We start from the raw sequence: 57,671 nt of genomic DNA, 5'->3' as shown, positions 1-57,671 counted from the left end.
CTCCTGGCCAATATTTACCTGCTATTTCTTGCCAAACTTTATACTCGTTTTCATTACCTTTAACATACAGCCACAAATCTTCAGCATTAGCAGCCATCAAAATCAAAGGTTTGTCTTGACTGCGTTGCTTCGCCAGAAAAATTAATCCTGCTTCTTCTGGTATCGCTGCAAGTGCAGGAACGGTATCCGTAGGAAAGCTCACCAAAAGACCAGCGCGTGCGCCAGCTATTAAAGTTGTTAGAGAAACTTGTGTCATGTTCACAAAGTTAGGAGTTAGAAGTTAAGAGTGAGGAATTTCATAACTCATAACTCATCATTCATCACTCATCACTCCTAACTTTTATAAGCAAGGGCAAAGCGTTCAATTCCAGCTAAATCAGCGTGAATTTGAATTTTACAATAGCTACCTTGATTTTGCAAAAGTTCTCGGACTGCATCCGCCTGCCCTGCCATCATTTCAATTAACCACACGCCACCAGGTTGCAAATAGCTGGGAGAAATTTCTATCAAATGGCGAATGCAATCTAAGCCATCAGTGCCACCATCCAAAGCTAGATGTGGTTCATGGTTAACTACTTCTGGTTGCAAAGTCGGTAAGGTACTGGTGGGTATGTAAGGGGGATTAGATACCATACCACTGAACTGACCTTTGAGAAATGCCAGTGGCTCCCACCAGGAACCTTGATAAAATTTAATCTGGTCAGCAAAACCCAAATTATAGGCGTTGGCTTGAGCGATCGCCAGAGCTTCTAAACTGTAATCAACTGCATGAATTGTTGCTTTTGGCAAGACATCTGCTAATCCTATGGCGATCACTCCACTCCCACTCCCCAAATCCGCCCAATGTCCTGACACACCGCTAGCAGCTGCTAGAGCTAAATCAATTAAGCCCTCTGTTTCTGGTCTGGGAATTAATACCGCACTCGACACCGCGATTTGAAAGTGACGCCAAGGTGTAACTCCAGCAATATACTGCACTGGCAAGCGGTCATTTAATCGCCTCTGCCATAACTGGTCTAACTCTTCTAAAGGCAACTGCATCTGAATTTGCGGCCAGTTTTTAAAAGACTCCAAACGCAGTGCCAAGCGGTCTAACCCAGCTACCTCTTGGAGCAGCCAATCTACCTCCATTGGTGGCACATCAGTGGCGATCGCTGCTTGGTGAGCAGTATTGCGCCACTGCCAAAGTTGTAAACCAGAAACTATCAGATGTTTCTCCCCCATGCCTCAACCTTGGAGTGCATATCCGTTATTTTTTCGGAGCGGGCGCAGCAGCAGGCCTGGCAGCTGGTGATTGATTCGAGGAAAGCGATCGAATAAAATTGATCGACTCTCTTGATGGATACAGAAGAATTTTATTTATACCAGGATCGTTGCTGCTATTGAGAGCCTCCATAACACCGTACAAATCCACTACCTGAATCTCAGTGTTGTTTGCTTCCTTTGGCACGGCTTTTTTGAATTGGTCTAACAGAGCTACTGCTTGCTCTTTCTCAAAAAAGAATGGGATTAATCGCTCGTTGCCTTTGGGGACGGGAATGGTCAAATAGCTATTATCTTTCTTAAATTTGGGTACAAATAAGGGAATACCATTGAATTGCTGCCCTTTTTTACCATTTTGATTCAGCATACTAGTTGCTGATGCTATTTGTTCTTGCGTCGGTACTAAAGTATAAATTGTAGAGTCTGATTTCTTTTTGCTTTCTTGGAGTATTTTATAGTAGTCTGCCAAGGACAAAGGTCTCACCTGTAGCGTACTTGCCAACTGGGGGTTTTCTTTTTTGAGCCGATTGTCAAGGAATTTTTGAGCATCTAGCTTGCTAATAAAAAATCCCACTTGAGAGACAGGCTTCGATGCGTTGTTTCTCGAAATAACTACGAATTCGCCTTTAGGATTAGTGAGCGTGAATATTGGTACTTCTTGGAGCGTTTTCACTACCTGATCTTGTGGCAACGCCATCGCCTCTAGATTGTCTATTCCTGGTAGATTGACTATTCCTGAAAGTCCCGCTAAAAACACACTGCCAGCTATACCCAATGTTGCGCCCAAGCGAATAAATGATTTCATGACTACTCCTCGCATCAATAATCCAATTAAATGAAACAAATGGTTGGATTTGCATAGCACCAACTAGCTTTAGTTATATAGCAATCTATTTCAGTTGTGAAAAATTCGTTGTGCGCCTTGAGGTTAAATGTTAACCGTCAACGGTCTAAATCCAATATTCCGCAACTATTTAGGGTTGCTATAGTATAGTATTGTTTTCCCAAATTGACTCTGCTAAAGTTGTGTTTTTCTCGATTTCGCTTTGCTATTCATCACGAAATGCTGTAGATGCATATTATATGTATGTCTTTTCAAATAGTGAAAAGTCTCTCTGTCTCTCGACCTTGGAGATGATAAATGCCACTTTATCGGCTTTTTCTAATATCGGGTGACGCTATTAGTTAATCAATCGTTCCATCTACGCTTGCTTTAATATTTTCTCAAATCTATACAAAGCTCAGTGTCTGGAACATTTTACTGCTTAAAGAGGAAATTTGCCTGTTAGGCTTTTATAGCCAACCCAACATCATAACAGCCTGATTGATATTCTTCCTAAAAAGGACAATTTAATTGCACATCTTAGCAAGAAAACTCTAGTTAATCCACCCTAACTGTTAACTATATTAATTAAATCGGGATGACAGGATTTGAACCTGCGGCATCCTGCTCCCAAAGCAGGCGCGCTACCAAGCTGCGCTACATCCCGGTTAGACTTATCTACTTTTTGGGTTGGGGTTTAGTTTTAATTTCCCACCAAAGCGATTGCGCTTTACCAAAAGTATTAAGTTAATTATATCAGATAACACGCCTCACGCCTAATATCTTTTATTTTATGTAAACACGATCAAGATTACATCCTTACACTGATAAAGGTTTTTTGCCGACTTAGTTTTACAAGATATATACTTGCGCCTTCGTCGGCTGAAAAAAGCAAAACCACATCAAAATAATAGAGTTTCACTATTATACCTGATTTTCTTGGGCAAATCTGGTTTTATTTTGATTGAGCGCTAGTGAGGATACCAGAACATGCCTTTAATACCTTCCGGATCAGCCATAAACCCCATAGTTCGGTAGAAATCTACAACATGGGGGTCGGCGAAGAGAGTGACATTACTAATTTCTTCACTCCTAAGTTTTTTGAGAACGTATTTCATCAATGCCTTGCCCAGTCCTTGACTTTGAAAGTCTGGGTGAACCACTACATCCCAAATAGTGGCATTAAACGCGTGATCTGAGGTAGCGCGGGCAAAACCAATGAGCCGCTTTTGGTTTCCTCTCACCTGCCACATTGAGGCGACAAGAAAACTATGCTCAATAGCTTTTTTCACTTTTCTTAGAGGACGACGCGACCAACCAACTGCATCACAGAGTTCTTCTAGCTCATACAGGTCAATATCTCGCTCCGTGCTGAAGACGATGCGAGCCTCCTTTAAAGAAGCTTCGCTAATGCTGCTGGGGTTGGAGTTGCCCGCAGCATTCACTGTATGTTCTTCAAAGGGGTTTGTCCTACTTGTCGCTACAGATTCAGGAGTACTAAACCAAGTTTTCCAAAAACCCATGCCAACGTGGTTCGGGTAGTATAACTGAATTGGTTTCCACTCTCAGGAGTGTTGATTCACATTTAACATGGCTACCCCCATTTACTACCCCTTACACTCAAAGTTTTTCGGTTGTTTTCGGGATTTGCAATGGTAACAGCCAGTTAGAGCGTGTTTCACACCAATCATTTTCAACTTTAGCATTTTGTTGTAGAGGCTAGGAGAAATTCACCAAAAGGTAAGGATATAACCAATTAAAAATTCACTCATTCAAAATTCACAAAAACTAAAAACCTAATCATGGCAATTGCTCGTATAGAGCTTAAATGCACGTTAGCTTAGGAGTGAATTGTATACAAGATGATTGAGTATTTAGGAAAATTCTTCCTTAATCCCCAGTCCCCAGCCCCCAACATCCAGCCCCTAGTCCCCAGGTGATGAAAGCAAGCGAGTCTTACCCTTAACAATGGCTTCTGGTTTAAAATCTTCGACACTGGAACTCCTAAAGCGCTTTAACCGAGCGTTTCCCCAGTTTTATGAGCAATTCGTCAGCAGTGAGATTCAACTGCAAAATTTGCGCCTAGCCTACCGTCTCTATAAAACTAGACGCGCTGTTATTGAGCTGAAACCGGAAGGTAGCAAAAGTGCCCTGCATTTCGCTTACCGCAACCAGTCTTTTCTCCTCAGCGATATTTTTGGTGTGCTAGCAGCTTATGGGTTAACTATCCACGGTCTGAGTCTATACGGTCAGATCCGTCCGCCGATGTTAGTTTTTATCAAACTGTTGGTGTCTCGTGGTAGTAAAGCCTTGACCGAGAAAACCGCAGAAAATGTCTGTCGCGCCATTCGTGAGGCTTTAGGAGGTCGGTTTGAGGTAGAAGAAATGCTGGCAGTGGAATTCAATCTTGACACTGGCTTAGAGCAGGTACAAACTGAGTTTTATGTCGATCCGGTCTTTCATCTCCCTGCCTTAGTGATTGAAGCCGATAATCAACCAGGATTATTCTACAAAGTGATGTACGCCATCTGGCAGGAAGACCTGCTGGTAGTCAATGCCAATTTACTGGTTTGGCGTGGACGTACACGCCTAATTCTTTACTTGTTGGGGCCGAATGAAAGCCTCATTCCTGAATATCTCGGTCACAAAATTGCTGAAGGGGTGCGACAGAGGTTGCTGGGTAAATGAAAAAAGTTATGAATTATGAGTTATGAGTTAAAAATTAACAACTCCTCACTCCTAACTCTTAACTCCTAACTCTTTGCATTCCGTATTTAGTCGCACCCGCCCTTAGGGGTACGATATAAGTATGGCAACTATCGAAATCTTGGGCGTTCCACACGCATACGAGCTAACGGCTCCCACTTCCTGCCCCCATGCTTTAGTATTTATCCACGGTTGGCTCAATAGCCGTGGGTATTGGCAACCTGTGATTTCCCGCCTATCAGATGATTTGCAGTGCCTGTCCTATGATTTGCGGGGTTTCGGTGAATCCCAGTCCCAGGTAAAAACCGATTTTAGTCGGGCACAAACGTCTCTGAGCCTGATGCCCATCTCCAGTAGTGCGGTTGGCTCACCAATCGATTCTCTTTACACTCCTGTTGCCTATGCTCAGGATTTAGCAGTTCTCTTGAAACAGCTGAATATTACCAGTGCTTGGCTAATTGGTCACTCCTTGGGAGGCACGATCGCTCTCTGGGGAGCAGATCAAATACCTGAATGTGTTAAGGGAGTCATCTGTATCAACGCTGGTGGTGGTATTTACCTCAAAGAAGCCTTTGAGCAGTTTCGCTCGGCGGGTCAGAAATTTTTGCAAGTCCGCCCGCGCTGGTTGTCCCAAGTGCCTTTGATTGATTTGCTCTTTACCAGAGCCACTGTGGCTCGTCCTTTGGAGCGCTATTGGGCACGTCAGCGGCTGATTGATTTCGTCGTGGCTGACCCAGAAGCATCTCTGGGAAGTCTGTTAGACTCCACAACTGAGGAAGAAATCAATCGTTTACCTGAGCTAGTATCCCAATTGAAGCAGCCAGTTTATTTTTTGGCTGGTGCCGAAGACAAGGTTATGGAACCCAAGTATGTGCGCCATTTAGCTAGCTTTCACAGACTGTTCCAATATTGTGGTGACAATGTTTTGGAAATTCCTGATTGCGGACACCTGGCTATGTTGGAACAGCCGGATGCAGTAGCTGATCACATCCGGTCGATTGTCAATAGTCAATAGGTATTGGGCATTGGGCAATTCAATTTTGGATAATGGAATTGACGATAGCGCAGCGTAAAGCCTTCTCTTCTCTTTCAGAGACGCGAACGCGAACGAGAGGCTTGTCTGCGACACGCTTTGCGTAGCTTGCTTCCCCGTAGGGGTACGCCAACGGCATGGCAACTCTTAGAGACGCTCTTGCGTTCGCTTAGAGCGAGTCCGCGAGCGTCTTTTGGATTAAATTTCAATTCTTTAATCCAAAATCTAAAATTCTTGCTCCCCTGCCCTTGTGCCCCTTACGACTTCGTCGGATGATACAACTTCATCACTTGGGTAAGCGCTAACCTAGACTCAACGCCTAGTGTGAAGGGAGATGTATGACCACAGGATAGATGGTCAGCGGCGGCACAGCCGATCATGGCGGCGTTATCGGTACAAAATTTCAAAGGTGGGAATAGGACGCGTAGGTTATGTTCAACGGCGGCGGCTTGGAGATTTTTTCTCAACCCGCTATTAGCTGCTACACCGCCACCAACAGCAATTGTGTTTAGACCATAGTCCAGGGCACAGGCGATCGCTCTTTTAGTTAGCGATCGCGCTACGGTTTCCTGAAAACTAGCCGCTACATCTGCCACTGGTACTTGTCCACCATCTTTCTCTAACTGCTGCACTAAACGCAATACAGCCGTTTTTAACCCACTAAAACTCGTATCGTAACGATGAAATCCCCCACCAGGTAAAGAAACTTTTCCTTGTGGTAGGCTAAAGCCTTGGGAATTTCCTTGTTGTGCCAACTTGTCAATCACTGGGCCACCCGGATAACCCAGCTTTAACAATCGTGCCACCTTATCAAAGGCTTCACCTGCAGCATCATCACGGGTTTGTCCCAGTGTTTCGTACACACCACAACCTTTGACATAAATCAAGCTTGTATGTCCGCCAGAAACTAATAAACTCAAGAAAGGGGGATTTAAAGTTGATTCGCTCAAATAAGTTGCGTAAATGTGACCTTCGAGGTGATGAACTCCCAAAAATGGTTTGTTGTGTACCATCGCCAGGGTTTTGGCAGCAGTTAACCCCACCAACAGCGCTCCTACGAGTCCAGGGGCACAAGTGGCGGCAATTGCGTCAATTTTCTCCCAGTCTAGTTGGGCTTGCTCTAGGGCTTGTGCGATCGCTTCATTAATTGTTTCCAAGTGCTGGCGAGATGCTACTTCCGGTACTACCCCGCCATACTGCTGATGGACTAGAATTTGCGAGGCTACAATACTACTGCAAACTTTACGATTGTTAACAATTGCGACGGCAGTTTCATCACAGCTGGTTTCTATTGCTAAAACGGTTGCCATTGAGAGTGCTGAGTCTTAAGTGCTAGGTGCTGAATCTTGAGTAGTAGAGACAAAATCTTGCTTCTTTACTACCCTACAACAACAATTCTTATCCTCGGCACTCGTGACTCAGCACTCAGTACTCCATTTTGGTTGAGAAGCTTTAACTTTTATTTACTTAAACTTTACTCGGTTACCACCCAAGAGTATGATGACTTCCTAGTTATGCAAATAAACAACTGTACAAGCCGCTTCGTTTTGTACAAAAAACTTTTTGTTTTGTAGTAAAAGGAAACAACTCCATGCGACGATTGTTTGCTTTGATTTTAGCGATTTGTCTTTGGTTCAATTTTGCCTCCCCAGCAAAAGCTTTAGGGGCTAATTTGACACCGTGCAGGGACAATCCCGCTTTTCAACAGCTAGCAGCAAATGCCCGTAATACCACCGCTGACCCCGAATCCGGGATAAAGCGATTTGAGCGTTATTCTCAAGAGCTGTGTGGTCCTGAGGGTTACCCCCACTTGATTGTTGATGGTAGTCTAAATCATGCTGGTGACTTCCTGATCCCCAGCATTCTGTTCCTCTATATTGCTGGTTGGATTGGTTGGGTAGGTCGTGCCTACCTACAAGCAATCAAGAAAGAAGGCAACAACGTGGAATTGAAAGAAGTAATCATTGAAGTACCTTTGGCATTGCCAATTATGCTCTCAGGCTTTACTTGGCCCGTAGCAGCCATAAAAGAATTTCTGTCTGGCGAATTAATAGCTAAAGATACAGAAATTCCCATTTCGCCACGCTAACCCTTGCTGCAACTTTTGATTTATTTAGGAGAATGATTCATGCAACAGAATTATTTCGTGAAATATCTATCCTTGGGACCAGTTTTACTTTTTGTAAATTTGGTTTTTACAGCCGTTTTGTTGATTTTATTCAATTACTGGTTTCCTGACCTACTTTTCCACCCATTACCATAAGTTGAAGACAGGATTCAAAAATTTTGTTAGCTGTTAGTTGACAATTAACTAATAACTAGTAACTACTAACTACTAACAAAATAGTTTTATGAAACTCGTAAGCTAATTACAGCATCACGAGTTTCATACTTTTGAAAGCAGCTAAATTAATTTTTCTAAACTTCCCAATTAAAAAGCATCTTTAGCCTCAATTATTATTAATATAAAAATGCCACCATTTTAATTTAGAGGCGAACAGAAAAATATGGCACAAGCAGTAGATGCATCAAAGAATCTTCCCAGCGATCCCAGAAATCGGGAAGTTGTTTTTCCGGCATTGGGCGATCCACAGCTAGGCAACCTAGAAACCCCGGTTAATGCTTCTCCCTTGAGCAAGTGGTTCATTAATAACTTACCTGCCTATCGTCAAGGTATTAGCCCTGGTAGACGTGCGGTAGAAATTGGCATGGCTCATGGGTACTGGATATTTGGCCCGTTTGCCAAATTGGGGCCACTGCGAGACACAGCTGATGCTAACTTAGCTGGATTATTAGCAGCTATAGGTTTGGTTGTTGTCCTTACCGGCGCTCTATCCCTATATGCGAATAGCAATCCGCCCAAAGCACTTCCTAGCGTTACCGTACCTAGACCTCCGGCAGATGCTTTTAACTCTAAAGAAAGCTGGAACGACTTCGCCTTTTCTTTCTTGATTGGTGGTATTGGTGGTGCAGTAGTTGCTTACTTTTTGACTAGCAATCTAGCATCAATTCAAGGTTTGTTTGGTTAATTTAGAAATCAGAAGTTAGGAGTTAGGAGTTGAAATTCCTAACTTTTAACTCCTAACTTATTTAAACAAAACCGCTTCAATATCATTTAAAGCAGTTTCAAAATCGTCATTAACGATTTGAATATCAAATTCATCTGCGGCTTGAATTTCTACTTTTGCACGGAGTAGACGACGGGCGATCGCTTCTTCAGAATCTTGGGCGCGATCGCGTATTCGTTTCTCCAATTCATCAAAGGAAGGCGGTAAAATAAAAATGCTGAAGGCACTGGGGAAGGAAGCACGAATTTGTCTTGCCCCTTCTAACTCAATTTCCAGCACCACCAACTTGCCGGAATGAATTTGGTTAAGCACAGCTTCACGCAAAGTACCGTAATAGTTACCAGCAAATTCTGCCCATTCCAAAAATTCTCCTTCAGCCACTAATTGTTCAAACTGACTACGGCTGATAAAGTAATAATTTTTGCCATCGATTTCCCCTGGACGGGGAGAACGAGTCGTCACTGATACAGAAAAATACAGTTCTGGATGACGTTGTAGGAGCGATCGCATTAAAGTACCTTTGCCGACCCCACTGGGGCCAGTTAAAACAATCAACCTGCCTAAATGTAAACATTCTTCGGTAGTAGCATTACTCTGGATGGGTAAAACTGGCATCATCCCTTCAACCTGTGAATCAATCAATAGATATTATTCATTAGTCTTGTGTTCTTGGCCAAGTCCACTATTGACTAAAGAATTTCTAGCATGAGTGAGAGAAAACTTATATAATTCACATGGTACTGCTGATATGGTGCAAAGAAGAGTCAGAATAACCCACTGCTAATCAATTATCTACAGTCTGATGATCGCGGGAAATCACAAAGCGATTCGCTACCGTTTCCGGCTGAATCGCTGACAAAATTATATGGCTGGAATCGGTGATAATTACAGCTCTAGTCCGACGCCCGTAAGTTGCATCAATCAGTTGACCTCTGTCCCGTGCATCGGTAATAATCCGCTTAATTGGAGCAGACTCTGGACTGACAATGGCAACTACTCGGTTGGCAGACACGATGTTACCAAAGCCGATGTTGATTAACTGAATCTCCATAAAAAAACTGACGCCAAACGTGGTGTGAGAAGCATGAAATAAACTTATTCCCATGTTATCGCCAAAAAACGGGAGTCACAACGCTTAAATTCAAGCCAGCCTTCGTTTTTAAATAATGTCTGCTTTTTTTCGCTGTTTCTCAGCTATATTTCCTGAAAATATACCTAAAGATATAGGCGTAATTTCACTGATATAAGCTAGTTAGGTGATGTAAATTTATTTTGTTTTAAATAAGTATCTGACTCAGAAATTGATCTACGGTAAAATCGATTGGAATCGCCTCGCTCTAACTGCGCTGGCTCAGTACAATGTCGGTACAGATGAATTGGTATTCTTGGGTCATAGCGAAAATGTGACGTTTCGCGTTGACACTAGGGATGGTGAAAATTCTGCTACTTTTAAAGTACTCCGTATTCATTATCCGCTGGCTCAGTTTTGCGATCGGATCTGGCAACAACACGCCATCATTGAGTCGGAACTCATGTGGCTGATTGCTTTGCATCAAGATACTGATTTGGTCGTCCCATACCCCTTGCAGAACCTCAGTGGCACTTTCATTACCTCTGTAGCAATTGATGATAGCAGCGCAACACTCAACTGTACGCTACTAAACTGGGTCAATGGTTCACCCCTTGACAGCGAACCTACACCGACGCAGGCTAGGCAAGTCGGGGAACTTATGGCTCAGTTGCACCAGCACGCCAGCCTTTGGGAATTGCCTTCAGGCTTCACGCGACCAAAATACGACTGGGAGCAACTACACGCCTCACTCATGGAGCTGCGAGCGCTAGTAGATACTGGTACGATATCTGTTACTGATTTCGCTGTGCTTGAGAATGTGGTTCAGCAAATTAGTAATGTGATGACAGCACTAGAAAAAACACCCACCAATTGGGGTTTGATTCACGCAGACCTGAATGAAAATAATTACATCTTTTATGCAGGTGAGGCGCGGCCCATCGACTTTTCCTGTTGTGGCTTTGGCTACTACCTTTGTGACATTGCCCATACCCTGTTGCATCTGTTTCCCGAAAACCGTAAATCGTTCCTTAGTGGTTATCAAAGCGTGCGTCAACTGCCTAATAAGTATCAGAGGAGCTTGGAGGCGTTCTTTCTCGGAGCAACGCTAAACAATTTTGCTTTTTTGGCGTCGCAGCCAAATGAACACGATTACTTGTTAGAAACTGTACCCTACGTTACTGAGAGGTTATGTAGCAAATATCTTCAGAGCGAAGCATTTTTGTTCGAGTCATAGCTGTTTTGGTTTGATATTAACGTGAGTTCGAGGAAGTTCAATTTTATCTCCCATATTCACAGTATGCATCCGTCGTACACTTCCAGCTTCACAATCGCGTAACCAAGTATTAACCGCTTGGGCAACAGTGCCGTTACTACTATCGCGTGGCGGAGATAGTGGCTGCTGTGCTGAATGGGAACCAATTTGAGAAAACATCATCACTAAACGCCAACCAGTTTTAGTTTTAGTCAACAACAGCCAGTGGAATTCCTGCAATTCTACCGCTTTCTTTCCTATGTACTGCCGCTCCAAGGTAGTAAAGAAAACTTGCTCAACTCCTGATGCAGAGCTTTTAGGCGCGTCTGTACTATATTCTTCAAGGTTAAGGGGCAGAGGAGTAAACTCAGGTCTTCCAGCCACTAACATATAACTGTAAACATCACTGCTTCTACTGAGGCGGCGGGCACGTTGACTAACGCGATTGGTATAACTAGGTAAATCTTCCAGTAGCTGTATAGTAAATGTTTCTAAATTTTGCTCAGAACACAAAGACCTTGCCCCACTGTTGACATTTTCCCTTTGTGCTAGCACAGAGGGTTTAGGGGTGAGGTTTATCGATAACGCTGGGTAAGCAAGGCTATTTGATCCTAAAACCCAGAAGCCACAAGCTAAAAGCCAATTATAATTTTTCTTCGTGAGCGAAGAGGTAAGATTGTTCTCCCCTACACCCTGCACTCTATCCCCCGGTTTCTCACTGACTTTTAGCTTCATGCCACCGTGGTTAACTCCTCAGAAATCCTCTTCCAGGCTAACTCCGGCTCAGTAGCAGTAGTAATGGGACGCCCAATCACTAGATAATCTGCACCAGCAATGATTGCTTGTGCTGGGGTGAGCGATCGCTTTTGATCACCTTTATCTGCCCACGTTGGTCTAACCCCCGGACAAACTAACAAAAAGTCATCTCCACAAGCTTGCCGTAGTTGTGCCACTTCTTGAGGCGAACAAACTGCCCCATCGAATCCTGCCTCTTGAGCCAGCAATGCCATTTCTAGGGCGTATTCTGGTAATTCTAAAGGAATCTTTAAATCAAACGCCAGCTGTCTTGCAGAAATGCTCGTTAACAAAGTAATAGCGATTAATTTAGGCGGTTTTACCCCTGCTTGGGCTGCCCCTTCTTCTGCCGCTTCTCTTGCAGCTTTGAGAGCATTCATACCACATGTAGCATGAATTGTCAACAAATCCACGCCATAACTAGCTGCACTACGACTTGCACCAGCGACTGTGTTAGGGATATCGTGAAACTTTAAATCCAGGAAGATGCGTTTTTGCCGAGACTTTAGCACTTTTAGAATTTTCGGGCCAGTACTGGTAAACAACTCTAAGCCTACCTTCCACCAAACCACTTGCGGGAGTTGATTTACAAGAGCGATCGCACTTTCCTCATTTGGCACATCTAAAGGCACAATAATTTTTCGTTCTGCGTTCATCTCTGGTTTACCATTCCCCATTTAAGGCACTAAGCGCACAAACTTATTTTTCCCAACTTGTAAAACCTTACCTTGTAACTCAGCCGGATCAGCAAAAGTAGTATCAACATCAGTCATGCGATCGCCATCTAGGCGCACGCCACCTTCTTGAATTTTCCGCTTTCCTTCACCAGTACTTTTGCATAAGCCAGTGACATTGAGAATATACGCTAACTTAGTAGGAAACTGCTGCACGTCAGCTAGAGAAAATTCTGGAACTACACCTTCCTTTCCGCCGCTTTGGGCTGCTTCTTTTGCCTCTTGGGCTGCTGTTTCGCCGTGGTACTGTTTGACAACTTCCCATGCTAAAAGTGTTTGGCGATCGCGGGGATTTTCTGGCAAATTATCCAAAGTTAAATCCGTCAACAGTTCAAAATACTGCTCCAGCAGATGATCGGGAACTCCTTGTAACTTTTGATACTTTTGTGCTGGATGTTCCGACAACCCGATATAATTACCTAAAGACTTGGACATTTTTTGCACCCCATCCGTGCCAATCAAAATTGGCAGCAGCATCCCAAACTGGGGCTTTTGACCAAAATGGCGCTGCAAATCTCTGCCCACAGCAATGTTAAATTTCTGATCAGTCCCTCCCAATTCCACATCTGCTTCAACGGCAACGGAATCAAAACCTTGCATTAACGGGTATAGGAACTCATGGATAAAAATCGGATTCTCTTTTTTATAGCGATCGGCAAATCCTTCCTTAGCCAACATCTGCCCCACCGTCATCGTGGAGAGTAACTCCAAAATTTTCTCTAAGTTTAGCCCAGAGAGCCATTCGGAGTTATAACGCACCTCTAACCTTCCTGGTGTGTCAAAATCCAAGATAGGACGTACTTGGTCAAGATAAGTCTGAGCATTGTGCGCTACATCTGCTTCTGTAAGCTGACGGCGGACTTCAGATTTCCCAGTCGGATCACCAATGCGTGCTGTAAAATCGCCAATAATCAGAACTGCTATATGGCCTGCATCTTGAAACGCTCGCAGTTTCCGTACTGGTATGCTATGACCGAGATGAATATCAGTACCCGTAGGGTCAATCCCCAACTTGATCCTCAAAGGTTGGTTTGTAGTTACCAAGCGCTTTTCTAGACTTTCACTGTTAACATCAACTGGTTGTGGGAAAACTTCTACTACACCACGACGCAGCCAAGCCAAATCTTGCGTCATACTAGAAAATTCATTATTAGCTATGTTTTGCACATTAGAAGTTAAGTTGGTTATAAACACTTGCAATTTATCCGCTTTCTCATCTGCCAAACTACTATAATTGCAAAAAATTAACCGCCTTGCTTCGTCCAATCAATTACAGTTAACTTTACAAATGAGGAAGTGAAATCGCCGTGTCGTCTTCTAGGACTTTTGAAGATAAACAGCCACAACGTCGGGCTTCATCAGGTTTTGAGTTTTTGAAAGGAGTCGGTCAGGTAACTGGCGGTACTCTCCTCTCAATCACCATGCTGGCAAGTTCCATTGTAGCCGGAGGACTGGTTGGTTTAGCCATTAGTTTCCGTAATTTGCCAGATGTGAGACAGCTACGTAACTTCTTTCCCTCAGAAACAACTTACATCTATGACGTTAAGGGTAAACTTTTAACGAGTATCCACGGGGAAGCCAACCGGGAAGTCGTACCCCTGGATAGAATTTCCCCGAATTTAAAACGGGCGGTATTAGCAAGTGAAGATAGCCACTTCTACGATCACCACGGTATTAACCCCACTGGTGTTGGCCGGGCTGTAGTAGTTAACGCTGTAGCGGGTGGAGTCCGAGAAGGTGGCTCTACTGTTACTATGCAATTGGTAAAAAACCTGTTTTTATCTCACAAGCGTGCCTTTACCCGGAAGTTAGCGGAGGGGGTGCTGGCAATCCGGTTAGAGCAAATTCTCACCAAAGACCAAATTTTAGAAATGTACCTCAATCAAGTTTATTGGGGTCATAACAATTATGGTGTACAAACGGCAGCCCGCAGTTACTTTAATAAGTCAGCAGAATATTTAACCTTGGGTGAGTCAGCAATGATGGCGGGTTTGATCCAAGCACCAGAAGAATTCAGCCCGTTTGTGAGCATGAAGCTGGCAAAACAGAAACAAAAAGAAGTGCTAGGACGGATGCTGGAATTAAACTGGATCAACCAGTCAGAGTACGACAATGCGCTCAAGCAAGAAATCAAACTTGGTAAAATCAAATCCTTTCAAGGTAGTGCCCTACCTTATGTAACCAATACCGTAGCGCAGGAATTGGCTAAAAAGTTTGGGCGTGAGACACTACTCAAAGGCGGGATGCGGGTGCAAACTACGGTTGACGCCAACTTCCAAGTGATGGCAGAGGAAACCGTCACCAAGTGGCATAAAACACTTTTAGAGCAAGGATTATCTAAGAATCAAATGGCTCTGGTGGCAATTGATCCGCGCACACATTTTATCAAAGCCCTGGTGGGCGGTATAGATCCTAAGACCAGTGAATTCAATCGTGCAACTCAAGCTCAACGCCAGCCCGGATCATCTTTTAAACCGTTTGTATATTATACTGCTTTCGCTACTGGTAAGTATGGGCCAGACTCAACGGTGGTAGATGCTCCAGTCAGCTATCGAGATGGTAACGGTTGGTACTTTCCTAGAAATTATGATGGCACTTTTAGAGGAGCGATGCCAATCCGCACAGCTATAGCTCAGTCACGCAACATTCCTGTAATCAAGGTTGGTAAGGCTGTAGGGATGAATAGAGTGATCGAAACTTGTCGTACCTTGGGCATTATGAGTCCGATGGAACCTGTTAGCTCCCTGCCTCTTGGTGCAATTGGTGTCACACCTTTGGAAATGGCTAGTGCCTATGCTACCTTTGCTAATTATGGCTGGCAGTCACCACCAACTGTAATTGCCCGTGTCACTGATAGTAGTGGTAACGTCTTGCTAGACAATACTCCCAAGCCTCAGCTAGTTCTCGATCCTTGGGCATCAGCAGCAATTCTCGATGTGATGCGATCGGTAATTACTGAAGGTACTGGTAAAGGTGCTGCTATAGGTCGCCCAGCCGCAGGCAAGACGGGAACAACATCATCAGAAAAAGATATTTGGTTTGTTGGTACTGTGCCACAGTTAACAACTGCTGTCTGGGTAGGGAGAGACGACAACAAACAATTAGCTGACCATGCAACAGGTGGTGTTATGGTCGCTCCAATCTGGAAAGATTTTATGCAGAAGGCACTAAAGAATGTACCAGTAGAAAACTTTAAGTCAACTTCCCAGTTTTCTCGCCCCAAGTCACAATAATTTTAGATTTTAGGTCGCGCCTTTGGTGCGCTGACAGCGCAACTTAGATTTTGGATTGGCAATTAATCCAAAATCTAAAATCTAAAATTGACTAGACCTGTTTTTCTAGCTCGGCTTTCATCCGTTCTAAAGTGAGGTGCATTTGGTCAAACATTTGTTGCGGAGTGACACCAAACTGACCTAATTGGGTTTTCAGCTGCTCTACTGTCATTTGTGCCATAAAATCTTCTGATAGCTCGAAGCGCTTCATAAAGATGCGATACCGATCCATCATGGCTTCCATTTGCTCAATAAACACCTTTTTGCCCTCGCGGTCAAATTTGCCGTAGCCGTTACCAAGCTTGATCAGCGCTTGATAATTGTCAAACAGCTGTTTTGCTTCTTGCTGAACTATCTCGGAATCGAAGAATCCCATATTGCTTATATTAAACTGAGCGCCCAGACCCAGTAGCTTAATAGTTTTACTTCTATTTATTATTTTAGTCTAGAGGAGTAATTTAATAACAAAGCTTCGGTTGTAGCACGGTTTTTTACCGAAATTTCAACACTTGACTTGAGAAGCTTTCCCCTGTGTAAATCGACTTAATAAAGCTGCAATACTCATAGCTTTAGCTATTGATTTAGGATTGGTGTTTTCACGCGGTTGAATTTTCAGTTTGGGAGCGTATTTCAAAGCTAGTGAATTTTGCGGGTTCAGTTTTAATGCTTGACGGATGTAAACCCTAGCCATCCCTAGAAATTTCTGTTGGATATGTACCAAACCTAATAAGGCATAAAAGTCGCTGTTATTTGGCTCTAACTTGATGGCATCACGCAGTTCTTGTACAGCTAACGTCCAGTTAGCTAATCTGACGTACTCAATAGCTCGCTGGTAATGACGTTGAGCGTAGTCTGTCAAAAATGGTTTTACATTAGTTTTTTCATCTAATGTCAATTGAACTGGCTTGACTTCTACCTCAGGGATGATGGGAACAGCTTTTTGCGGTAGTGATAGGTCTGGTTTATGCAACCGTAAGTAAACTAAATTCAGTATACTAATCTGTTGCGTCACCTGATAAAACTCATGTAGTGATTTGTATTGAGCTTCTGCATAGCAGGCGATCGCTTCTTCGTAAAACAATTCTGCTTGGGGTGGAGACATTTCCATAATTTCCTCAGCGATGGCACTTTGAGAAGACAAAGCTTGCTGCTGTAAGGCTCTTGCGTCTGATCGCAGCATGGCTATGGCAATCAAGCGCTTGTGCCGATGTTTCAGGTGTTCATAAGCTGGATTGATTAAACGGCTAAATATTGCCGTTGCTAATTCTTGGTCGGGATTACTGCTTTTGGTATAGCGATCAGGATGGAGAAACTTCGCTAAAGTGTGATAGCGTTTGCAAACCTGACGATCATCAGCACTCACAGAAATTCCTAGCACAGCGTAAGGATCACAAAGCTGTTCAAGCCATTTTGGCGGTAGAAAGGTCTGTGACATCGTAGTAATCTTGATCCGTTAAAAACTTAAAATTAGCATCAAAGCTGAATGCATAGTCATGTGAAACTTACTCAAATTTATTCAAAGACTAAATTGTGCGTGGGACTGAAGGGCAAGGCACGGTAGTTGACTAAAATGAATTTATATGATCACTGGTAAGTAAAAATTTGGCAATATAGCCAGGATGATTATTACCAGAGTTGTATTTCTTCTCTTCTCTACAAAAAACTGCGCCCTAAGCGTAGCTATGCCGCAGGCTTTACGAAACGCTACGCAAACATTTTGAATTTTGAATGGCTTATGGCTATCTTGTTGTAGAAACTGTGGTAATGGTAGATTTATTATAAATATGTTGACTAAGCGCAAAAGCCGAAGCGTTGCCGCTGTTTTAGCTTTTTCTGGCACGCTGACAATTTCAGGATTGCATAAATTTTATTTGGGACAGCCTCTGTGGGGTGTTTTGTATGTTTTGCTTTCCTGGACGCCTATCCCCAAGGTAGCTAGTGCCATTGAGGGAGTTTGGTATTTAGCCCAAGACGAAGAAGCTTTTGATCGTAATTTTAATCTAGGCAAGTCAGCGGCAAGGAACTTACAGGGGGTGAGTAATCAGGTAGGAGCGATCGCTGACGCAATGCGTGAATTAGATGCTCTGCGCCAGGATGGACTGATTTCAGAGTATGAGTTTGAGCAAAAGCGCCGCCAATTGCTAGACCAGATTTCTTGAGGTAAGCGACAATCATGAATAACTGGCTACCTTTAAACTCAAGGTTGCAAAAACTCCGGGCCAAGCTCCTCAACGATCCTTACTATCGCTTACAATCTGGGGAAGAAATTCAGATAGCGGCAAAATTAGGTATTCGGATTGATGCTAATCAAGCGACTGTAGATGATTGGTTACGTTTACCAGGTTTGTCAATTCACCAAGCGCGATCGCTTGTAGAACTTTCGCGTTCGGGTGTTAAATTTTACTGTATTGAAGACATCGCTGCGGCTTTGGCTATACCAGCGCCGCGGCTAGAGCCATTAAAGCCTCTGCTGAATTTTATTTATTATGACCACGAATCTTTAGAAAATCCGACCCATTTAGTCAATCCGAATACAGCAACAGTTGAAAAGTTAGCACAAATTCCATTTATAGATTTGTCTTTAGCACAAGCAGTAGTACAAAATCGGCAATCAGTTGGGCCTTATCGTAACCTGGCTGATTTCCAGCGGCGGTTGGAGTTACCTGGTGATGCGATCGCTCAGATGATGTATTATTTAAGGTTTTAAATTAAAAGTTAGAGTTTTAAAATAACTCCTAACTCTGCCAATTTTAGATTTTGGGTCGCACCTTTGGTGTGCTGACAGCGCAACTTGGATTTTGGTGAAGCAACGCGTTCTTCTCCCAAGGGGAGACGCCAAGGGCGATGGGGGTCTCCACGCCACTTGCTTCACTTGGGGAGACCCCAAGACCGCAGTGGCTCCCCATGAGCGACTGCTGTTAGCGCAGCGTTAGCGAGTCTTCGAGCGTCACCCGAAGGGATTGAAGGAAAAATCTAAAATATAAAATCCAAAATTGATTAAATGAACCCAATGCGATCAAGAGGCCAAAAGCGAAATGTTGCTCGACCGATGATATTTTTTCTGGGTAAAAAGCCCCAATAGCGAGAGTCATTGCTATCGTTGCGGTTATCGCCCATAACAAAAAACTCATCTTCTGGAACTTTCACTGGTCGATATGGTTGATTTGGTGGTTCAGCGATGTAGTCTTCTGCCAAGGGTTGACCGTTGAGATAGACTTTGCCAGAAGCAACACTAATTACCTCACCAGACTTGCCAATAACCCGCTTGATGAAGGCTTGGTCTTTGGGATATCCTCGACGTTGTAGTTCTGCAGGTGGCTGAAAAACAATAATATCCCCAGTTATCGGAGGGTGAAAATGGTAAGAGATTTTTTCAACTACCAAGCGATCGCCAGTATGTAAGGTAGGCAACATCGAATCAGAAGGTATAAAGCGGGGTTCGGCGATAAAAGTCCGGATCACGAATGCCAAACACAATGCGATCGCAATTAAAATCAGATTTTCTTGCCAACTACGCCATACTTTTAACGACGCACGCTCTTGTTTTACATCACTTTCGTGAGGAATCATAAAAGTTTCTAGCCAGTTTCAGAAGTGGGACAAATACCTTGATTATTTTGACTCAAAAGGTATACTAATAAACAAGCTGGGTACTGCATAAACCCATACAGATATTAAATAATACAGTTATCCCATCTACCGAAGACAAGCAAAAGTACTGTAAATAAAGCATGACCTGTCTCAGGCAATATAAGCTAACGATTAGGATTACTAGATAAATAATTAAAAATCCTAATTCTAATTGCTGCAATTATAAGGCAAGTTATTAGATAATTTTCAGTTTTGCTTTCTGCTGCTAAAAAAGTTAGTTACCAATTAGTAGAGCGATACAGCCAGTCGGTTTTTTCTTTAAGCAGAAAATTGGTCGTTGGATGGCAAAGCAGTCTACCACATGTCTGACAATATCTGCTTTACTTTTACGAAAAAAGGCACAGGGTAGTCTTAGTGGAGGCTGAGTTAAAAGAAAATATATTTTGATCTGTATTTTTAAGTTTTATTACATAAATCTTAAAATCTTAATGTATTTTTAAATACAAAAATTTAGCTTTATTAGGTGCTAGTAGTAAAAAATATTACATTTAAATATAGAATTTAATGGTTCAATAGATAGATGCCATACTATTAACGTAAGTTACTAATTAGTGCCCCAGATGGTATTAGCATCTGACAAAAACATTGATTTTTAGTACTTTTAAATACTAAGTTTTCCAATTGTGTACTTAAAAATATGCGTTTTTTGATAACTAGCAACTTGGATTGTTACGATTTTAACAACTTGCCTATTATATATGAAATTATTTTCCGTAATTACACGGTGACAGTGCAGATGAAATTGTACTATATAATTAAGATATAAATTTTTTTAATTATCTAGAAAAACATTAACAGACAAAAAGCCACTAGCAATTTAGACTAAAGTATGAGTATCAAAAATAGAACTAAACTGCCGATAAAATTATTTTTGCTGAATGAGTCAAAAGTATCTAAATTAACAAATAAGTGCCCCTTGGCAATGAGAAACTATATTCAATCAATTTTCGTCAGTCTATTTCAGAGAAAGTACAAGGTAACATTCTGTCAGTTGGAAATTTAACTTTTTCTTAAAAAGGAAGCAATCACAGCAAGCAGTAGAATACATCTTATCAAGAATAGAACTAATAGTTTACTAGCCTCTTGTTTGAAAGATACCTCGCCCCTTATAAGTAGTTTTGGATGTTAATCAAATAATTCACTAAGTTGTAAATTATACAACTTTACTTTCAAAAAGTCTGACGATAAAACTTCAACTTGTAAAAAGTAAGTGCAAATTGTTGGTACGAAAGTTGAGTTCATCTTATTTGTAAAGCTATAAAACTTGAAAGGATAATGCTGCCTTACCAGTGAAGTGAAAGGTAGTAACTAATTCAGAACTCTATTAAGAGGGTTTTGGGGTGTGATTAATTGTCTAATTGTGCTCCTTCTTAAAGCTAGCGGTAAAAATGTGGAAGTGCAGACCTTGCCTTTGATGAATGGGTTGATATTAGATAGTACCAAGTATTGTATAAGCGTTCGTCCAAATCTAGAGCATCTAGATTTCAGTTAAAGCCGTATAGTCTGTCTTCTCGATTCTAAATTTCCGTTAGTCCTAATTCCAATTTTCAGGATTACCAGAAAGTAACTGGTATCTAAATATCTAAAAAAATATGCTATAACGTACCGTCATAACCGAGGTTGATGGTTCGATCTTTGAAGGAGCTATGAGGTGGAAAACAATAAATCGTTTCTGTGGCCAGAAGGAATATTAATTGCGTTGCTTGCCTTAGGTGGTGTTTTTAGCGTTGCTTTCATGATGCTTCTAAGGCCAAATGCTTCGGAGGCTCAGAGTAGACAAAGTATAAATGTAAAGGATGTAGCTGCAAACGTAGGAACTCAGCAGCGCATTGAGAAATTAAAGGCGGCGATGCTTACAATTTGGCAGGAAGAAGCACAAACAAAAGGACTATCCTACGCTATACCACCACGTTTTCAAGGGGCAATAATTGCAGCCGCAAAACTCACTCAGGGTGAAAAAGTGATTGCTCTCACCTTTGATGATGGCCCTTGGCCTCAGAGCACAGAGCAAGTGCTAAATATTCTGAAATCAAATAATATCAAAGGGACGTTTTTTGTCGTCGGGCAGAACCTAAAAAATTATCCAGAAATAGGAAAGCAAATTGTCGCTCAAGGTCACGTCATTGCCAACCATACTTGGCATCACTGGTATCACTTCTTTAATCAACAAGCAGCAGCTTATGAAATTGATCACACAACAGACTTAATTTCTCAAGTTACAGGTGCTAAAACAAATCTGTTCCGACCGCCTGGTGGCATCATGCACAATGGATTAGCTGCTTATGCTAAAGGGCAGAAATATACTGTAGTGATGTGGTCAGCTGACTCCACAGACTACAAATTACCAGCTGTACCAAAGTTGATCAATAACGTGATTAAAGATTCCAAACCTGGTGGTATTGTGCTAATGCATGATGGTGGTGGTAACCGTTCCAGAACTGTACAAGCTTTACCAGAAATTATTAGCTATTTTAGAAAGCAAGGCTATCACTTTGTTACTATTCCAGAACTTTTACAAATAGAAGATACAGACCAAAAGTTGCTCGTTAACAAAAAGTAATAATTATTAATTATCGGTAATTGGCTAAAAACTAAAATTATGTTTTTTAGTTAAGATACATTATTTGTAACTTGAGTTTAGACTAGTTACTAATGCAAACCTAAAAAACAAATCAACTTAAAAGTTGATGAATAATGTTGGTTATTTAGATGATGGTTTAACCCAGCGATGGAGAGGCATGAATAATAAAGTCAGCTTCTCTATAGTAGTCCTAAATGAGTTGTAAAACACCTCTCTTTTGTATATCCTTTTTCACTTACTCTGTTTTTTAATAGGATTGAGCGATCGCTCCCAGCGACTAAACGCTTGGGAAAAAAGCAGCGTCAGAAATAAATAAACCAAGGCAACTGTGGCGTAAACCTCAAATGAGCGATAGCTTTCTGCTACAATCAGCTGCCCCTTGCGGAACAACTCTTCAAAGCCGATGACGGCAACTAAGCTAGTGTCTTTGAGCAGGCTAATGAATTGATTGCCAAGGGGTGGCAGCATCCGCCGCAGGGCTTGAGGAAAGATCACATAGCGCATCGTTTGCACTGAACTCAAGCCTAGTGATTGAGAAGCTTCTGCTTGCCCTGGCTCAATTGATTGGATACCTGCGCGGACAATTTCCGCAATGTAGGCAGCGCTATTGAGACTTAATGCAATCACCGCTGCCGCCAGACGATTTAAATTCAAAGTGAAACCAAAAGTTTGGGCTAAAGCAGGCAACCCAAAGTAAATCATAAAAATCTGCACCAGCAACGGCGTTCCCCTGAAAAAATCCACATATGCCCCGGCACAAAAACGCAAAGGCAAAGCAGGAGAAAGGCGAACAATCCCAATCAGTGAACCACCAAGTATTCCCAGCAATACTGAAAGTGTTGTGAGTTCAAGAGTCACCAAAGCCCCACTCAGCAGGACGGGTAGTGACTTGAAAATGATACTTAGTGAGGTAAATAGCTCAGATACGCCTTTTTTGCTAGTCTGGTTTTCAATAGGCGATTTTTCTGGGAGTTGTGGCGGTTGAATACCAAACCATTTTTGGTAAATTTGGGCGTAAGTACCATTTTTTAGCACCGTTGCCAGACCTTGGTTAATCAGGTCTAGGTTAGGCGATCCTTTGGGTGTGGGAAAGCCATAAAATTCTTCTGTAAGCAGACTGCTGACTACTTTGAGTCGGTTCAGGTTGCCACTCTTTATGCCGTATAAGATAACGACTTGATCGTTAAGAACGGCATCGACATTACCGTTGATTAATGCCTGAAGAGTTAAGGGTGAATCATTAAAAGTGCGAATTTCAGATCCTGGAAGATTTTTAGCCTTGAGTGCGCCGGTAGTTCCAATTTGCACACCAATAATCTTGTTTTTAAGACTGTCGAAATTGGTAATATTTTGATTGTCTATGCGGGTGGCGATCGCTAAACCAGATTTGAAGTAAGGACGCGAGAAGGAAATTATCTTCGCTCTTTGGGCAGTAATCGTCATCGCTGCAACTGCCGCATCTACAGTTTGCGTCTGCAATGCGGGAATCATACCAGCAAAGGGCATATTTTGGTACTTAACTTGAAAGCCAGCAGATTGCGCGATCGCATTCATCAAGTCAACGTCAAAACCCTGCAACTCACTAGTTGCAGATTGAAACTCGAAAGGTGGAAACGTAGGTTCTACTGCCACCGTAAGTGTTTTACCAGCAGTGGAACCGTTTGTGAAACTACAACCTGAAAGCAGAAATAAACAGCTTAAGCCAAGAATTAGCCAACGGATAACAGTCAATCGAGCCATATTTTTTAGATTTTTCTCATCTCTCCATTTCATTCAAAGGATAATTGCTCATTCCTTCAGGTGATGAATTTCGAGACAACAAATCGTATACAAAAAACTAGGTTAAAGAAACCGAGTTTTTGACTAGTTAAGCATAATTCCTGCGATCGCAGTCAAATTTTATCAACTATTTTTAACCTGTCACACATGAGGGAGAGGCAATAAATGTCCAACTTGCCATATATGTTCCCGCGAACTTACTTGAATAATCAGTTGAGCTATCCTGAACAAACCAGTCAGGAATCACTTTTTGCTGTGCAATTTTTTCTTCCAAGCCAATCTGTAGGGACAGATTTTCGTAAACAATGTTTGCTTTTGCAGTTTCCAGCATTTTTTCTACTAACTTATATAACCATTCCGCTCGAACAAACAGGTTATGATCTGGATGGTTGCCATAATTAAGTCCCACAATTATCACCACATATCCTTTGTGGCTTATTATCTTGTCCAGACAAAATTGAATAATTTCCTGCTCATCCTTGTGTTGTTGGCTTTCCTTATCAACGGTATGATATATCATCCCGCATAGCACCACTGCATCAAACTTTTTATTTTCTGTAGCAAGTTGACGCAGAAATACCCATAAGTCTTCGCATATAAAGGTTCTATTAGGGTATAGGTTTAAACAGTATTTAATGGCATATTCACTGTGATCTACGCCAACATAGTCGCATTGAGAAGGTAGATATTTGAGCAAAGCCCCATTCCCACAGCCCAGATCCAACAAAGAGAATGACCTTTCTTTAAAAGCATCCTCTAAAAAATCAATGAAGAGTGTATAACGGGTAGCATTTTCCGGCTGTTCAAAGTAGGAAAAATAGTCTGATTGAAAACGTTCTTCTTCAGACATTTTGCGCTCAGGGTAATTATCTTCCATATTGTATGGATGTTAAATGAATGGTGTTAAGAGCAGAAACTTGTAAACTACCTTCTCACTAAGGTTCTAGTGGTGGGTAAATTTCTCGCCTGCTTGACTATTTTACAAGTAATTCTACTTATTTAACGGTTGGGCACATCGGATTGTTGGCATTTTTGGCGGCATTAACAGCTACTTAACGCACTCAATGCCAACCATAGGCGCATAGTCAAGGAAATTCTACCAAAACTCTTGACCGTCCAAAGTCCAGTTGTGAATCAGTTAGTGAATATTCTCCCTAAAAAAGGGAGAATATTTTTTTCTCCTACGCTCTTTTTAAAGAGTAAATTCAGGCGACTACTTTGGGTATCCAAAGGGTTTTTGCACAGTACCTGTTTATGCAGCTTCTCCGACAGGAGAATGGCTGAAAGCAGAGGATGAGAATGGTTACAGCGACTAATGACTAATTACTAAACTGAACTCAGTTGTTTTTTCAGGATCAGCTTCTAGACTATCAGCTTCAGAAGGTGGAACCAACTGCCAGAATTTCGGTAAGAATTCTTGCCAGTTTTGCAGAATTTTCTTCGCCTTTGGTGAACCAGTGCGTTCGGCATGAGTTTGGATTAACTCTTGGAGTTGTTTTGCACCTGCTTCTGTAATCACTCGCTGGATTTTGACAATTTCCGGGTTGACTAACTCACGAAATGAGTCGTCTTCATCCAAGAAGTATGCCAGTCCACCAGTCATTCCAGCTGCGACATTACGTCCTACTTTACCGAGGACGACAATCACACCACCAGTCATATATTCGCAGCAGTGATCCCCAGCGCCTTCAATCACTGCTATGCCTTTGGAGTTTCTCACAGCAAAGCGCTCTCCTGCTAGGCCGTTGGCAAATAACATGCCACCAGTAGCACCATAGAGGCAAGTATTGCCAACTATCACGTTTTGTGATGCGTTATAGGTAGCATCAGTTGGAGGTTTGATGATGATTTCACCACCATGCATCCCTTTACCTACGTAGTCGTTTGCTTCTCCTTCTAAGGTGAGAATTATGCCTGGGAGGTTGAAAGCACCAAAGCTTTGCCCAACACTACCTGTAAAGTTGAGATTAATTTGTCCTTCAAAGCCGCTGTCACCGTATTGAGAAGCGATCGCTCCCGCTAATCTTGTGCCTACTGTTCTGTCAGTATTCACAATCGGGTAAGTCTTGGTGACAGTAGACTGGTTGCGAATGGCAGCTTGAATGTCAGGTTCAGCAAGGAATTTGTCATCCAAAACCACGCCGTTGCTGTGGACTTCTTCATGCACCAACCAGCTACGATTGTCTCTGCTATCTGGTAACTGAAGTAAACAGTTGAGATTGAGTGATTGCGTTTTGCTGAGTTTTGCCTCTTGGCGCAGTTGCAACAAATCTGCACGTCCAATGATTTCTGACAAAGAACGGTAACCTAGTCGTGCTAGCAAACTACGCACTTCTTCAGCGATGAAGTAGAAGAAGTTGACAACCTGTTCCGGTATTCCCGTAAACCGCTTGCGGAGTTCTTCTTTCTGAGTAGTAACACCCACAGGGCAGGTGTTCATGTGGCAAACTCGTGCCATAATACAGCCTTCGGCAATCATGGCGATGGAGCCAAAACCGAATTCTTCACCGCCCATCAATGCACCTATTACCACATCCCAGCCACTCTTAAGACCGCCATCCACGCGCAAAATCACGCGATCGCGCAGGTCATTTTCCATTAAGACGCGATGCACTTCACTTAAACCCAATTCCCACGGGGAACCAGCATGTTTAATCGAACTTAGTGGCGATGCACCTGTACCACCATCATGACCAGAAATCTGGATGATATCAGCGTTTGCCTTAGCGACACCAGCAGCGATCGTACCAATGCCAATTTCTGCAACTAGCTTCACCGATACCTTTGCTTTCGGATTAATTTGGTGCAGATCAAAAATCAATTGTGCTAGGTCTTCAATGGAATAGATATCGTGGTGCGGTGGCGGCGAAATCAGCGTCACACCTGGCTTGGAACGCCTTAACATTGCAATGTATTCGCTCACCTTGGGTCCTGGTAGTTGTCCACCTTCCCCAGGCTTGGCACCTTGGGCAATTTTTATTTCAATTTGTTTGGCGCTGCTTAAATACGCTGGCGTGACACCAAAGCGTCCTGATGCGACTTGCTTAATAGCACTAGAGGCGGTGTCGCCATTGTGCAATCCTTTCAAATGAGGTAGGGTTGGCGAGTGACCATCGTTTACATCATCTAGAACTATATAGCGCACTGGGTCTTCGCCGCCTTCCCCAGAGTTTGATTTACCGCCAATGCGGTTCATGGCGATCGCTAAAGTTTCATGGGCTTCTCTTGACAAAGCGCCTAAAGACATGCCACCGGTGCAGAAGCGCTTGACAATTTCAGATACTGACTCCACTTCTTCTATGGGAATCGGTGTGCGATCGCCTTGGAAGTCTAGCAAGTCCCGCAAGGCTGTTACTGGTCTGCCTTGGAGGTGCTTTTTGTAAACTTCGTAGTGGTCGTAGTTTTTATCATCTACAGCCTTATGCAGCGCCTTAACCATTTCTGGACTATTCATGTGGTACTCGCCGCCGGGACGGTACTGCACAAAGCCGAGGTTTTCTAACTTCTTGGTCGTCAATTCTGGGAAAGCCTTGCTGTGGAAGGAAAGTACTTCATCAGCGAGTTCGCTAACACTCAAACCACCAATGCGGGAAGTCGTACCTTGAAATCCTAGTTCTATTAAATCCCCACCGATGCCAATAGCTTCAAAGATTTGGGCTGCTTGATAGCTGGAGAGCAAAGAAATTCCCATTTTTGAGAGAATTTTTAGCAAGCCTGACTCTACCGCTTTGCGATAGTTTCCTAAAGCTTGCTCTATGGTGAGGGTAGGAATTTTCTTCACAGCCATTAACTTTTGGGTTTTGGGATCAATGCACCAATCACGCACCGTGTCCAAAGCCATATACGGGCAAACTGCACCAGCACCGTAGCCAATCAGACAAGCAAAGTGATGAGTACTCCAGCATTGGGCAGTATTGACAATTAAAGATGTTTTCATTCGCAACCCTTCACGAATCAGGTGGTGATGTACAGCACCCACTGCTAACAGGGGAGGAATGTAGGTATATTCTGTACTAATCCCTTCATTGTCCCCCTTATTATGAGTTGCTGGGATCTGGTCGCTTAATATTAAAATCTTTGCACCTGCCCGGACTGATTCAGCTGCTTGTGCTTGTAAAGACTGGACTGCGGCTTTCAATCCTTCGGGACCAGCGGCGATCGCAAATAGGGTTGATAACTCGGCTGTGGCAAATCCTGACAGCTTAATCGCCTCTAATTCAGCATCCGTTAACACTGGCGATTCCAGCTTCAATCTCCGAGCATATTCTGGCTTAGGTTCTAATAAGTTACCCCGCTCACCCAGTTCGACTTTCAAAGACATTACTAGCTTTTCCCGTAGCGGATCGATCGCCGGGTTCGTCACCTGAGCAAAGCGCTGTTTGAAATAGTCATAAAGCAGGTGGGGCTTTTGTGACAGCACTGCTAAAGGAATATCATCCCCCATACAGAAAGTCGGCTCTGAACCTGCGATCGCCATTGGGTGAATCACCATTTCTACATCTTCTGTGGTGTAGCCAAAGGCAGTTTGACGCCGAAGCAAGGTTTGTTTGTCAATTTGGTCAGTTGTACTATGCCCGTTACCATTTTCAGTAGCCAAATGTCCATTTCCATTCACGTCTGACGACTGACTACTGGCAATTTTTTTGAGTTCTTGACGGTGCTGTTGCAGCCATTCTCCATATGGGTACTGCTTGGCGATGCGCTGCTTAATCTCCCAATTCTTCAGCACTTCATGGTTTACTAAATCTACGGCAATCATTTGCCCTGGACCGAGTCTACCTTTCTCAACAATATTGGCTTCAGGAAAGTCCACTACACCAGCTTCGGAAGCTACGACAATATAGTCATCCTTGGTGATCACGTAGCGAGCTGGTCTTAAGCCATTACGATCTAGTGTTGCACCAACTTTTTTGCCATCGCTGAATACTAAAAGTGCTGGCCCGTCCCACGCTTCTTGCAGACCACTGTAATATTCGTAGAAATCGATAATTTCTGGAGAATCACGTAAAGAAGGCTGATTTTGGTAAGCCTCTGGAACCATAATCATTAAAGCTTCCAAGGGGCTGCGTCCAGAACGCACCAGCAATTCCAGTACGTTGTCTAGGGTAGCTGAATCGCTGTTATCAATATGAACTAATGGCTTGAGTTCATTGATGCGATCGCCCCATACAGGATGATTCAGGCTAGCTTCTCGTGCCATCATCCAGTTGATGTTACCCAACAAAGTATTGATTTCGCCATTGTGACCCAAAAGCCGCATTGGTTGAGCTAGGGGCCACTTGGGCATCGTGTTGGTACTAAAGCGGCGGTGATAGACAGCAAAGGCGCTTTTGTAAACCGGATTTTGTAAATCTTTATAAAATTCTCCCAATACGGCGGAACGCACCATGCCTTTGTAGACAATTGTGCGATTTGACAAGGAGCAGATATAAAATTCTTCTGAGATGTTGTTTGCTGCTTTACTAATTCGGCGGCGGCTAATATACAACTGTCGTTCCAATTCATCGCCACTTTTGTCAACAGAAGCTAGCAAAACTTGTTCAATCTGGGGTTGATTTTCTCTTGCTTGTACACCGAGTAAATCAGGTTGTACTGGGACTACTCGCCAACCCAGTACAATCAATTTTTCTTCAGCAGCTACTTGTTCAACTGTCGTCCTCGCTTTTTGTGCTGCTTCTTGGTCTTGTGGTAGAAAGATCATCCCTACAGCTATATTATTAGTGGATGAAAATTCCTTCCCTATTTGGGCAAAGTCTTGTTGGAACAACTCCCAGGGGATAGCTGTCAATACTCCTGCACCATCACCAGAGTCTCGATCAGCGCTACAACCTCCCCGGTGCTCTAAGCACGTTAAAGCAGCTAAGGCTTTTTCTACAATTTCATGGCTGGTATGATTCTGACGATGAGCAATAAAACCGACACCACAGGCATCTCGTTCCTCTACTAACCACTTTTGCCCCTGATAGGTATCTCTTGAGATTATATCCGCCGTGATTTTCTGGTCTTGATTCATCGGTTTATTATTCATACCCTGTTCCTGAAGTATTGAGTTACCAATTTTGCCACTACATTATTGGGAAAAATTTCTAAATTTAGCGATGGAGAAATATATAAGCACCGAAATTTAGGGAAAAAAAATTTTAACTTCGGTTTTACTTTATTAGTTCACCCGTGTTAAAATATTTGCGTATTTTTTATGTATTTATGCGGTGTTAGATAAGCTATCTCCGCCAAGACATGATTTTTGCCCTGACAGTTTCTTTTTTATATTGTGAAACTAAGTATTTTCTCAATTCCTTTTTTCCAGATGCACGCTAGCTACTCACAGAGCCTATTTCGGCTCACCTGAAACAAAATTAAAACTGAACGCTATCCTATGTTTTAAAGCCAAACTCATCCTGATCCGGCAATAAAATCAGCGTATTACAATATATACCCATTTGACAATTCCCAAATATTTTTGTTGTTGTCTGGAGTTTTGCTGCTTACCAATTGCCACATGCCTTACTATTAACTTGACCTTACTGAACTAGCAACACTAGCAACGTTCAGTGAGGATTGAATATCTTAATCCAGTTTTGATAACCAAGACTACCGTGTATAGTGTGGTTATAATTAGTGCTAGTTAAAACACTTGATTGCAGTGGCTTTGGCGTCTAAATAGTTTTTATTTCTAAAAGAGATAACTATCCATCATATATAATACCACGTTTTTTCAAAAATAAACTTATGTTTTTTATAGTTCCAAATAATTAGTTAGTTTATACCTTGGGTGATAGTTTTCAAAAGTACCTAGTAAATTATGGTAAAAATGCCGAATTATTGGCAATCAGGGATTAGCGAACGCAGATTTTTCCGGGCTACTGTCTCACCAATACTTTTAACAGTACTGTGGTTAACTACTACCTGTGCTACCAACGCCCAGGAGTCCCCGAAAACCATCAAATTAATCAGCAGGTTAATCTCACAGTCACCTGCACCCTTTTTAACAGGTGTAGCATCTTCTGGTAATCAAATTTCCCTCAATGGTCGTACTTTACCAGGAACTTGGTTGCAGCGACCTGAAAAATCTGGTCAGATCACAACTCATCTGAGTGACGGGGCATTTAGGCAATTAATTGGAGTTAATTTCTTAAACAGTACTAATTCAGGTAGGCAACCAGTACAGTGGTTTTCGTCGGTGACAACGCCACTAATTTTAGCCACCAAGCTACTAGGAGCATATCGCTATCTGGATATTACTAATTTTGCTCAAACATCTGGATGGCAAATCCAAGCCAATGGCAACATTTTAGTGATTGCTACTCCAAAGGCGCAAGTGACAAATATTGTTCAGAGTCAACAATCTTCAGACACGAGTGTAAATCCTTTGCAACAAGTTCGCATTCTTGTCGATTTAGATCGTCCAACTCCCTGGCAAGTTACACAAGGGTCAACTGTTAAAAAAATTCAACCTCCATCTTCTGATCCAGACACATTAATCCCCAAATCCACTGCACCAACAAATCGAGAGTGGACAGTTACTCTGGATGGAATAGCCGATCCCGTTTTGATAGAACGCTATACCCAGCAGCCACCAGCACCAACAGCAGCACCAGCAATATTACTGCCAAACCTGCTCAAACAATTATCACCAGCTATACCAACACAACCAATACTACCAGCACCAGCCCCTGAACCACTGATTCAACAAGTGCAGGTGGTGAACAACCAAACCATTATTTCTCTGAGTGTTCCCTTTGGTTTATCGCCTCAAGTTAGTACTGTCGGTAGCCCCAATCGCCTGATTATCGATATTCGACCCGATCCTTTAGAAGAACGAGATATTACTTGGGCCCCAGGATTGCGCTGGCGACAACATTATGTCAACTTAGGCACAGAACGCTTTCCGGTGGTCTGGTTAGAAGTTAATCCCCGTAAATTTTGGCTAACGTTGAAACCTATGTGGGCTAGCCCTGATGGGCTTGCGGGTACTGCTCCTTTAATTCAAACAGCACAACGTTACTTAGCAGTAGCTGGAATTAACGGTGGTTATTTTAACCGCAATAACAAATTGCCCTTGGGTGCAATTCGTCGGGATGGTCAGTGGTTATCAGGCCCCATTCTTAACCGAGGTGCGATCGCTTGGAATGATTCTGGCCAATTTTACTTCGGTCGTCTCACCTTGGAAGAAACTTTAATCACTGCAAATGACCAGCGCTTACCAATTCTGTTTCTCAACAGCGGCTACATCCAGAGCGGCATTGCTCGTTACACCCCAGCTTGGGGATCAACTTACACGCCCTTGACGGATAACGAAATTATCCTAGTGGTACAGAAAGACCAAATTATTCAACAGTTACCAGGCGGCAAAGTTAGTGAGACGGCGGTTCCGATTCCTCAGGATGGCTACCTACTAATCTTACGCGCCAACGCTGCTACTGCTGCCTCACAGTTACCTATTGGAACCGGAGTAACTATTTCCAGCGCCACTACTCCCACTGATTTTAGTCGTTATCCTCACATTATCGGAGCCGGGCCGCTATTAGTCCAAAATCGTCAAATTGTCCTTGATGCCAAAGCCGAAAAATTCAGCAATGCCTTTATTGCCGAAAAGGCTATTCGTAGCGGTATTTGCACAACGGCAACAGGTACACTGATGATTACTGCCGTGCATAATCGTGCAGGCGGTTATGGCCCTAATTTGGCAGAACATGCCCAACTGATGCAACTGATGGGCTGTGTCGATGCTCTAAATTTAGACGGTGGTAGTTCTACCAGCCTTTACTTAGGAGGGCAACTACTCGACCGATCGCCTAGTACCGCTGCTCGTGTTCATAATGGAATTGGTATTTTCCTGAAACCACGATAATCAGGGAGTAGGGAATAGGGAAGTGAAGTCTCTTAATCACCAATGTCCCATCTTTTTTTTTAAAGTTTAGAACAAGCTATCATTTTGCTTGATGAAGACTTGGTGTAGATACAAGAGTTTTAGTAGTGATGATTTACACCATTACGTCTGACTTTGCTATGTTTATCAAGGTGCGACATAATTGCTGATTTTCAACGTTGCAAAATAGCGCCAGATTTTTATCAATAGTTAAGAGTACCGACGGTTTGTTATGTCTTCAAATGAGGTAATTATGGCTCGATATCAAGAAACTACACAGACTGACACTCTCCACCTACCTTCAACTATCACTTCCAGAGGCGTTGCTGCAACTGAGTTACGTCCTTGGGGTGCTTTTACAGTTTTAGAAGAAGGGCGCGGATACAAAATCAAGCGCATCGAAGTTAAACCCGGACACCGCCTCAGTCTACAAATGCACCACCACCGCAGCGAACACTGGATTGTTGTATCTGGTACAGCTAGGGTAACTTGTGGTGAGCTAGAAGTACTATTGAGCAATAATGAGTCAACTTATGTACCCCAATGTACATCTCATCGTTTAGAGAATCCTGGCGTGATCCCCTTGGTGTTGATTGAAGTGCAAAATGGCGAATATTTGGGAGAGGATGACATCATTCGCTACCAAGATGACTATGCCCGTAGTAAGGATTAAAACCAAAAGAATGTTATTAAAGCTCTAATTCCAAAACTGAATAGATTTTTGGGCAAACCGTCTTTGGTAACTACTACACCCCAGATGTCCCTACCTAGTTAAGGTGGGGAGTGAAGCATGTTGTGCTATAAATGTAGTAATAGCGATCGCGCTCATGCCTTTGGTAATTTGGAATTTTACAAAAGCCAGGGTCAACCCATCTATAAGAAGATGGGATATTCTATTGCAAAAAACGAGTTCCATGATTCATCTGAGTCAAGCAGCCGTGAGTGAGATTGGGCGAATAAAGTCCAAGCAGCAGCCAAATGTCTTGTTTCGATTGGCAGTAAAACCAGGTGGTTGTTCCGGGTTTTTTTATGATATGTCCTTCGATGAAGCAATAAAAGTTGGCGACCAGGTTTTCGACTTGGATGAGATTCAAGTGGTCATAGATAAAGCAAGCTTAAATTACCTCAACGGTTTGAGGGTGGATTATTCAGAAGACTTAATGGGTGGTGGTTTTCGCTTCCACAACCCCCAGGCGATCGCTACCTGTGGCTGTGGCAATTCCTTTTCCATAACTAGTTAACAAATAATTACTAATTCGTAATTCCTAATGACCCTCTCTAGGAAACGCTGTTGCGTTCGCGGACTCTAACGTAATTAAAAAGCGGGTCAGAGTAAGAGATTTGGATTGAAGGTTGAGAAAGTTATGGTTGGGGTCTAAATCCTCATCCATAACGTAATCACGAATTGTTCATAGTCGTTAATTAGTGATCATTTGCCAATAATAAAGGAAAAATCACAATTGACATAAAACCATAAAAAACGATATAATCAGGATTTGTTAAAACTAAGACATATAAGCAGCTTTACGCGCTGTAACTCATGCCAACAATACAGCAGCTAATACGTAATGAGCGCGAACAAGCGCGTCAGAAAACCAAGTCCCCGGCTCTGAAGCAATGTCCCCAACGTCGGGGAGTTTGTACCAGAGTATACACTACTACACCAAAAAAGCCTAACTCAGCTCTACGCAAAGTAGCAAGAGTAAGACTTACCTCTGGATTTGAAGTTACAGCTTACATTCCAGGCATTGGTCACAACTTACAAGAACACTCTGTTGTGATGATTCGTGGCGGTCGGGTTAAGGACTTACCAGGCGTGAGATACCACATTATCCGTGGCACCCTAGATACAGCCGGAGTCAAAGACCGCAAGCAAGGCCGTTCCAAGTATGGAACCAAGCGTCCCAAAGAAGCGAAAAAATAAAATTAGGCGATTAATCGCATCCAACACGATTAATCGTCTAGCTAAGAAGCGCTGAAGGACAAAAAACTATCAGGGTCTGTGTTCTAACAGCAGTTATGAAGGCTGGTAAAGTCTGTTTCAAAAAATCAAGCAAGCTACACCTACACTAAGCGAGCAAGTGTAGAAGTTCTGAGGATAAGGCTGTAACTGACAGCATAATTCTCATCTGGACATTAAGGTTTACAATCTTGTCGCCTTGAGTATTTAGTTGCAGGTAGCAAGTCAAACAATTTTAGATTTGCGATTTTGGATTGGTCGAACCCACAAGGGGATAAGGCTTACAGACTGTTGATTTTTGATTTGTTCCGATTCTTGGGATCGGAACATATACCGAAAACTTTTAATCCAAAATCAAAAATCAAAAATCAAAAATTGGTAGTAGATAGGTCAGCCTCGCTGCAACTGTCGAAAAAAATGAGGAAGTCTGAGGGTTGGGTTCCACCACTTTTAGTTTCCGGTGTCTGATAGCATATAATTTCGTTCCCAATTCCGAATTAAAGGTGAAGTATGTCTCGTCGTGGTGTTATTCAAAGGCGCCCAGTTCCGTCTGACTCCGTATATAACAGTCGCCTTGTGAGCATGATTATCAGGCGGATCATGCGTCATGGCAAGAAATCACTTGCCGCACGGATTGTTTATGAAGCATTGAAAACTATTGAGGAACGCACTGGTAGCGCTGCCTTGGAAACCTTTGAAAGAGCAGTGCGAAATGCCACGCCTTTAGTAGAAGTAAAAGCTCGGCGAGTTGGCGGAGCAACCTACCAAGTACCAATGGAAGTGCGTTCAGAACGGGGTACTACCCTAGCACTGCGTTGGTTAGTGCAATATTCCCGGTCTAGACCAGGCCGAACAATGGCAAGCAAACTGGCAAATGAGTTAATGGATGCTGCCAACGAAACTGGAAATGCGATTCGGAAACGGGAAGAAACGCACCGGATGGCGGAAGCTAACAAGGCATTTGCACATTATCGTTACTAAGTAGAAAAACGATATATCGCCTTAGCAAAGCGTTATATCGTAGATTTACAAAAAAAAGACGGTTTTCCCTAAAAGTATAGAATCTTAACAAAGAGTAATATACAAGATATCATGAGGCAAAAACTATAGGAGGTAGCTGTGGCACGCACGATCCCGCTAGAGAAAGTACGCAACATTGGTATTGCGGCGCATATAGATGCGGGCAAAACAACAACAACAGAGAGAATACTATTTTACTCTGGGATAATTCATAAAATTGGCGAAGTTCATGAAGGAACTGCCGTCACAGACTGGATGGAGCAGGAGCGGGAGCGGGGAATTACCATTACTGCGGCTGCTATCAGTACCAGTTGGAAAGATCATCAAATTAACATTATCGATACTCCGGGTCACGTAGACTTCACAATTGAAGTTGAGCGTTCCATGCGCGTGTTGGATGGTGTAATCGCAGTATTTTGTTCTGTGGGTGGCGTGCAACCGCAGTCCGAGACAGTGTGGCGTCAAGCAGAACGCTACAAGGTTCCTCGGATAGCCTTTATCAACAAGATGGATCGGACTGGAGCGAACTTTTATAAAGTTCATGAGCAAATCCGCGATCGCCTGCGGGCGAATGCGATCGCAATTCAACTACCTATCGGTAGTGAAAACGACTTCCAAGGTATCGTTGACCTAGTACGGCAACGTGCGTATATTTACGCCAATGACCAAGGAACCGATATTCAGGAAACCGATATCCCGGAACAATTGCAAGCTCAAGTAGAAGAATACCGCACCAAGCTAATAGAAGCGGCGGCAGAAACCGATGATGCTCTGATGACTAAGTACTTCGATGGTGAAGAACTTACAGAAGAGGAAGTTCGGACTGCCCTACGTAAAGGCACAATTGCCGGGACAATTGTACCAGTACTTTGCGGTTCAGCATTCAAAAACAAAGGCGTGCAGTTGATGCTGGATGCTGTTGTAGATTACCTGCCAGCACCAAGTGAAGTGCCGCCAATTCAAGGCTTACTGCCGAATGGCGATACTGTTGAGCGGCGGGCTGATGACAACGAACCCCTAGCAGCTCTGGCATTCAAGATTATGGCTGACCCTTACGGTCGCCTCACATTTGTTCGCGTTTATTCTGGTGTCCTGAAAAAGGGCAGCTACGTTCTCAACGCTAGTAAGAATAAAAAAGAACGGATTTCCCGCTTAGTTTTAATGAAGGCAGATGATCGGCAAGATGTCGATGAACTGCGAGCAGGTGATTTGGGAGCAGCTCTTGGATTGAAAGACACCTTGACAGGTGACACGCTCTGTGATGATGCATCGCCAGTAATTCTGGAATCCCTATTCATTCCTGAGCCTGTGATCTCGGTAGCGGTTGAACCCAAAACCAAGAACGACATGGACAAACTGTCCAAAGCTCTGCAATCTCTCTCAGAAGAAGACCCCACCTTCCGTGTCCGCGTCGATCCGGAAACAAACCAAACCGTGATCGCAGGGATGGGAGAACTCCACCTAGAAATTCTAGTAGACCGGATGTTACGAGAATTCAAAGTGGAAGCGAATGTCGGTGCGCCGCAAGTAGCTTACCGTGAAACGATTCGGAAACGTGTCTCCAAAGTAGAAGGCAAGTTTATCCGTCAAAGTGGTGGTAAAGGTCAATACGGTCACGTTGTGATCGATTTGGAACCAGGAGAACCCGGTACTGGCTTTGAATTCGTCTCCAAAATTGTTGGCGGTACAGTACCTAAAGAGTATATTGGCCCCGCAGAACAAGGAATGAAAGAAAGCTGCGAATCAGGTGTCCTGGCTGGATATCCGTTGATTGATGTCAAAGCGACGCTAACTGATGGGTCATACCACGATGTAGACTCCTCGGAAATGGCTTTCAAAATCGCTGGCTCAATGGCGATGAAAGAGGCTGTGCTGAAAGCTTCACCAGTCCTCTTAGAGCCTATGATGAAAGTTGAAGTTGAAGTTCCCGAAGACTTTATCGGGAACGTCATTGGCGACCTGATCGCCCGCCGAGGGCAGATTGAAAGCCAAAGCACTGAACAGGGACTCGCTAAGGTCGCATCCAAAGTTCCACTAGCGACCATGTTTGGCTACGCCACTGATATTCGGTCTAAAACGCAGGGTCGAGGTATCTTCACGATGGAGTTCAGCCACTACGAAGAGGTGCCTCGCAGCGTAGCTGAAACTATCATTGCTAAAAGCAAAGGGAACGCTTAGTTAAAATAAGGAAATGAGCATTCATGGCACGCGCAAAGTTTGAAAGGAATAAACCCCACATCAATATCGGTACCATTGGCCACGTTGACCACGGTAAAACCACGTTAACAGCAGCCATCACTATGACCTTGGCGGCTATGGGTCAGGCTGTAGCTAAGGGCTACGATCAAATCGATAACGCGCCAGAAGAAAAGGCACGAGGTATTACCATCAATACCGCTCACGTTGAGTATGAAACTGCTAATCGGCACTATGCTCACGTAGACTGTCCTGGACACGCTGACTATGTGAAGAACATGATCACCGGCGCTGCTCAGATGGATGGTGGCATCCTCGTAGTTGCTGCTACGGATGGTCCTATGCCCCAAACCCGCGAACACATCCTGTTGGCAAAACAGGTAGGCGTTCCCAGTCTGGTTGTCTTCTTAAATAAGGAAGACTTGATGGATGACCCAGAACTCTTAGAACTAGTGGAACTAGAACTAAGAGAATTGCTTACCAGCTACGATTTCCCTGGCGATGATATCCCCATTATCAAAGGATCTGGTCTGCAAGCTCTGGAAGCTATGACCAAGAATCCCAAGACCCAACGGGGTGAAAATGAATGGGTAGACAAAATCTACGAATTAATGGATGCTGTAGATTCTTTCATCCCTACCCCTGAGCGGGACGTGGATAAACCCTTCCTGATGGCTGTAGAAGACGTATTCTCCATCACAGGTCGTGGTACTGTCGCCACTGGTCGGATTGAGCGGGGTATAGTCAAAGTCGGCGATAACGTTGAACTAGTGGGTATCAGAGATACTCGCGCCACTACCGTAACTGGTATTGAAATGTTCAAGAAGAGTCTTGACCAAGGTATGGCTGGGGATAACGCCGGCGTATTACTCCGGGGTATCCAGAAGGCTGATATTGAACGAGGTATGGTCATCGCCAAACCAGGTTCAATTAAACCTCACCTTCAATTTGAAGGTGAAGTGTACGTCCTAACCGAAAAAGAAGGTGGCCGCAAGACTCCATTTTTTGCTGGCTACCGTCCCCAGTTCTACGTACGGACAACGGATGTAACCGGCACGATTAAAGCCTTCACTGCTGATGATGGCACTGAGGTGGAAATGGTGATGCCAGGTGATCGCATCAAAGTGACAGTAGAATTGATCAACGCGATCGCTATTGAACAAGGAATGCGCTTCGCTATCCGCGAAGGTGGGCGCACCATCGGTGCTGGTGTCGTCTCCAAAATTCTAAAATAGCACCTTTTGGCTCATAACAAAGGAGCAGAGATGGTATAATGCCTCTCTGCTCCTTTCTCTTCCCTCTATAAATAAGGTAATAGGTTACAGCGGACAAGATAATAGTTTTCTGTAACCTTTACCCTGCAACTACATCCCCTAATTACGCAGAACCTGGACAATTAAAGATGGCAACTCTACAGCAGCAGAAGATTAGAATTCGCTTACAGGCTTTTGACCGACGCTTATTGGATACATCTTGCGAGAAGATTGTAGACACAGCTAACCGTACCAATGCTACAGCCATAGGCCCAATTCCTTTACCAACAAAACGCCGGATCTATTGTGTGCTGCGATCGCCTCACGTAGATAAAGATTCACGAGAACACTTTGAAACCCGTACTCATCGCCGGATTATTGACATTTACCAGCCCTCTTCTAAGACTATCGATGCTCTGATGAAATTGGATCTACCATCGGGTGTGGATATCGAAGTCAAACTTTAATTAGTCATTAGTCATTAGTACTCAGACAAATGATACTAGTATGAATATTTACATAGCCCTGAAGAAATATATCTCAGGGCTTTTATTTAGCTAGGAAACAAATGATAGAATGTAGACAAAGAGCGGGAAAAGCAGAGAAAAATAAATTTTAAAGATTAAGTTTATACCAAGGTAATAATGACATCATCTTCTAAAATTGCAGTTCGTGAACTACCTCTGTTCCCGTTACCTGAACTAGTTCTGTTTCCTACCAGACCATTGCCTCTGCACATCTTTGAATTTCGCTACCGAATCATGATGAACACGATTTTGGAAAGCGATCGCAGGTTCGGTGTTTTAATGGTTGATCCAGTCAAAGGTACAATTGCAAACACTGGTTGCTGTGCGGAAATCGTTCATCATCAACGGCTACCTGATGACCGAATCAAGATGTTGACTTTAGGGCAGCAAAGATTTCGTGTATTAGAGTATGTTCGTGAAAAGCCATACCGCGTTGGCTTAGTTGAGTGGATTGAAGACCAACCACCAATTAAAGATTTGCGTCCTTTGTCAACTGAAGTAGAACAACTACTGCGAGATGTTGTGCGTCTATCAGCCAAATTAACCGAACAAAATATCGAACTACCAGAAGATTTGCCTGACCTACCAACAGAGTTATCTTATTGGGTAGCCAGTAACCTTTATGGTGTCGCCCCAGAGCAGCAGTTATTGTTAGAAATGCAAGATACTGCAACTCGTCTAGAGCGGGAAGCAGAAATTTTAACTTCTACTCGGAATCACTTGGCAGCTCGTGCTGTTCTCAAAGACACATTTAATGAAAAGTGATCAGTAGTCATCAGTTAGAACTTGTGGCAAATAAGGAATGATTAAACAGCGCTGATCGGCAAAACATTGTAAGCGCCAAAAATTTTTAAAATCTCTGTGTGGATAGTTAATTCTGCTAAAGCAGATTGCATTTGTGCTTCCTTGGCATCCGCTTCTAGATCCATGAAAAACAAGTATTCGCCTAGCGATCGCTTCGTTGGACGAGATTCAATCCGGCTGAGGTTAATCCCTAACTGAGCAAATATTTGCAAAGGTTTGACCAATGCTCCGGGTGTGTTGGCAGGCATACTAAAAGCCAGCGATGTGTGACTGGCAGGTGTTGTTGATGCCTGGTATCCAGCCTCCGCTTCACCCTGACTTACTACCCAAAAACGAGTAAAGTTTTCTGGATAGTCGTTGATGTTACTGGCAAATATGGGCAGGTTGTAAAGTTGAGCTGCTCTACTAGAGGCGATCGCTGCTATTGTTGTGTTTTGTTCCAATCCCTGTAGCGCTTCGGTTGTAGAATTGCTGGGAATAATCTCTACAGTCGGAAGAAACCGCTCTAACCATCTCTGGCATTGTCCCAAAGCATTCGGGTAAGAGTAAACAGTTTTAATTTTATCTAAGCTAGAGGCGCAGGAAATTAACATATGGGCAATGGGTAATACCAAAGCCAACTGAATTTGCAAGCTGTCCAACCGCCATAGTGTATCCAGTGTGGTGGTAACACTCCCTTCAATAGAATTTTCCACTGGCACAACAGCCAAATGAGCTTGACCATCAGCAACGGCGTGTAGTGACTGCGAGATGGTGGGATAGGGACATAACGTAGCTTCAACTCCCGTACTTTTAGTTAGCCAGTTGACATAAAAAACAGCTGCTTGTTCTGTGTAAGTGCCGGGAGGCCCTAAATGTGCAATCAATATAGTCATGTGTTTATTAATTATCTGTTCAATTTATAGATTATATAGTGAGTAAACCCAGCCTTTCTTTATTGACCGAGAATATTGCTTTAATTTGAATTCATTTAATTACGTATCAGTCTTTTAGGTAGTGTAATTATACAGTTTATAACTATACAACAGTGTGGGTGCTTGACTAAGTAGAGCAAATGTACTAGCTTAATTTCAGTAGTTATTTCAGTGAGAAATCAAGATTATGAAGTTCTCTTACACAATTCTTTATGTAAAGGATGTTGCCCAATCGGTCGCTTTTTATGAAAAGGCGTTCGGACTAAAACAGCAGTTTATTCACGAGAGCAAACAATACGCCGAGATGGAAACGGGTGGAACAACTCTCGCTTTTGCCTCAAATGAACTTGCAAAATCTAACCTTCCTCAAGGATTCCAAGAAAACAATCTGTTAAATCTACCTGCTGGTATTGAGGTTGGTTTTGTAACAGACGATATAGTAGTAGCTTTGTCACGTGCCATAGAAGCTGGTGCTGTGGTCGTTGTAGATGCCAAAGTTAAGCCTTGGGGACAAACAGTGGCTTATGTCCGTGATTTAGATGGAATTATTGTTGAAATTGCTAGTCCAATGTAAACTAAATTAAAAAAAATAAACATAATAAATTAATCAATAATAGAAGTATCAAACAATTACTTTCTTCAATTCATGGCTACCAAGTTTACTGCCTCCCAATCAGTGGAAATTGCTGTTCCAGAGCAGCCTATTCCCATTCAGCATTACTTGCGTCAGCCTCAGCGTCTGGTTAAGGCTTTGGTTGACAACAGCCGGATTGAGCAGCTTTCTGAGGAGGTATTTCGCTTGAAAATGCGTCCGCTGACTTTTATGTCATTAAGTATTCAACCTACTGTAGACATGAGAGTCTGGGCAGAATCAAACGGAATAATTTATTTGCGATCGCTAGGCTGTGAAATTCTGGGTTTCGAGTATATTAACCAGCGCTTTACTCTCAATTTAAAAGGGTATTTATCTCCCAAAGAGTTTAGCACTGGCACTCGCCTGCAAGGAAGAGCTGATTTAGAAGTGCTGGTGGATTTGCCACCGCCATTTTCTTTCACTCCTAAGCCGATTTTAGAAGCTACAGGCAATGGTTTACTCAAAAGCGTGCTGTTGTCGGTCAAGCAACGGTTATTAAATCAACTTTTGGCGGATTATCGCTACTGGGTGATATCACAAACCAAAGATAGAGGACTTGACGGTGACACTACTGAATTGCCAATCCTGAATCCTGAGTAATGATTTAATTCACTCAACACTCGGTACTTTGATTTGGCAAGGATGAAAAGACTGACGATGTAGAGGCGATGACCCATATTGTTGCAAAGCCAGCAAATGCTGCTGGCTACCATAACCCTTGTTACGCTCCAGGTTGTACATAGGGTATTTTAATGCTAGACGCATTACCAGCTCGTCACGCCAGACCTTAGCAACAATACTAGCAGAGGCAATAGTGAGCGATCGCTCGTCTCCTTTAACTATTGTTTGCTGCGGCAATAGCAAGTCTTTTATTGACTGATTGCCATCAACCAGGCAGAGTGCAGGCTGTACCTTTAACTTCAGCACAGCCCGCTTCATTGCTAACAGTGTCGCTTGCAAAATATTTATCTTGTCAATTTCAGCAGTAGAAGCAAACCCAATTTTCCAGTCTATAGCCAGCCCACAAATTTGCTGTGCTAGTTGAGTTCTCCGAGAACTAGACAACTTTTTACTGTCTTTAATTTTAGCTGCCATTAGTATTGGCAAAGCATGATCTGGTAGGATCACTGCTGCCGCCACCACAGGGCCAAATAGAGCACCTCGCCCGACTTCATCCACACCTGCAACCAATCCTGGAATCGCTGACAAAGTAGAAAACTCTAGCCAACTGGATTGTTCCAAGGGCGTTGGCGACGTTTCTACCATAAAGCAAATTAATTATCCTCGATCGCTGAAGAACGACGGCGGCGGCGACGGCTGGCAGTGGCGGTGCTGTTCGCATCACTTTCATCTGCGATCTCGTTGGCGGCGGAGGCTTTCGCAGACAAGCGATCCGTTGGGTTCGCAGTCAACTCCGATGGTTCAGTTGTCTCTTCTATCAAAGGTTTTTGTTCTGGTTCAATAACTTTTGGTGTTAGTATCTTGCTTGCGGTTACTTCGGGTGTTGCTTTTTGGGCAATAGTTGATTCTGAGGTTGATTCAGTTGGGGTCGTTGGCTGTTGACCAGGCTGAATCACATTAATGATCACAGATTTGGTATTTTTAACTTCTTGCTCTAACTTCACCAAAGGAGAGATTCCCATCAAGGCAAACATATCTTGTTCTTGGAGGTTCATTTCTACAGTTCTAATCTCCGGTGGTTCTACCACTGGTTTAACTGGTTCTGCCTTGATAATTTTAGTGCGCTCTACTCTTTCACTCCAACCTGGTTTACCAAGGGTGGGTAAGGGGATCTCTGGTACAATTCCTAGTTCTGGTTCCACATCAAGGTCTAAGTCTGGCTCGTTGACAAAAGCCAGTGGATTGGCAATAACCCGAGCTTCATCTTTCCCGTTTAACCCATTGATGCCAATTCGACTACGGCGAGTGCGGGTACGACGCTTATTATCATTAAGTTCTTGATAACTAGGATGATTGATCAGATTTAGGTTACTTAATTCTGAGTCACCCTCAAATGCTTCCCCAAATCCATCATAGGTTTCTCGTGGTTCTGGGATGCGGGCAGATGGCTGACGTGGTTCTCTGTGAGGTAGGGATACAAAACGCTCACGCTCTGGTGTTTCTGCTGGTATTGGCAATCGGTTTTCGATTTCTCCAGGCAGACGCACAGTATGTCCTAAACCGCCGCAGGTAGGGCAAGTTTCACCAAACAATTCGTAAATATTTTGACCCTGACGCTTGCGGGTCAGTTCTACCAAACCCAGTTCGGTGAGTTGGGCAATCTGGGGACGAGCTTTGTCTGCTTTGAGTGCTTTATTAAAGTGTTCGAGAACTTGCAGTTGATCACGTCGCGATTCCATATCAATAAAATCAACGACGATTACCCCAGCGATATTCCGCAGACGCAACTGGCGAGCAATTTCTGTTGCAGCTTCGCAGTTTGTCCACAAAACTGTTTCTCTAGCTGTTGCCGATCGCGTAAAGGAACCTGAGTTAACATCGATTACGGTTAATGCCTCCGTCGGCTCGATGACGACGTAACCTCCAGAAGGTAGGTCTACTCTCGGTTTAAGGGCTTCTCTTATCGCAGCACTGATGCGGAAGTACTCTAAAATTGGGGAGCGATCGCGATGATGGTCAATCAACAATCCTTGCGGTGTTTGACCTCCACTCCAGTTCTGCAAGTACTGCTTTACACGCTTTAAACCAGTACTAGAATCTACAACAATCCGATTTACATCTGCGCCGTACATATCCCGCAATACGCGCTGGATAAAGTCATCGTCCCGATTGAGCAGTGCTGGAGGCCGGGTGGAATGGGCTTCCTGCTGGATAGCCTCCCATTGCTTTTGCAGCACCTCCAAATCTTCCATAATCGCTTCTTCTGGTTTGCCTTCGGCTTCTGTACGCACGAGCAAACCCATTCCCGCCGGTTTGACCAAAATTGCCAGTGCCCGCAAGCGGTTGCGTTCACTTTCACTTTTTATCCGTCGGGATAAATTTACGCCCCTACCATAGGGCATTAATACTACATAGCGTCCAGGTAAGGTGATATTACCCGTAAGCCTGGGCCCTTTTGTCCCTGTTGGCTCTTTCATTACTTGCACCAAAACTTTCTGCTGTGGTGTAAGTAGTTCTGTAATTGCCGCAGCGGTACGCTTTAGCTTCAATGGTCCTAAGTCGGTGACGTGAATAAAACCGTTGCGCTCTGGGTCACCAATATTGACAAAAGCCGCATCTATCCCAGGCAATACATTTTCTACTACTCCTAAGTAGATATCACCTATTTGGTGATGACCGGTAGCAACAACGAGTTCCTGTATTTGATCTTCAGAAAAAACAGCAGCAATTTGGTGCTGCTCCGCGATGATAATTTGTTTTGGCATTCAATTTCCTCAAAAATTGGCAGCACCAATAGGTCTGGAGGTTTGTTATACCTTTGTTGCCCCTGCAACCCTCAAAAGGCGCTACTGGTAATAAAAATCGTAACCCGATGTTCTAAGTTAAATAGCTATTGGCGCTCTTAAGAGCGTTTTCACGGCGGATTATTCCAGAACGGCTGCATGTTTAAGCAATTAAATCAACTGTCCGTGGTTGATTTGTGATGCAATACCCTCAATAAAGAGAGTTCTGAGTTGAAAGTTCTGAATCCTGAGTGAGTTTTTAACTCAGGAAGCTTCATTTGAGAGTAACCTATTGAAGTCGTTAAGAAAAAGAAACTATTTCTATTTTCCATTCCCCGGATTTATCCTTAGGGTTATACTTAGCAACGCCAGCTTACCCTACCTTAAGCCGTGCTTTGCGCGTCTGTGAACGTCTGCAAATCCGCATAACCGACGGCAGGCAGTTGCTTACCTTACGGGAACGCCAAGGGCAAACAACTCTAGAAGAGTAACCACTGGCTCTTGGGCACTACTGTGGATTAGACATTCAGTAGTTGTTTAAAAAGCATGGATTTAGAGAAGCTAACCGAGCCTGCTGTTAGTTACTGATTCACAAGGTAGCTGTAGAAAGAGTGTGTATTCTTTAATCTGCCTCAGTTTGTCTGGGATAAAATCCTAGAAGTTGCACTCTAATATCTTTGCTTTCACCCCCTGAACACCAGGGTAGTAAACCAGCTAATTCAATGCAGCGCCAGAAAATTTCTCTTCACCCCATTCTAACGCAACCTTACTAAAAATCAATTCCGACGATGTGCCATGTTAGGACAACTACTAGCAAGCTGTCCTACAGGGATTATACCCTTAAAATTAGCCGATTGCGGTGGATGTGCAGGAGTTGAAATTCTCCACTAGCCACTATCCCTAGCATAAACAGGATTTGTTCAGGACGCAATAGAAAACCATCTTGGCGATAGCTACCTAGATAACGGATAACAGATATAGATTCTGCAATGCAATTGTAGTTTTCTACTAATTCCAGTTCAAATAAGCGATCGCGCAGATTTATTAACTGGCTCTTGCCTGACTTAGTTGTATGCTCGTACCAGAGCGCGTCTTTTGCTTTGATGGTATCAATCCATTCTTGCCATTGTATAGGTGTTGTTTCTTCAAGTGCTGCTACAGTAATTAAATATTCTGCGGTCTCTAGCAGTTGGGTAGCTGCCGGAGTTTTTAAATCTATCTGCGCCACATTATATATAGGTATATCTGTGGGCATTTCCCGAACTAACTGTTCTCGAAAACTATCAACTGCCACTGGCACAGTTAACTCAAAATCCGCAATTTCACCACTACTAGTAGCCCCTAGAGCCAAAGCAGTTGCTAGAGAAATTCGCGGCATTGGATGAAACCCACCAGTCAAAGCAATTGGCAAGCCTGCTCGCCGCACAACTCGGTCAAACAAACGGATTAAATCCAGGTGGCTTACCAAAGCCATATTACCCTGTTTCCCAAACCAAACTCGCAGTCGTTGTGCCTTAATTGTGTTGGGGACAAACTCGCCAGCGAATTTCGGGATAGCGGGTGGTTTAATCACGACGTTATGCCCGAAGTCGGTGCCACAGACGCCACAGTGAGAACAACCTTCAAAAGAGCAGTCGGGTACAATTGCAGCTTCTAAGGCGCGTTGCAAGTCTTCTTTGAGCCACTTTTTGTCAATCCCAGTATCAATATGATCCCAAGGCAGGGGAGTATCGAGGGAGTGGGGAGTGGGGAGAGACGCGATTAATCGCGTCTGTAAAAAAGTTAGGAATTGAATATTTTCCGCATCTTTTGATCTCTTCTGATCTTGTGCGTGAAACAAATTCCATTCGCCATTTTCTACTTGGCGGTATTTCCAATTTAGATCGGCTTGGGCGATCGCAGACCCCCAAGCACTAAAAGCTTGATCTAAATTTTCATACCAGGAATCCATCCCTGCACCCAATTCCCAGGCACGGCGCACTACTTTGCCCAAACTGCGATCGCCCCGTCCCACAAAATCTTCCATTGCCGAAATGCGGACATCGGTAAAATTTACCTTCACTCCCTTTATCCGCCGGAATTCTTGCCGCAGCAGGTTTTGTTTACGCTTAAATTCAGTAGTAGAAACTGAGTGCCACTGGAATGGTGTATGGGGCTTGGGCGTAAAGTTAGAAATCGTCAGGTTAAAGTTTAGGTGTTTTCTGCCCAAGCCCCGACATTCTTGCTGTAGCCAGCTTACTGTTTCCGCAATGCCTAAAACGTCAGCATCCGTCTCACCCGGTAAGCCAATCATAAAATACAACTTAATTTTATCCCAGCCTTGCTCCCAAGCCGTTTTCACCCCCCGCAACAGTTCTTCATTTGTCAAACCCTTATTTACGATGTCTCGCATCCGCTGAGTTCCAGCTTCTGGAGCAAAAGTCAGTCCACTTTGCCGCGTACCTCCAAGGATGTTGGCGATATTCTCATCAAATCTGTCTACCCGTTGGCTTGGTAGAGTCAGAGAAATGTTTTCATTTTTTAAGCGATTTTTGATTTCCATCCCCACTGCTGGTAGGGACAAATAATCAGAACAACTCAGAGATAGTAGGGAAAACTCATTGTAACCAGTTGCCCGCATCCCCTGTTCAATCGCTTCTACCACCTTATCGGGTTCTACATCCCGTGCTGGTCGAGTCAGCATTCCTGGTTGACAGAAGCGACAGCCACGAGTGCAACCACGCCGAATCTCAATGGTCAAGCGGTCATGCACCGTTTCTACGTAGGGAACTAACCCAATGGAATATGCTGGTATGGGAGTTGCAACCCGTCGCAAAATTCGTTTTGGCACGTCCGGGCGACGAGGATGAACCGAGCCATCCTCTGCCATGTCATAAAACTGAGGGACATATACGCCTGGTATCTGTGCCAAATCCAGTAACAGATGTTCCCGACTCAATCCTGCTTGTTTGCCTTCTTCTAACACCAAACCAATTTCTGGCAGCAGTTCTTCTCCATCTCCAAGGGCGAAAAAGTCGAAGAAGTCAGCGTAAGGCTCAGGATTCGATGTCGCTGTTTGCCCACCAGCAAAAATCAACGGAAATGGAGACTGGAGATTAGTAAATTCTCCTCTGTTCTCCTGCCTCTGTTGCCACGTCAAGGGAATTCCAGCCAAATCCAACATTTCTAAGATATTAGTTGCACCCAGTTCGTAGCTGAGGCTAAAGCCTAAAATGTCGAATTCTGTGAGCGATCGCTTTGACTCTACCGCAAACAATGGCGTATTAGTTTCGCGTAGTTTGGCTACCAGGTCTTGTCCTGGGAGGTAGGCGCGATCACACAATTGACGCGGTTGGGCATTCAAGATGTTATATAGGATAATGTGCCCTAAATTGGATGCACCGACTTCATATACTTCTGGGTAGGTTAAAACCCAGCGTATTGCTGTCGTATCCCAAGCTTTGTGTACTGCTAAACGCTCATTACCCAGGTAACGCCCAGGTTTTAAAATATCCGATGTTATTAATTTTTCAACTGCAACAGCCACTGTGCTATCTTCTAGCTACCTTAATTACAGCTACTCAATCCCAACCTTAGCATTTAATTAGATCTTATAACATAGTTTATCGTTGCAACTTATAACTCCTTTACATAAGATCCAGACTTTATGCAAACTTTTCTGCTTTTACATAAAGTTATCTTGCAACCAACTCGGCTTTACCGTCCAATATTTCAAACACCCTATCGAGTTGCGTCAGTTCAAAAATAATTTTAATTGACGGAGCAACAGTGCAAAGTCGGAAACTCCGTCCTAAACTAAGAGCCAGCTTGTGTGTAGATAACAATGCCATCAACCCCGTACTGTCTAACGATTCTACTGCTGCTAGGTCTACCACCAAGATGGAAATACCATTTTGTGCCAACGCTGTGGTCATATCTCGTTCAAATTCCAAAGCGTTTGCAGCATTCAAACATCCTTGGGGACTAATAACTGCGATCTTGGGATAGTGAAGCACTGCCTGCATAGTTACATCCTATTGAGAGTTATTAAAGCGTCAAGCTGAGAATTATTTGAACATAAACTTTTTTTTGTTGCATCGACCATACGTCTTAGGTCTCTTTGCTGAATCTTTATTGCTTTAGTATCTCTGTTTAAAGATTGTCATAATTCCAGTTTGAAATGTGTTTATATATACTTTTTTTTTATCCCAGTTCAAAAACAATCAACATAGACAGCCTTAGAACAGAGAAATCATCCGTAACTATGCTGAGAAAACTTACTTAGTCTATAGGACTCATATTTGATTTTAAAATTTGCGTAGGGGAGCCAGCGCTCAGAGGGGTTTCCCCAAGTGAAGCAAATAGCGTTGCGTTAGCAAAGCGTAAGGCACTTCCCGAAAGTTTTAGTGCCGTACTCAAGGGCAATAACACAACGCCAGTCAGCTCAAGTTGGGAAACCCGTCCAGACGGCTGGCTCCTCTACATCTACTTAAATTTTTTCAAAAATCAAATCGTATTGATATATAACTCAAGCTAATTTAGCCAAGTTTTAACGGTAAGTTAAATCTTCCGCTTTAGCGTTGCTGATGGTATATGGCATAGTCATAGCGAATTATCATCTATCTAACTAATTAAATTGTGATCTAGATCATTAATAAAGTAGTATTTGGATCACTCTTTATACTGAGATTTCTCTGGGATAATTAGTATCATATACAGTTGGATTATTACTTATGAGAACTAAGTACGCTATTCGTAAATTGGTAGAAAAAGCTCTTGACATTAAAAAACTAACTCCTGAGATAGAAAATGAAATCAACTCAGAACTGACGGAACTGGGTTACATTTCTGATGTTGATTACGAAGCTCTAGAATTATTAATGGCAGAGATGGATGCTGGGAGAATTCAGTTGGTTCCTAGCTTGGGATATTCCTAATTGCTTAGGCATAGAGGTTTCTTGCTTTTATCAAGTGAATTTGATTAAGACTGAAACAATAAAACTTTAAAATAGATAAAACAAGTTTTAGTAAAGGCAGGGCAGATAACAAGGGCGATATCATTGTTTATATTTTTCTATGAGGTTGATTATTTAAATAACTAACGAACCTACCCCTCAAAAATGTCTATTTTGTAAAAATTGGCCCATAAGCATAAAACGTGACATTTTAGAATGAAATAGCTTTGCTATAAACCGCGTAGTGTGTTGCAAATTCTGGGAGCGAAAGATGTAGCGATCAAATTTCACAGTTTATTTAAGTCGTACAATATGGCAAGCTGGCGAGTTGGTTGTGTTGTTGGTATTAAAGGCTTGGCACAGGTAAAAACTAACGTTAATTCTGAGGTATTTAAGGTAATTCAAGCATGTGTGATCGCAGCTTATTCTCCTACCACTGAAGCAGAATTCTAAGCCATAATGTTGGTTTCCCAAAATCGCCGTGATATTATTGTTAATCGACTGCAATCTCTAGGTTGGCCGATTCAGCCTCCGAAAACTACCCTTTACGTCTGGACACCTGTTCCCCTAAGATATGCCTTAGCAGAATTTGTAACGTTGCTACTTAACAAATGTAGTATTATTGTGTATTTATGTAGTGGTTACGGTGCATCTGGAGAAGGCTTTTTCCGAATTGCTTTAACTATTAGTGATGAGCGGTTGCAAAAAGGAATTCAACGGATGAAATATGCTGGCATCCGTTACGCCTGATGGAGACAAGGGAGACAAGGAAGGATAACTAATACCTAATGCCCTGTTTGACCAATGCCTATTGATATGCTTGCCAAAGTTGGTGAATAAACTGATTGAGTTGTTGCTTGGCACCTAAATCAGGTTCAGTTTTTGGTTCTTTTGCTAAAACTTGGCTTAAGAAGGTAATTACTTCTGTGTCTAGTGCTGGCCGAAATAAATTGGCAGGCCAAAGTAGGTCAGACGCATCTCGCAAATCGGTAATTAGAGGCGATTCTTGAATCAAAGTAACCATTAATAAAGGACGCACCCAGCACAACTGGCGGGAAACTATAAATTGAATGACTTCTGCATACAGATTCCTGTCGCCATGCTCTAAAGACACAATTTGTCCTGGTTGAAGAAAATCTAGGCTAATGTCCATCATTACGCAGTTTGGGCAGGGGCAAGGATTATTTTGCAACTTCCTTAATTTTAAAAGTGAAAATGCGCTACGTTTAAGGAAGCTTATGTAACATTAGGTTAGCACTCTCACGGCAACGATGTCTAAGACATCTGCCTCAAAAGTGGCTACGCAAAGCTAATACGACCAATTCTTAGCAGTAAAGGGTTTTCCTAGCATAGTATCTGAACAGAAATACTATAGAATAGGTAAATAACTGTTAAGCGATCGCAAGACAGAGATTTTGTTGTAGTGAATTAACGAGAAAAGAGCAAAGAGCCGTGTCAGTTGAAACTATTGAAAAGCGTTCCACATCCCGCAAGCTCGCGCCTCGGTATCGCGTTTTGCTCCATAACGACGACTACAATTCTATGGAGCATGTTGTGCAGTCACTAATAGCCACTGTGCCAAGCCTTACCCAACCTCAGGCTGTTAGCATCATGATGGAAGCCCATACTAACGGGCTAGCTTTAGTCATTACTTGCGCTCTGGAACACGCTGAGTTCTATAGCGAAACATTGAAAAGTCACGGTTTAAGTAGCACGATTGAACCTGATGAATAGTCATTGGTCAATAATCAAGAGTCATAATCTGGAGTATTGACTCCTGATCGTTGACCTATTTGGTATGAAAAAAAACCTTGTCCGTCTAGCTGAACGCCCTGCCCCTATTAGGCTGGGTTGTTTTATTTTGACTTTATTGCTGCTATGGTTGCCATTGGCTGCACCAATATACTTACTAGTGCATGATTCCAACTTAGAAAGTATATTGACATTGGTATTGTTATATGCAGTATTTATTTTTCTCATGAGACTATGCGGTAAGTATGTCTACCAGCAGCCCCAAATTCTATGGCATTATGGCTTAAAATTCACGCGACAAAACGGTGTGGATTTAGTGCGTGGCTTGGCTATAGGCATAATTAATATTCTGATACTTTTTGGGGTAGAAAGTTTGTTGGGTTGGTTGGTGTGGCAACAACCGAAAGTTTTTTTGCTGAAAGTAATTTTAGAAGGTTTACTTGTTGGCTTAGGTATTGGATTTGCTGAGGAATTGTTATTCCGAGGTTGGTTGCTAGATGAATTACAACGAGATTACAGTCCGCGTGTGGCACTGTGGACAGATGCAACTGCGTTTGCGACATTGCACTTTATTAAACCCTTGGAGGCAATTATTCATACACTGCCGCAATTTCCAGCTTTAGTACTGCTGGGGTTAACGCAAGTATGGGGAAAGCGTTGGCGAAGGGGACGCTTGGGTTTACCAATTGGTTTACATGGTGGTTTAGTATGGGGCTACTACATTATTAATGTTGGGAAATTAGTAAAATATTCTGGTCAAGTTCCTGATTGGGTAACTGGTGTGAATAATAATCCCCTACAAGGAGTGATGGGGGTGTTGTTAATGAGTGTACTAGCTTTGTGGATACGAGGGCGAACTGAGCGATCGCTTCATATATGAAAATAAAAGTATTAATCGTATCAGCTATTTGTTTGTGAGAAATCAGCAGACAGATATTTTGGGCAGTTGTTGATAATCATGAATCGCCAAAAATGTACCAAATTACTGCATGGGTGTCAGCTACAGCACGCAGCATCAAATATCCTCCCGTGGAAAGCTAGCCCATTCTTCACTACGGGCTACATGAATTTCCTCTGCAGAAGGTGCATTTCCTAAATCAGCACATAGTCCCCACAAGGATTGGCGGGGAAAGGTAGAGAGTTTATCTGTTAACTCACGTTCTATATCAGGAGCAATTTGCTGGATCAAACGTACTTTGTCCACAGTTGAAAGCTGCTTTGCTAATTTGATAACTTCCTGTAGACTCACAAATTTTTACCTGCTTGAACTGCAAAAATTTTAACAATAGCTAAGAATACTGCAAAACGGCGAAGCAGTGACGTTCGGATGGGAATAAAAACGATCGCCATAATTCACTTTGGGCGATCGCACCTACGCCACATTTTTGACTGAGATAATTCCCTCACCACACCACTGGATAAGTAGCCATCTGTCAGAATCTTTATCCAGTGCTGGCTTGAGACGAAAATTAAAAACCTCTTGCCATACTTCTACTCCATACTGGGATACAAAATTTGTCTCCAGTTCTTTGAACTGTTCCCATTGCCGATTTGCGATCACGGTCAATATGGGAATAATTGCCGTGATTGAGACTTGTGCAGCGATGGGTGTCATTCTGGATAGTCCTCAAAAATACAAATAATCAGCATAGGTGGTTTTTTTGGTGTTGATAAGCTGTTCCACATCTAGTTTGCATATCTAAATTTCATGAAAGTCTTGTGGAGTGGGCATCTTGCCCACCATAATTATGCAATTTAAGGGTGGAACAGCTTAATTTTAAGCAACCGTTTACCCTTGCTTCTGGCAAGAAGCGCAAAACAGGCTAACTCTGTTTCTGCTACTGACCAATCCCTTGGATCTGTTACCGGGTCAAACTCCTCTTCATCTGAGTTTTTTGATTGGCTTTTGTCGGTCATGCTTTGATTCGTTAATAATAAAACTTACGCAAAAAACCTCTCAAACTTTCATTCCTCCGTGTACTCTGTGTCTCTGTGGTTCGTTCTTTCATGACCCGTGCGTAAGTCCTGAATAAAGACTGCGACTAAGTACGGTTAGGCTCACAACTTTTCACCTGCTTAATCTGCGAAAATTTTAACAATAGCCAAGGATACTGGGCTTTTTGGTGCAATCTTTACGTAAGCGTCTCAACCACTGTCCCCACCAAACACGCTTTATTCAAATTAACGCCGCTCAAATTTACACCTTCTAACTCTGCACAAAGCAAATTCGCCCCTGAAAAATTCGCCCCTGCCAAATTCGCCCCCCGCAAGTCAGCTTCTTCCAGGTTTGCTTCACTTAACAAAGCCCCTTGTAAATCAGCGCGACTCAAATCTGCACCTTTGAGATTTGCCCCAGTCAGGTTTGCACCGCGCAAGTCAGCACCGCGCAAGTCAACACCTTGCAAGTTCACGTTCATCAAATTGGCACCACTCAAGAAAGCACCCGCCAATGACACATCACTGAGTCTTGCTCCCATCAAGTTAGCGCCGCGCAAGTTACTACCCCGCAAGTCAGCACCTGTTAAATCTGCTTGCATCAGGTTTGCTCCCATCAAACTCGCCCGCAAATCAGTTTGTTGAAGGTTTGCTCCCATCAAATTCGCCCCCTCCAAATGCCCACCTTCTAGTTTGGAAGCAGCGAAATTAGTGCCGACAAGGGTAGCGCCAGCAAGATTAATCCGGCTTAAATCCAGTCGGGAGAGTTCTTCGTCTTCTAAATTTGCCCCTGGAAGTTGTTTGAGTTTTCCTAATTTAATGGCTTCAATATTCATGTAAAGTAACTACCAATCTCCTCACTTATCTTGCTGTAGCTATCCCATTGGGAATCAAGTATCCAGATGCCGGCGCTGACTTTGGGTGTGATTACAGGTAAGTCTAGTCCCTGTTGTAAACCCATAACTAACAAAGCTAGGGTATCTACAAGTTTAGGGTCAAAGCGGGTAGATTGTTGCTGTCTGCACTCATCTAAAGCTTGAGTAAATATCTGTTCCTGGCTTTGATTTGACAATTTTCGCTGATTGACTCGCCACTGAAAGTCTGCCAATAATGCCAAAATTCTCGACTCTAGGGGAATTTCATCTCCAGCTAAACCTGCTGGTTCCCCTGTGCCATTCCACCACTCGGTTTGGTGAGTGATAATTTGGGCAACTGCTCGTAGTCGTGGCATGGTTCGCAATACTTGCGCCCCCGGTACTAAGGGACAAGTTAAGGGAGAACTGGGGGCATCTTCTTGGTAACGTGTGGATATACCGCCAGTGAGAACACTTTCTGCTTTCTGTAATGGATCTATGCGATGCAACAAACTCGCCAGCCGCAACCTTTTAATTTGCCATGCAGGAAGATCCAAAAGCTGGGCGATCGCTTCAGCAAGTACTACTACTTCCGCAGCTGCCATTGGATTGTTGACATCTGCCATATCCATCAGTTGCGCCATTCGCAAAAAGGCTTGGATTTCGTTAGAAATCAAGTTGCGATCTAGCGTTTGTTGGCGAAGTGCTATTGGTATGGATAAATTATCTTGCTCAGTCTGGAGGTAATCTACTACACGGGAGACAACTGCACCTAAATTTTGGGATCTGGCCATTGACGGTACAATTTGTTGTTTATCGGTTGTGAGTTTATCCGCCAGTTCTGGGTTGTATTTTCTAATGTGAGCGATCGCTATTTCTGCTGTATCTTGCACTAACTCTGGCTCAAATGTCCACAAGCCATAGAATTTACGCTCTAAGTCTGATGTCGGTACTCCAGCGCTGCCATAATCAGCCTCTGATAATTCTTGACAAATCACCATCGCTGTGTATTTAGGCGATAAAATAATTAAGTGCCACTCCTGCGCTACTGGATCAATTGGATCTAATGCTACTAAGTCTACATTGGGTAGCTGGCTGGTAGGATGTTCAGCAAAGCCGGATTCAGCGGCAGCCATGATGGCAATTTGGCGGCTGCGCTGGGCGATGTCTGCATATCGCCCAGCTTCTTGTAAATACCATTTACCCTGTTGGAAAGCTGTGATAACTAAGGGTGTACCGTCGTCGGTTAAGATATGGTCTTCTAGAGCGTGGCACAGGGCAACAAGGGTATTTTTGTAGTAAACACCGAATCGAATTGGCCTGGTGGTATGGCGATGGGCTGTTTCTAACTGTTGTAAGATTGAACCTTCTAACATGGGATTTGGTAAAAATAACCGCAGAGGCACAGAGAAGCCAGTGCGTTGGGAGGGTTTCCCGACTTGAAGCAACTGGCGCGACACAGAGGAAGAGAAGGGGAGAAATTCAGAATTCGTATTTTCTAGGATACACCCGCTAACTGTTTTTCTTTCGTTTCTAATCGTGCAGAAAGTGCTGCTTCTAAGTCGGCACAACCCAGCTTTTCTTGTAAGATTTTCATGACTTCACGTCCGAAATCGTTGGGGTTTTGTTGCCAAGCTTGCAAGCAGACTTCTCCGAAGAATGAACCAAGAGGTTCAGGATTCCAGAGGAGTTTTTTGGCTGTCCACGGCATCAAACTCATTGGATCATAGCCTGGTTTGAGGATGCCCTCTTTGAAAGCATATTCTTCTAAATGGGTATGGGGTTGCAGTCCAATAAAGAAGATGGCTGGTTCGACTTTATCAGCACCAAAAATCCGTTCTAGTTCGCGGTGGTACGCGATGGTTTGGCGGATGGTTTCGGGACGTTCATCAATGACGTTAAAAGAGTAGTTGACGGAAACTAAGTCGTTGAAACCAGCTGCTTTTAAATCACGGCAGTTTTGCAAGACGTTTCGCAGGTTATACCCCATCCGCATTTTCCGCACGAGTTCTTGAGAACCACTGGTAATCCCAATTTCAAAGTAGTTCATCCCGGTTTTCGCCATCAAGTCGCACAGCTGGGGTGTCAAATTGTCGGCTCTGATATATGCTGCCCAGTGGATGTCTGTCATACCAGAATCGACGATTTTTTGCAAGAGTTCTATGGCATCGTCGATAAATTTTCGGGCTGGGATGAATTGGGCATCGGTAAACCAGAAGTTGCGAATGCCGCGATCATATAATTGGCGCATCTCCGCAACTACTTCATCTACTGGGTTGATGCGTACTTGTTTGCCTTCGACAACAGTGTAGACGCAATAACAACAGTTGTGAGGACAACCACGCTTAGTTTGTACACCTATATAAAAATCTTGTTCTTGCAGATAATAGTTAAATTCCGGCCAAATACTTTCGATATAGTTGTAGTTACAGGCTGTTTTTTCTAATGGGGTGGGTTGTTCATGAATTAGTCGTTTGCGTGGTTGAGTTTCTCCTGCAATGTAACAGCGTTCATCTCGAAAATCTCTGCCACTTAAAAGTTTTTCCAGCAGGGTTTCCCCTTCACCCACAGAAATAATTGTCCCTT

Annotated in this window: 53 protein-coding genes and 1 tRNA gene (2 of these 54 running past the window's edge); 26 read left to right on the top strand and 28 right to left on the bottom strand. The window is 43.2% G+C overall.

Annotated elements, in window-relative coordinates; all coding sequences use genetic code 11:
- The 5 genes from V7K40_RS28880 to V7K40_RS28860 form a co-directional block, all read right to left on the bottom strand.
- Window positions 1-256, bottom strand: partial view of an L-threonylcarbamoyladenylate synthase gene (locus tag V7K40_RS28880; RefSeq protein ID WP_334965847.1) — the beginning only. The gene continues 353 nt to the left of window position 1, outside the view; only the first 256 of its 609 coding nucleotides appear in the window; it begins with the start codon at window positions 254-256; its stop codon lies off the left edge, out of view.
- 77 nt (window positions 257-333) lie between these two features.
- Entirely contained in the window at window positions 334-1,224 is an 891-nt protein-coding gene (prmC, locus tag V7K40_RS28875) for a peptide chain release factor N(5)-glutamine methyltransferase (protein ID WP_334965845.1), read from the bottom strand.
- 25 nt (window positions 1,225-1,249) lie between these two features.
- Window positions 1,250-2,068, bottom strand: a complete 819-nt coding sequence (locus V7K40_RS28870) for a Tic22 family protein (protein WP_334965843.1) — start codon at window positions 2,066-2,068, stop codon at window positions 1,250-1,252.
- A 611-nt stretch (window positions 2,069-2,679) separates the two neighbouring features.
- A tRNA-Pro gene (locus tag V7K40_RS28865) sits at window positions 2,680-2,753 on the bottom strand.
- Window positions 2,754-3,057: 304 nt separating this feature from the next.
- Entirely contained in the window at window positions 3,058-3,609 is a 552-nt protein-coding gene (locus V7K40_RS28860; RefSeq protein WP_334965841.1) for a GNAT family N-acetyltransferase, read from the bottom strand.
- 445 nt (window positions 3,610-4,054) lie between these two features.
- Between V7K40_RS28860 and V7K40_RS28855 the strand changes: the two genes are divergently transcribed.
- Window positions 4,055-4,774, top strand: a complete 720-nt coding sequence (locus V7K40_RS28855; RefSeq protein ID WP_012410214.1) for a hypothetical protein — start codon at window positions 4,055-4,057, stop codon at window positions 4,772-4,774.
- A 121-nt stretch (window positions 4,775-4,895) separates the two neighbouring features.
- Window positions 4,896-5,807 (top strand): alpha/beta hydrolase, encoded by a 912-nt coding sequence (locus tag V7K40_RS28850; protein ID WP_334965839.1) that lies wholly within the window; start codon window positions 4,896-4,898, stop codon window positions 5,805-5,807.
- A gap of 275 nt (window positions 5,808-6,082) precedes the next feature.
- Here the strand turns inward: V7K40_RS28850 and tsaD are convergent, their stop codons facing one another.
- A complete protein-coding gene (gene tsaD / locus V7K40_RS28845) occupies window positions 6,083-7,135 on the bottom strand; it encodes a tRNA (adenosine(37)-N6)-threonylcarbamoyltransferase complex transferase subunit TsaD (RefSeq protein WP_334965837.1) in 1,053 nt (350 codons plus the stop codon).
- Between the two features lie 281 nt (window positions 7,136-7,416).
- Here tsaD and V7K40_RS28840 point away from each other — a divergent pair, with 281 nt between their 5' ends.
- The 3 genes from V7K40_RS28840 to V7K40_RS28830 all read left to right on the top strand — a co-directional run bounded on the left by V7K40_RS28840 (window position 7,417) and on the right by V7K40_RS28830 (window position 8,854).
- Window positions 7,417-7,914 (top strand): Photosystem I reaction center subunit III, encoded by a 498-nt coding sequence (locus V7K40_RS28840; RefSeq protein ID WP_334965835.1) that lies wholly within the window; start codon window positions 7,417-7,419, stop codon window positions 7,912-7,914.
- A 39-nt stretch (window positions 7,915-7,953) separates the two neighbouring features.
- Complete coding sequence (locus V7K40_RS28835; RefSeq protein ID WP_334965833.1) at window positions 7,954-8,088, top strand: Photosystem I reaction center subunit IX; 135 nt, start codon at window positions 7,954-7,956, stop codon at window positions 8,086-8,088.
- Window positions 8,089-8,332: 244 nt separating this feature from the next.
- The gene (locus V7K40_RS28830; protein WP_334965832.1) at window positions 8,333-8,854 is read left to right on the top strand and encodes a photosystem I reaction center protein subunit XI; all 522 of its coding nucleotides are present in this window, start codon (window positions 8,333-8,335) and stop codon (window positions 8,852-8,854) included.
- A 57-nt stretch (window positions 8,855-8,911) separates the two neighbouring features.
- Here V7K40_RS28830 and gmk read toward each other — a convergent pair whose 3' ends face one another.
- Both gmk and V7K40_RS28820 read right to left on the bottom strand, forming a co-directional pair.
- The gene (gene gmk, locus V7K40_RS28825; RefSeq protein WP_334965890.1) at window positions 8,912-9,511 is read right to left on the bottom strand and encodes a guanylate kinase; all 600 of its coding nucleotides are present in this window, start codon (window positions 9,509-9,511) and stop codon (window positions 8,912-8,914) included.
- 166 nt (window positions 9,512-9,677) lie between these two features.
- The gene (locus V7K40_RS28820) at window positions 9,678-9,944 is read right to left on the bottom strand and encodes a DUF370 domain-containing protein (RefSeq protein WP_273769630.1); all 267 of its coding nucleotides are present in this window, start codon (window positions 9,942-9,944) and stop codon (window positions 9,678-9,680) included.
- 250 nt (window positions 9,945-10,194) lie between these two features.
- On the opposite strand from V7K40_RS28820, the gene V7K40_RS28815 reads away from it, so the two are divergent.
- On the top strand, window positions 10,195-11,199 hold the full coding sequence (locus tag V7K40_RS28815; protein ID WP_334965830.1) for a phosphotransferase: 1,005 nt from the start codon (window positions 10,195-10,197) through the stop codon (window positions 11,197-11,199).
- On the opposite strand, the gene V7K40_RS28810 is transcribed toward V7K40_RS28815, so the two are convergent.
- Genes V7K40_RS28810 through tyrS form a run of 3 tightly spaced genes read right to left on the bottom strand, consistent with a single transcriptional unit; the run spans window position 11,194 to window position 13,880 of the window.
- Complete coding sequence (locus V7K40_RS28810) at window positions 11,194-11,952, bottom strand: hypothetical protein (protein ID WP_334965827.1); 759 nt, start codon at window positions 11,950-11,952, stop codon at window positions 11,194-11,196. The genes V7K40_RS28815 and V7K40_RS28810 overlap by 6 nt on opposite strands.
- Complete coding sequence (gene pyrF, locus V7K40_RS28805) at window positions 11,949-12,668, bottom strand: orotidine-5'-phosphate decarboxylase (RefSeq protein ID WP_334965825.1); 720 nt, start codon at window positions 12,666-12,668, stop codon at window positions 11,949-11,951. Before pyrF ends, V7K40_RS28810 begins: the two co-directional genes overlap by 4 nt.
- 21 nt (window positions 12,669-12,689) lie before the next feature.
- Window positions 12,690-13,880 carry a tyrosine--tRNA ligase gene (tyrS, locus tag V7K40_RS28800; protein WP_334965888.1) on the bottom strand — a complete coding sequence of 397 codons (1,191 nt, stop codon included), beginning with the start codon at window positions 13,878-13,880 and terminating at the stop codon, window positions 12,690-12,692.
- A 173-nt stretch (window positions 13,881-14,053) separates the two neighbouring features.
- Between tyrS and V7K40_RS28795 the strand changes: the two genes are divergently transcribed.
- Window positions 14,054-15,979: a transglycosylase domain-containing protein gene (locus tag V7K40_RS28795; protein WP_334965823.1), complete on the top strand. Its 1,926-nt coding sequence runs from the start codon at window positions 14,054-14,056 to the stop codon at window positions 15,977-15,979.
- A 91-nt stretch (window positions 15,980-16,070) separates the two neighbouring features.
- On the opposite strand, the gene V7K40_RS28790 is transcribed toward V7K40_RS28795, so the two are convergent.
- On the bottom strand, window positions 16,071-16,394 hold the full coding sequence (locus V7K40_RS28790; protein WP_273763838.1) for a DUF1825 family protein: 324 nt from the start codon (window positions 16,392-16,394) through the stop codon (window positions 16,071-16,073).
- Window positions 16,395-16,520: 126 nt separating this feature from the next.
- Window positions 16,521-17,453 carry a DnaJ domain-containing protein gene (locus V7K40_RS28785; RefSeq protein WP_334965820.1) on the bottom strand — a complete coding sequence of 311 codons (933 nt, stop codon included), beginning with the start codon at window positions 17,451-17,453 and terminating at the stop codon, window positions 16,521-16,523.
- Window positions 17,454-17,802: 349 nt separating this feature from the next.
- On the opposite strand from V7K40_RS28785, the gene V7K40_RS28780 reads away from it, so the two are divergent.
- On the top strand, window positions 17,803-18,177 hold the full coding sequence (locus V7K40_RS28780) for an NINE protein (RefSeq protein WP_273763836.1): 375 nt from the start codon (window positions 17,803-17,805) through the stop codon (window positions 18,175-18,177).
- Window positions 18,178-18,191: 14 nt separating this feature from the next.
- On the top strand, window positions 18,192-18,725 hold the full coding sequence (locus V7K40_RS28775) for a ComEA family DNA-binding protein (RefSeq protein WP_334965817.1): 534 nt from the start codon (window positions 18,192-18,194) through the stop codon (window positions 18,723-18,725).
- 290 nt (window positions 18,726-19,015) lie between these two features.
- On the opposite strand, the gene lepB is transcribed toward V7K40_RS28775, so the two are convergent.
- Complete coding sequence (lepB, locus tag V7K40_RS28770; protein ID WP_334965815.1) at window positions 19,016-19,588, bottom strand: signal peptidase I; 573 nt, start codon at window positions 19,586-19,588, stop codon at window positions 19,016-19,018.
- A gap of 1,732 nt (window positions 19,589-21,320) precedes the next feature.
- Between lepB and V7K40_RS28765 the strand changes: the two genes are divergently transcribed.
- Window positions 21,321-22,229, top strand: a complete 909-nt coding sequence (locus tag V7K40_RS28765) for a polysaccharide deacetylase family protein (RefSeq protein WP_334965813.1) — start codon at window positions 21,321-21,323, stop codon at window positions 22,227-22,229.
- 252 nt (window positions 22,230-22,481) lie between these two features.
- Here V7K40_RS28765 and V7K40_RS28760 read toward each other — a convergent pair whose 3' ends face one another.
- The 3 genes from V7K40_RS28760 to gltB all read right to left on the bottom strand — a co-directional run bounded on the left by V7K40_RS28760 (window position 22,482) and on the right by gltB (window position 30,057).
- A complete protein-coding gene (locus V7K40_RS28760; protein ID WP_334965811.1) occupies window positions 22,482-23,990 on the bottom strand; it encodes an ABC transporter permease subunit in 1,509 nt (502 codons plus the stop codon).
- Window positions 23,991-24,162: 172 nt separating this feature from the next.
- Complete coding sequence (locus V7K40_RS28755; protein WP_334965809.1) at window positions 24,163-24,906, bottom strand: methyltransferase domain-containing protein; 744 nt, start codon at window positions 24,904-24,906, stop codon at window positions 24,163-24,165.
- A gap of 435 nt (window positions 24,907-25,341) precedes the next feature.
- Window positions 25,342-30,057, bottom strand: a complete 4,716-nt coding sequence (gene gltB, locus V7K40_RS28750) for a glutamate synthase large subunit (protein WP_334965807.1) — start codon at window positions 30,055-30,057, stop codon at window positions 25,342-25,344.
- A gap of 783 nt (window positions 30,058-30,840) precedes the next feature.
- Between gltB and V7K40_RS28745 the strand changes: the two genes are divergently transcribed.
- From V7K40_RS28745 to V7K40_RS28705, 9 genes are all read left to right on the top strand, one after another.
- Window positions 30,841-32,880, top strand: coding sequence for a phosphodiester glycosidase family protein (locus V7K40_RS28745; protein WP_334965805.1), 2,040 nt, complete (start codon window positions 30,841-30,843; stop codon window positions 32,878-32,880).
- Window positions 32,881-33,151: 271 nt separating this feature from the next.
- Window positions 33,152-33,571: a cupin domain-containing protein gene (locus tag V7K40_RS28740; protein ID WP_334965886.1), complete on the top strand. Its 420-nt coding sequence runs from the start codon at window positions 33,152-33,154 to the stop codon at window positions 33,569-33,571.
- 241 nt (window positions 33,572-33,812) lie between these two features.
- Window positions 33,813-34,139 carry an iron-sulfur cluster assembly accessory protein gene (locus V7K40_RS28735; protein ID WP_273763825.1) on the top strand — a complete coding sequence of 109 codons (327 nt, stop codon included), beginning with the start codon at window positions 33,813-33,815 and terminating at the stop codon, window positions 34,137-34,139.
- A 299-nt stretch (window positions 34,140-34,438) separates the two neighbouring features.
- Window positions 34,439-34,822: a 30S ribosomal protein S12 gene (rpsL, locus tag V7K40_RS28730; RefSeq protein ID WP_012410236.1), complete on the top strand. Its 384-nt coding sequence runs from the start codon at window positions 34,439-34,441 to the stop codon at window positions 34,820-34,822.
- 546 nt (window positions 34,823-35,368) lie between these two features.
- A complete protein-coding gene (rpsG, locus tag V7K40_RS28725; RefSeq protein ID WP_273763823.1) occupies window positions 35,369-35,839 on the top strand; it encodes a 30S ribosomal protein S7 in 471 nt (156 codons plus the stop codon).
- 138 nt (window positions 35,840-35,977) lie between these two features.
- Complete coding sequence (gene fusA, locus V7K40_RS28720; RefSeq protein WP_334965803.1) at window positions 35,978-38,056, top strand: elongation factor G; 2,079 nt, start codon at window positions 35,978-35,980, stop codon at window positions 38,054-38,056.
- A 23-nt stretch (window positions 38,057-38,079) separates the two neighbouring features.
- Window positions 38,080-39,309, top strand: a complete 1,230-nt coding sequence (gene tuf, locus V7K40_RS28715) for an elongation factor Tu (RefSeq protein WP_334965801.1) — start codon at window positions 38,080-38,082, stop codon at window positions 39,307-39,309.
- Window positions 39,310-39,476: 167 nt separating this feature from the next.
- Window positions 39,477-39,794: a 30S ribosomal protein S10 gene (gene rpsJ / locus V7K40_RS28710; protein WP_008232935.1), complete on the top strand. Its 318-nt coding sequence runs from the start codon at window positions 39,477-39,479 to the stop codon at window positions 39,792-39,794.
- A 177-nt stretch (window positions 39,795-39,971) separates the two neighbouring features.
- Window positions 39,972-40,619: an LON peptidase substrate-binding domain-containing protein gene (locus V7K40_RS28705; RefSeq protein WP_334965799.1), complete on the top strand. Its 648-nt coding sequence runs from the start codon at window positions 39,972-39,974 to the stop codon at window positions 40,617-40,619.
- 41 nt (window positions 40,620-40,660) lie between these two features.
- Here the strand turns inward: V7K40_RS28705 and pheA are convergent, their stop codons facing one another.
- On the bottom strand, window positions 40,661-41,533 hold the full coding sequence (pheA, locus tag V7K40_RS28700; protein WP_334965797.1) for a prephenate dehydratase: 873 nt from the start codon (window positions 41,531-41,533) through the stop codon (window positions 40,661-40,663).
- A gap of 226 nt (window positions 41,534-41,759) precedes the next feature.
- Between pheA and V7K40_RS28695 the strand changes: the two genes are divergently transcribed.
- The gene (locus tag V7K40_RS28695; RefSeq protein WP_334965795.1) at window positions 41,760-42,146 is read left to right on the top strand and encodes a VOC family protein; all 387 of its coding nucleotides are present in this window, start codon (window positions 41,760-41,762) and stop codon (window positions 42,144-42,146) included.
- Window positions 42,147-42,218: 72 nt separating this feature from the next.
- Complete coding sequence (locus tag V7K40_RS28690; RefSeq protein ID WP_334965791.1) at window positions 42,219-42,806, top strand: DUF1997 domain-containing protein; 588 nt, start codon at window positions 42,219-42,221, stop codon at window positions 42,804-42,806.
- A 9-nt stretch (window positions 42,807-42,815) separates the two neighbouring features.
- On the opposite strand, the gene V7K40_RS28685 is transcribed toward V7K40_RS28690, so the two are convergent.
- The 4 genes from V7K40_RS28685 to V7K40_RS28670 form a co-directional block, all read right to left on the bottom strand.
- On the bottom strand, window positions 42,816-43,472 hold the full coding sequence (locus tag V7K40_RS28685) for a ribonuclease HII (RefSeq protein WP_334965789.1): 657 nt from the start codon (window positions 43,470-43,472) through the stop codon (window positions 42,816-42,818).
- A gap of 8 nt (window positions 43,473-43,480) precedes the next feature.
- Complete coding sequence (locus V7K40_RS28680) at window positions 43,481-45,592, bottom strand: Rne/Rng family ribonuclease (protein WP_334965788.1); 2,112 nt, start codon at window positions 45,590-45,592, stop codon at window positions 43,481-43,483.
- A gap of 850 nt (window positions 45,593-46,442) precedes the next feature.
- On the bottom strand, window positions 46,443-49,136 hold the full coding sequence (locus V7K40_RS28675; RefSeq protein ID WP_334965786.1) for a TIGR03960 family B12-binding radical SAM protein: 2,694 nt from the start codon (window positions 49,134-49,136) through the stop codon (window positions 46,443-46,445).
- Between the two features lie 148 nt (window positions 49,137-49,284).
- Window positions 49,285-49,614 (bottom strand): STAS domain-containing protein, encoded by a 330-nt coding sequence (locus tag V7K40_RS28670; protein WP_334965784.1) that lies wholly within the window; start codon window positions 49,612-49,614, stop codon window positions 49,285-49,287.
- Window positions 49,615-50,322: 708 nt separating this feature from the next.
- Between V7K40_RS28670 and V7K40_RS28665 the strand changes: the two genes are divergently transcribed.
- The 3 genes from V7K40_RS28665 to V7K40_RS28655 all read left to right on the top strand — a co-directional run bounded on the left by V7K40_RS28665 (window position 50,323) and on the right by V7K40_RS28655 (window position 51,294).
- The gene (locus tag V7K40_RS28665) at window positions 50,323-50,526 is read left to right on the top strand and encodes a hypothetical protein (RefSeq protein ID WP_334811578.1); all 204 of its coding nucleotides are present in this window, start codon (window positions 50,323-50,325) and stop codon (window positions 50,524-50,526) included.
- 330 nt (window positions 50,527-50,856) lie between these two features.
- Window positions 50,857-50,997, top strand: a complete 141-nt coding sequence (locus tag V7K40_RS28660; protein ID WP_334965782.1) for a hypothetical protein — start codon at window positions 50,857-50,859, stop codon at window positions 50,995-50,997.
- A gap of 6 nt (window positions 50,998-51,003) precedes the next feature.
- Window positions 51,004-51,294: an aminotransferase class I/II-fold pyridoxal phosphate-dependent enzyme gene (locus V7K40_RS28655; RefSeq protein ID WP_334965780.1), complete on the top strand. Its 291-nt coding sequence runs from the start codon at window positions 51,004-51,006 to the stop codon at window positions 51,292-51,294.
- Between the two features lie 58 nt (window positions 51,295-51,352).
- Here V7K40_RS28655 and V7K40_RS28650 read toward each other — a convergent pair whose 3' ends face one another.
- Complete coding sequence (locus V7K40_RS28650) at window positions 51,353-51,697, bottom strand: hypothetical protein (protein WP_273769628.1); 345 nt, start codon at window positions 51,695-51,697, stop codon at window positions 51,353-51,355.
- A gap of 299 nt (window positions 51,698-51,996) precedes the next feature.
- Between V7K40_RS28650 and clpS the strand changes: the two genes are divergently transcribed.
- Together clpS and V7K40_RS28640 are read left to right on the top strand one after the other, a co-directional pair.
- Window positions 51,997-52,278 carry an ATP-dependent Clp protease adapter ClpS gene (gene clpS, locus V7K40_RS28645; protein WP_273763800.1) on the top strand — a complete coding sequence of 94 codons (282 nt, stop codon included), beginning with the start codon at window positions 51,997-51,999 and terminating at the stop codon, window positions 52,276-52,278.
- A 64-nt stretch (window positions 52,279-52,342) separates the two neighbouring features.
- Window positions 52,343-53,176, top strand: a complete 834-nt coding sequence (locus tag V7K40_RS28640; protein ID WP_334965778.1) for a type II CAAX endopeptidase family protein — start codon at window positions 52,343-52,345, stop codon at window positions 53,174-53,176.
- A gap of 135 nt (window positions 53,177-53,311) precedes the next feature.
- On the opposite strand, the gene V7K40_RS28635 is transcribed toward V7K40_RS28640, so the two are convergent.
- The 5 genes from V7K40_RS28635 to V7K40_RS28615 form a co-directional block, all read right to left on the bottom strand.
- A complete protein-coding gene (locus tag V7K40_RS28635) occupies window positions 53,312-53,545 on the bottom strand; it encodes a hypothetical protein (RefSeq protein ID WP_334965776.1) in 234 nt (77 codons plus the stop codon).
- 123 nt (window positions 53,546-53,668) lie between these two features.
- Complete coding sequence (locus V7K40_RS28630) at window positions 53,669-53,911, bottom strand: hypothetical protein (RefSeq protein ID WP_334965774.1); 243 nt, start codon at window positions 53,909-53,911, stop codon at window positions 53,669-53,671.
- A gap of 517 nt (window positions 53,912-54,428) precedes the next feature.
- Window positions 54,429-55,067 carry a pentapeptide repeat-containing protein gene (locus tag V7K40_RS28625; protein ID WP_334965772.1) on the bottom strand — a complete coding sequence of 213 codons (639 nt, stop codon included), beginning with the start codon at window positions 55,065-55,067 and terminating at the stop codon, window positions 54,429-54,431.
- A complete protein-coding gene (locus tag V7K40_RS28620) occupies window positions 55,064-56,461 on the bottom strand; it encodes a DICT sensory domain-containing protein (protein WP_334965884.1) in 1,398 nt (465 codons plus the stop codon). The genes V7K40_RS28625 and V7K40_RS28620 overlap by 4 nt, the downstream gene beginning before the upstream one ends.
- 122 nt (window positions 56,462-56,583) lie before the next feature.
- Window positions 56,584-57,671, bottom strand: the 3' portion of a protein-coding gene (locus tag V7K40_RS28615) for a photosystem II high light acclimation radical SAM protein (RefSeq protein ID WP_334965770.1). The gene runs 505 nt beyond the window's last position; the window shows 1,088 of its 1,593 coding nt (coding positions 506-1,593); its start codon lies off the right edge, out of view — the gene reads right to left on this strand; it ends in the stop codon at window positions 56,584-56,586.

Source organism: Nostoc sp. (assembly GCF_036917195.1).
GTDB lineage: Bacteria > Cyanobacteriota > Cyanobacteriia > Cyanobacteriales > Nostocaceae > Nostoc.
This window is presented reverse-complemented; position numbering and strand designations above follow the sequence as displayed.

Excerpts from the sequence above, each read along its gene's own strand:
- prmC (WP_334965845.1), bottom strand. The coding sequence starts at position 1,224 with ATGGGGGAGAAACATCTGATAGTTTCTGGTTTACAACTTTGGCAGTGG.
- V7K40_RS28870 (WP_334965843.1), bottom strand. The coding sequence starts at position 2,068 with ATGAAATCATTTATTCGCTTGGGCGCAACATTGGGTATAGCTGGCAGT.
- V7K40_RS28860 (WP_334965841.1), bottom strand. The coding sequence starts at position 3,609 with ATGGGTTTTTGGAAAACTTGGTTTAGTACTCCTGAATCTGTAGCGACA.
- V7K40_RS28855 (WP_012410214.1), top strand. The coding sequence starts at position 4,055 with ATGGCTTCTGGTTTAAAATCTTCGACACTGGAACTCCTAAAGCGCTTT.
- V7K40_RS28850 (WP_334965839.1), top strand. The coding sequence starts at position 4,896 with ATGGCAACTATCGAAATCTTGGGCGTTCCACACGCATACGAGCTAACG.
- tsaD (WP_334965837.1), bottom strand. The coding sequence starts at position 7,135 with ATGGCAACCGTTTTAGCAATAGAAACCAGCTGTGATGAAACTGCCGTC.
- V7K40_RS28840 (WP_334965835.1), top strand. The coding sequence starts at position 7,417 with ATGCGACGATTGTTTGCTTTGATTTTAGCGATTTGTCTTTGGTTCAAT.
- V7K40_RS28835 (WP_334965833.1), top strand. The coding sequence starts at position 7,954 with ATGCAACAGAATTATTTCGTGAAATATCTATCCTTGGGACCAGTTTTA.
- V7K40_RS28830 (WP_334965832.1), top strand. The coding sequence starts at position 8,333 with ATGGCACAAGCAGTAGATGCATCAAAGAATCTTCCCAGCGATCCCAGA.
- gmk (WP_334965890.1), bottom strand. The coding sequence starts at position 9,511 with ATGATGCCAGTTTTACCCATCCAGAGTAATGCTACTACCGAAGAATGT.
- V7K40_RS28820 (WP_273769630.1), bottom strand. The coding sequence starts at position 9,944 with ATGGAGATTCAGTTAATCAACATCGGCTTTGGTAACATCGTGTCTGCC.
- V7K40_RS28810 (WP_334965827.1), bottom strand. The coding sequence starts at position 11,952 with ATGAAGCTAAAAGTCAGTGAGAAACCGGGGGATAGAGTGCAGGGTGTA.
- pyrF (WP_334965825.1), bottom strand. The coding sequence starts at position 12,668 with ATGAACGCAGAACGAAAAATTATTGTGCCTTTAGATGTGCCAAATGAG.
- tyrS (WP_334965888.1), bottom strand. The coding sequence starts at position 13,880 with ATGACGCAAGATTTGGCTTGGCTGCGTCGTGGTGTAGTAGAAGTTTTC.
- V7K40_RS28790 (WP_273763838.1), bottom strand. The coding sequence starts at position 16,394 with ATGGGATTCTTCGATTCCGAGATAGTTCAGCAAGAAGCAAAACAGCTG.
- V7K40_RS28785 (WP_334965820.1), bottom strand. The coding sequence starts at position 17,453 with ATGTCACAGACCTTTCTACCGCCAAAATGGCTTGAACAGCTTTGTGAT.
- V7K40_RS28780 (WP_273763836.1), top strand. The coding sequence starts at position 17,803 with ATGTTGACTAAGCGCAAAAGCCGAAGCGTTGCCGCTGTTTTAGCTTTT.
- V7K40_RS28775 (WP_334965817.1), top strand. The coding sequence starts at position 18,192 with ATGAATAACTGGCTACCTTTAAACTCAAGGTTGCAAAAACTCCGGGCC.
- lepB (WP_334965815.1), bottom strand. The coding sequence starts at position 19,588 with ATGATTCCTCACGAAAGTGATGTAAAACAAGAGCGTGCGTCGTTAAAA.
- V7K40_RS28760 (WP_334965811.1), bottom strand. The coding sequence starts at position 23,990 with ATGGCTCGATTGACTGTTATCCGTTGGCTAATTCTTGGCTTAAGCTGT.
- V7K40_RS28755 (WP_334965809.1), bottom strand. The coding sequence starts at position 24,906 with ATGGAAGATAATTACCCTGAGCGCAAAATGTCTGAAGAAGAACGTTTT.
- gltB (WP_334965807.1), bottom strand. The coding sequence starts at position 30,057 with ATGAATAATAAACCGATGAATCAAGACCAGAAAATCACGGCGGATATA.
- V7K40_RS28745 (WP_334965805.1), top strand. The coding sequence starts at position 30,841 with ATGCCGAATTATTGGCAATCAGGGATTAGCGAACGCAGATTTTTCCGG.
- V7K40_RS28740 (WP_334965886.1), top strand. The coding sequence starts at position 33,152 with ATGGCTCGATATCAAGAAACTACACAGACTGACACTCTCCACCTACCT.
- V7K40_RS28735 (WP_273763825.1), top strand. The coding sequence starts at position 33,813 with ATGATTCATCTGAGTCAAGCAGCCGTGAGTGAGATTGGGCGAATAAAG.
- rpsL (WP_012410236.1), top strand. The coding sequence starts at position 34,439 with ATGCCAACAATACAGCAGCTAATACGTAATGAGCGCGAACAAGCGCGT.
- rpsG (WP_273763823.1), top strand. The coding sequence starts at position 35,369 with ATGTCTCGTCGTGGTGTTATTCAAAGGCGCCCAGTTCCGTCTGACTCC.
- tuf (WP_334965801.1), top strand. The coding sequence starts at position 38,080 with ATGGCACGCGCAAAGTTTGAAAGGAATAAACCCCACATCAATATCGGT.
- rpsJ (WP_008232935.1), top strand. The coding sequence starts at position 39,477 with ATGGCAACTCTACAGCAGCAGAAGATTAGAATTCGCTTACAGGCTTTT.
- V7K40_RS28705 (WP_334965799.1), top strand. The coding sequence starts at position 39,972 with ATGACATCATCTTCTAAAATTGCAGTTCGTGAACTACCTCTGTTCCCG.
- pheA (WP_334965797.1), bottom strand. The coding sequence starts at position 41,533 with ATGACTATATTGATTGCACATTTAGGGCCTCCCGGCACTTACACAGAA.
- V7K40_RS28695 (WP_334965795.1), top strand. The coding sequence starts at position 41,760 with ATGAAGTTCTCTTACACAATTCTTTATGTAAAGGATGTTGCCCAATCG.
- V7K40_RS28690 (WP_334965791.1), top strand. The coding sequence starts at position 42,219 with ATGGCTACCAAGTTTACTGCCTCCCAATCAGTGGAAATTGCTGTTCCA.
- V7K40_RS28685 (WP_334965789.1), bottom strand. The coding sequence starts at position 43,472 with ATGGTAGAAACGTCGCCAACGCCCTTGGAACAATCCAGTTGGCTAGAG.
- V7K40_RS28680 (WP_334965788.1), bottom strand. The coding sequence starts at position 45,592 with ATGCCAAAACAAATTATCATCGCGGAGCAGCACCAAATTGCTGCTGTT.
- V7K40_RS28670 (WP_334965784.1), bottom strand. The coding sequence starts at position 49,614 with ATGCAGGCAGTGCTTCACTATCCCAAGATCGCAGTTATTAGTCCCCAA.
- V7K40_RS28665 (WP_334811578.1), top strand. The coding sequence starts at position 50,323 with ATGAGAACTAAGTACGCTATTCGTAAATTGGTAGAAAAAGCTCTTGAC.
- V7K40_RS28660 (WP_334965782.1), top strand. The coding sequence starts at position 50,857 with ATGGCAAGCTGGCGAGTTGGTTGTGTTGTTGGTATTAAAGGCTTGGCA.
- V7K40_RS28655 (WP_334965780.1), top strand. The coding sequence starts at position 51,004 with ATGTTGGTTTCCCAAAATCGCCGTGATATTATTGTTAATCGACTGCAA.
- V7K40_RS28650 (WP_273769628.1), bottom strand. The coding sequence starts at position 51,697 with ATGGACATTAGCCTAGATTTTCTTCAACCAGGACAAATTGTGTCTTTA.
- V7K40_RS28640 (WP_334965778.1), top strand. The coding sequence starts at position 52,343 with ATGAAAAAAAACCTTGTCCGTCTAGCTGAACGCCCTGCCCCTATTAGG.
- V7K40_RS28630 (WP_334965774.1), bottom strand. The coding sequence starts at position 53,911 with ATGACACCCATCGCTGCACAAGTCTCAATCACGGCAATTATTCCCATA.
- V7K40_RS28625 (WP_334965772.1), bottom strand. The coding sequence starts at position 55,067 with ATGAATATTGAAGCCATTAAATTAGGAAAACTCAAACAACTTCCAGGG.
- V7K40_RS28620 (WP_334965884.1), bottom strand. The coding sequence starts at position 56,461 with ATGTTAGAAGGTTCAATCTTACAACAGTTAGAAACAGCCCATCGCCAT.